Below are 57187 nucleotides of genomic sequence, written 5' to 3' on the forward strand. Positions count from 1 at the left end.
CAGGCCGAAGCCGAGGCTGCTGCCGAAGCCGAACGCATGGCGGCCGAGGAAGAAGCACGCCGCCAGGCCGAAGCCGAGGCCGCCGGAGCTCAGGCTGCTGCCGAAGCCGGGCAGATGGCGTCCGAGCAGGGAGGCATGCAGCAGGAGGCCGAATCGGAGGCCGCTGCCGAAGCCGAGCCCGAGCTTGCCGATGAAGCCAGCGAAGAGATGGCGTCGGAAGCACCTGGTGAGGTGGTCGAGGCCGCGGAGGACCCGATCATCGCTCAGGCCGAAATGGACTTCATCATCCCGCGCACCGAGGAGAACATTGCTCGCCTGGGCAATGACCTCACGCCCATGGGCTCGATCCGGGCCGGCAACGCCGAAGGCACGATCCCGGCCTGGGACGGCGGGCTGACCCGGGAAGACTGGCCGGAAGGCTACCAGGTGGGTGACCGGCATCCGGATCCCTTTGCCGACGATGAGCCGCTGTTCACGATTACCGGCGAGAACTACCAGGAATACGCCGATCGCCTGTCGGCCGGCCAGATCGCCTTGTTCGAGCGCTACCCGGACACCTACTTCATGAAGGTGTACCCGACCCGTCGAAGCGCTTCCTTCCCGGAGCGGATCTACGAGGCAACCATCGACAACGCCGCGACGGGCCGACTGGTGGCCGACGGTGAAGGCGTCGAGGATGTCTACGAGGGCTTCCCGTTCGCGCTGCCGCAGAACGCCTATCACCTCATCTGGAACCACAAGCTCAAGTTCAAGGGCATCGGTGGGGCGCGCTACAACAATCAGGTCGTGCCGACGACCTCCGGCGCCTTCCAGCTCATCAAGCTGCGCGAGGAACTGCTGGGCCTGTATTACCAGGAAGGCATGACCATCGAGGACACCGGCAATATCCTGCTCTACTTCTTCCAGGAAGTGGAGTCGCCGGCACGACTGGCGGGCAACATCCTGCTGGTCCACGAAACCCTCAACCAGATTCGCCAGCCGCGCCAGGCCTGGATCTACAACCCCGGTCAGCGCCGCGTGCGTCGCGCGCCGAACGTGGCCTACGACAACCCGGGCACGGCGTCTGACGGTCTTCGCACCAACGACATGACCGACATGTTCAACGGTGCCATGGACCGCTACAACTGGGAAATCGTCGGCAAGAAGGAGATGTACATCCCGTACAACTCCTACGGCGCCCACAGCGGAGACATCACGCCCGACGACCTGGTTCGCCCAGGGCACCTGAATCCCGAACACATGCGCTATGAACTGCACCGCGTCTGGATCGTGGATGCCACCCTCAAGGAGGGCACGCGCCACATTCATCCGCGCCGTACGTTCTACCTGGACGAGGACAGCTACCAGATCGCCCTGACCGATCACTACGATCAGCAAGGCAACCTGTGGCGCGTGTCGGAAGCGCATACCATCAATTACTACGAGCTTCCGACCTACTGGTCGTCCATCCTGTCGCACATGGACCTGCAGTCAGGTCGCTACGTCGCGACCGGCCTGGATAACCAGGACCCGGTTCCCAGCTTCAACGTGAAGCTCGACCCGAGCAACTACACGCCGCAGGCGCTGCGCGTTCGGGGTCGACGCTGATTCGCGTCCAGTAATGGCAATCCAGCAGGGCCGGCCTCTTGGCCGGCCCTTTCGTCTCGGAGTTTCGTCCATGAGTCTATTCAAGCAGTTTGCGCTGGCCCTGCTCCTTCTGCCGGTTCTGCTCCAAGCGCAGGAGATCGAACCCAGACCTGCCGAACGCGTACCCCTTGCCGACGAGTCCCTGATCCTCGACGTCACGCGCGCAGGAGAGCGCTATGTCGCAGTGGGCGCTCGCGGTCATGTTCTTTTGTCGAGCGACGGCAAGGAGTGGGAGCAGGCCGAGGAGGTTCCGGTCCGGGCCACCCTCACGCGCGTCGAATTCGTGGGCGGCAGGTTGTGGGCAGTCGGTCACGACACGACCATCATCCACAGCACGGATCTGGGACGGACCTGGACGCTCCAGCACTTCAAGCCGCTCTGGGACGGACCCATTTCCGAGCAGCCGCTGCTCGACGTGCATTTCTTCGACGCCAATCGCGGCCTGGCCGTGGGTGCCTATGGACTGATCATGCAGACCGACGACGCTGGTCGGTCGTGGACGGCCACACACATGAGCGAGGTGATGACCTCCGAGGCCATCGAGTGGGAACAGCCCGAGCCTGAAGAAGAGATGGACCAGGGCGAAGATCCCGGCGATCAGTTCTACGATGCCTCGCAGGACTTCGACCGAGGTTGCTACGAGTTCATGGAATGCCATCTCAATGCCATCCTCGCCCTGGACGACCGGCGGGTGATGATCGCAGCCGAGGGCGGCTACGGCTTCCGCAGCGAAGACGGCGGCCAGAGCTGGGAAAGCTTCCGCTTTCCCTATCCGGGCTCGATGTTCGGCCTCTTGCCGGCCACCGGCGGCGTGATGGCCTATGGCCTTCGCGGGCACGTCCAGATGACCAACGACTTCGGCGATACCTGGGAAGAGCTCGATACGGGCGTCAACGCGACCCTGCACGGTGGTGCAGTGAATCCGGACGGCTTCCCGATCCTGGTGGGAGCCGGCGCCACGGTACTGACCTACAACCCGCACTCGGGTGCGTTCGAGGTTTCCCAGGACAGGTTGGGCAGCGACTACGCGTCCGTTGCTTTTGCCGAGGATGGCCAGATGATCCTGGCCGGAGAGGATGGACTGAAATATGAGTGATTCCAAGACAATGACCCGCCGAATCGCGGATGCCGTCTTCAGCGTCAGACCCCTGATTCTCCTCCTGTTCGTGCTCGGCACGGCTGCAATGGTCTACTACAGCCTGCAACTTCGTGTTGACGCGGGCTTCAAGAAGCAGTTGCCGCTCGAGCACGAGTACATGCAGACCTTCCTCGACTACGAGGAGAACTTCGGTGGCGCCAACCGCGTCATGGTCGCTCTGATCGATCGCGACGGCGACATGTTCACGCCGGAGTTCTTCCGCGCATTCGAGGAGCTCAGCGAGGACGTGCTCTATGTGCCCGGCGTCGATCGCTCGACGGGCCGCTCGATCTTTACGCCGAACGTGCGCTTCGTCGAGGTCGTCGAGGACGGTTTCGCCGGCGGCAACGTCATTCCGGCCGATTTCTCGCCCACGCCGGAAATGCTCGAGACCGTGCGCTCGAACATCATCAAGTCCGGTGAGGTCGGGCGCCTGGTCGCCGAAGACTTCTCGGGCGCCATGGTCTGGGTCAACCTGATGGAGGAAAACCCCGAGACCGGCGAGAAACTCGATTACCAGCAAGTCGCCGCGGAACTCGAGGAGATCCGGTCGAGGTTCGAGAACGAAGAACACGTAGTACGCATCATCGGTTTCGCCAAGATCGTCGGCGATGTGGCCGACGGGGCCCGCGGCGTGGTCATGTACTTCGGTGTCGCGTTCCTGATTACGGCCGTCATTCTGCTGCTCTACTCGCATTCGGTCTGGTTGACCGTACTGCCGTTGGTCTGCTCGGTCACCGCGGTCGTCTGGCAGCTCGGCCTGCTGAGCCTGCTGGGCTTCGGCATCGACCCGATGAACATCCTCACGCCCTTCCTGATATTTGCCATCGGGGTCAGTCACGGTGTGCAGATGATCAGCGGCTGGAACGCCGAGAAGCTGTTCGGGGGGTATTCGCCCATCGGCCTGGTGCAGGAAGGCATTCCGCTCGAACAGATCGAGCCCGTTTCGAGCCTGGAGGCTTCCAAGGCCGTGTTCGCCCGACTGCTGGCGCCGGGGGCCATCGCGCTGCTGAGCGACACCATCGGTTTCCTGACCATCCTGCTGATCAATATCCAGATCATCCAGGAGCTGGCGATCACGGCCAGCATCGGCGTGGCCGTGATCATCCTGACCAACCTGGTCCTGCTGCCCGTGCTGCTGTCCTACGTCAAGTTGCGCAACGAGGAGAAGAAGCGCCAGAAGCAGTATGAGCACAGCCAGAAGCCCAGCATCATCTGGGACTTCATGGCCAAGTTCACGAATCGGGGCGTGGCCGTGGTTGCCGTGATCGTCGGTATCGCGCTTTTCGCCGGTGCCTGGGTCAAGTCCCAGGAAATGCAGATCGGCGATTCCGAGGCCGGCGTTCCCGAGCTTCGCGAAGACGCCCGCTACAACCGCGACGCGCGTGCCATCCAGGAGCGTTTCTCGCTGGGCACCGACGTGATCAGCGTCATCGCCCAGACCGAAGCCAGCGCCTGCATCGAATCGCACCAGATCATGGAAGCGATCGACCGCTTCGCCTGGCACATGCGCAACGTCGAGGGCGTCCAGCGCGTGATCACGCTGCCGATGATCGCCAAGCAGGTGAATGCCGGATGGAATGAAGGCAACCTGCGCTGGCAGATCCTGCCGCGCGACCGCTACGCCCTGGCGCTGACCACGCAGAACATCCCGACCGACAGCGGTCTGCTCAACCGAGACTGCAGCGCCATGCCGGTGATGATCTTCACCGAGGATCACAAGGCCGAAACGATCGACCGCGTGGTCGCGCGTGCCCACGAGCTGCAAGCAGAGATCCAGATCGAGGAACTCGGCTACCAGCCCGGCGGCGAAGCGGCTCACGGCAACTGGCCCGAGGAGGGCGATCATCCCCCGCTGGTGTTCAGGCTCGCAACCGGCAACGTGGGTGTCATGGCGGCGACGAACCAGGAAGTGGCCGCGGCGCAAACGCCGATGCTGCTCTACGTCTACAGCGCCATCGTCGTGCTCTGCCTGATTACCTTCCGCACCGTGCTCGGCACGCTGTGTATCGTGCTGCCGCTGGTGCTGGTCAGCTACCTGGCGTACTCGCTGATGGCCTTCATGGGCATCGGCCTGAAGGTGAACACGCTGCCCGTCGTCGCCCTGGGCGTGGGCATCGGTGTCGACTACGGCATCTACATCTTCAGCCGTATGAAGGGCTTCCTGGATGCCGGTGTGGGGCTGGACGACGCGTACTACCGCACGCTGCGCCTGACCGGCCGGGCCGTGTTCTACACCGCCGTGACCCTGGCGGTCGGCGTGGGCACCTGGCTGTTCTCGGACCTGCAGTTCCAGGCCGACATGGGCCTGTTGCTGGCCTTCATGTTCATCTTCAACATGATCGGGGCGATGCTGCTGCTGCCGGCCCTGGCCCGCGTGCTGCTCGGCTGGCGCGAGGGCCGCAAGGCGGGCTGAGGGTAGTCGGTGGTCTGTGGTCGGTAGTCAGTCTGTTACTACCGACCACGGACCACGGACCGGCGCAGCCAATGAGCAAGTCCATTCCCATCGTCGTCCTGTCCTCCGGCGGCAAGGACAGCATGTACCTGGTCGAGACACTGCGCCGTGATCCCGCCTGGCGGATCGAGGCCCTGGTCACCACCGTCAACGAGACCAATGGGCGCGTGGCGATGCACGGTACGCCGAAGGTCTTGCTGCAAGCCCAGGCCGAAGCACTTGGCCTGCCCCTGACCGTTGTCGGCCTGCCCGAAGCCTGCGACAACCGGGAATACGAGAATCGACTGGCCAGGGCGCTGCGCCCTTTCAGAAGCCGCGGTGTCGAAACGATCGCCAGCGGTGACCTGTTTCTGGAAGATATCCGGCAATGGCGCGAGGCAAGCTTCCAGTGCATGGGCTGGCGAGTCGTGTTTCCCATCTGGGGCACACCCACCGACGAACTCGCCCGGCGACTCGTTCGCGAGCCATGGCGCGTCGTCGTCACGTGCATCGATACCCACGTCCTGCCGGAGCCCTTCCTGGGGGCGACGTTGGACGCGCGATTTCTCGATGCCCTGCCCGGGGGCGCGGACCCCTGCGGAGAGAACGGCGAGTTCCACAGCTTTGTCTGCAATGCACCCGGATTCAAGGCCGAAATCCCGCTTGCCAGGGGCGACACGGTGCTCGTTCACGATCGCTATCGGATGATTGACTTGCGCCACTAGTCTGGAGTCCAATCGGCTTTCCGTTGCGCCTGAGAGGTGTCGGATGTCGTTCGAAGCCGTCGTCGTTCTCGTCGTTCTCCTGCTGGTGTTCGTCAGCTTTGTGCGCGAACGATTCGCGCCGGACGTGACTGCCATGCTGGGCGTGGCCGCCTTGCTGATCGCCGGCGTGATGCAGCCCACCGAATTTCTCGATGCGTTTTCCAACCCCGCGCCGATTACCGTTGGCGCCATGTTCATCCTGTCCGCGGCTCTGGAGCGAACTGGGATCATCGACAGCATGGGTCGCATGGTCGCGCGACTGAGCGGAACCAGCTGGCTTCGTACCATGCTGGTCACGATGGTCAGCGTGATGGGGCTGAGCGCCTTCATCAACAACACGCCGGTGGTAGTCATCATGATTCCGATTCTCCTGGCAGTCTCCAGGAGCAACGACCTCGCGGCGAGCAAGCTGCTCATTCCGTTGTCCTACGCCTCGATTCTCGGCGGCACCTGTACGCTGATCGGAACGTCCACGAACCTCCTGGTGGACGGCGTGGGCCAGGAGCTGGGCATGGCGGGTTTCGGCATCTTCGAGATCACCGGAGCCGGCCTGGTCATGGCGGGCGTGGGGATGAGCTTCCTGCTGCTGGCGGGAAAGTGGTTGCTGCCCGAGATCGGGGACGACAAGGGGCGACTGCGCGAGGCGCTCCGCGAGCGCCGCTTCGTCTCGGAACTGGTCGTCACCCCCGAGTCCGACTACGACGGGCGGACGCTTGCAAGTACGCGGCTGGTCAGGACGCACGGTAACGTGGTGCTCGGCGTCAATCGGGACGACTTCGCGCTCCGCGAAGCGCCGGAGAAACTCATCCTGAGGCCGGGCGACCGGATCATCGTGGAGAGTACCCTCGACGAGCTCGTCACGCTGTCCCGACTGGAGGAGTTGTCCGCTCGCGACCGCGAGGCTCTATCTCCGACGGCAGACGAAGACAGCCTCGAGATGGCCGAAGTGGTTCTCGGGGCGGACTCCTCCCTGATCAATCAACCGATCGACGAACTGGACCTGAGGGAGCGCCTCGGCGTGGACGTCATCGCCGTGCACAGACCGCGCAAGATCAGGACGACGCACTTCGGAAAGATGCGGCTTCACGCCGGCGACACCCTGCTGCTCGGCGGCCTGGCCAGGGGGATCGAACGCGCCTACCGCGCTCGCGAATTCGCCGGCCTGACCTTGCCCAGGGTCAAGGGCTACAAGCGAGGCAAAGCATGGATCGCGGTCCTGGCCATGCTGTTGGTCATGCTGCTGGCGGCCCTGAACGTCATGCCCATCGTCGCGCTGGCCATCATCGCATCGGTGGCCGTTGTCGCCTCGGGGTGCCTGAGTTCGCGCGAAGCCTATCGCTCGGTGGAGTGGTCGCTCCTGGTACTGATTTTCGGCATGCTCGCGATCGGCGGCGCCATGCAGTCCAGCGGCGCGGCCGCCTTGATTGCGAACCAGGTTGCCGACCTTGCCGGCCCCCTGGGGCCACTGGGGATGCTCGCACTGATCTACCTGGTCACCTCGCTCATGACCGAGACCATGAGCAACAATGCAGCGGTCATCCTGATCACGCCGATCGCCTATGGACTGGCCAGTTCACTCGGCTACGACCCGCGTCCTTTCGTCGTCGCGGTCATGTTCGCCGGCAGCGCCAGCTTCGCCACACCCATCGGTTATCAGACCAACACGCTCGTCTATCAGGCCTGCGGCTACCGTTTCATGGACTTCGTGCGCATCGGCGTGCCGATGAACTTGCTGATGTGGGCGACCGCGGTGCTGGTCATTCCCCTGTTCTGGCCGCTGGTTCCCTGACCGCCGTTTCCTCGACCAGGCGGCATACGAAGCGAATGCCATCGACGATGCGCGGGGTGGGTCGTACCAGGCGTTCGGGGTCGACGGACTCGAGACGGGTACGCCCCTCTCGGACCATCCGGGTGTCGCGCCAGGTCGAAAGCGGGTCGGTGTCCGGATCGTTGATGCCGGCAATGATCAGATCGGGGGCTCGCGAGATGACCGCCTCACGGTCGATGGCGGCGGCTTCGACGTCGAGATCCTCGAAGGCGTTGCGCGTCCCGCAGGCCTCGAAAACCTCGGTGATCACGTGCGGCCGGCCCAGGGTGAAGAGCGGGCGGGCCGAGACCTGGTAGAAGATGGAGACTTCGCCATCTTCGCGATGGCGCTCGCGCAACGCGCGGAGTTCGCGGCGATAACTTTCGGCGGCCTCCTGCGCGCGCTCTTCCGTACCGAGCCGCCGGCCGATCCGTTCCAGGGCGTCGCCGATGTCGGATAGGCTCCGGGTCTCGACCCACAAGACCTCGATTCCCAGGGATTCCAGCCGGGCGGCCACCGCCTCGGGTGTCCCGCCCGTCCAGGCCAGGGCCAGGTCCGCATCGAGCCCGAGAATCGTCTCCAGGTCGAAGCGAAAGGCATCGCCGATCCGGGGCAGGGCGTTCGCCGCCTCGGGCCAGTCGCTGTAGGCCACGACACCCACCAGCCTGTCCCCCGCGCCCGCCGAGTAAGCCAACTCCGTCAAATGCGGCGCCAGACTCACGACGCGCAGCTTCTCTCCCGCAGGCTCACCCGCCCGGGCCAAGGGCAGCATGGCCAGAAGCAGCGCACACATCGCTAATGCCCACCCCTGAAACTGGCGTGAAGCGCCATCCCGGACCTGATCCGGGACCTTCCCGATGAAACCTGAAACCCGAAACCTCAAAACACTAGATCTGATACGCATAGGCCAGCGTCAGCGTCAGCACAACCCACAACACCAGCATCAAGGGCAACCCGACCCGCACGAAGTCGTTGAACTTGTAGCCGCCGGCGTTCATGACCAGCAGATTCGTCTGGTAGGCCATGGGCGTGGCGAAGCTCAGGTTCGAGCCGAACAGGACGGCCAGCACGAAGGGCTCGGCCGGCAGCATCAGCTGCTGGGCAAGGCTGATCGCAATGGGTGTTCCGATCACCGCCGCGGCGTTGTTGGACACCACGTTGGTCAGCGCCGCCATGGACAGCATCAGCAGGCCCAGGATGGCCCAGGAGGGAATGCCGAAGCTCAGCGACAGAAAGATCTGCGCGATCCAGTCGGCGCCGCCGGTGCGCATCAGGGCTGCACCCATGGCCAGGGAGGCGACGATGATCATCACCACCTGGATCGACAGGGCGTTCATCGCTTCCTTCCAGTTGAGGCAGCGGGTGAGCAGCATGGCCAGCACGCCGGCCACCGCGCTGATGGCGATCGGCAGGATGCCGAACGCGGCGATCGCCACCACCAGCACCATGATGCCCAGCGCGATCGGCGCCTTGGAGGTCTTGGGCAGGTTGACCGAGCCGTCGAGCACCAGCAGGTCGCCGCCTTCCTTGAGCTGGTTCAGGCGTGAACTGGGCGACTGCACGAGCAACACGTCGCCGGAGCGAAGCACCGTGTTGTCCAGGCCGGTCGAGCGCGTCTGGTCCTCGCGGTTGTAGCGGTGCAGGGCCAGCAGCCTGAGCCCGTAGCGCGACAGCAGCCGGGCCTCGCTGATCCGCGAGCCCACCAGGCGGGACTGGGGCGTGACCGCGACTTCGGCAATTTTCTGGTCGCCGGGGCCGAGCGGATGGGCGTCATCGACTTCGACATCGCCGGAGAACAGCCGGCCGCCGAGCAGATGGGCATACTCGCGCAAGTTGTCTCGCGTGGCGGTAGTGGTGATGCGATCGCCGGCCTTGAGCGCCACGTCGGGCAGCGGCGTGACGAAGACGCCGGGGCCGCGCTGGATCTTTTCCACCTTCATGTTGCCGCCGGAGCGATCGATGGCTTCCGCCAGGGTCTTGCCGACGACCTCGCTGGATTTTCCCAGGCGGATCTGGGCGGTGTACAAGCGCTTGACCGTTGACTGCATCGGCGCCTGTCGTTCCGGGATCAAGCGAGGTGCGATCAGCCACAGGTAGAGAACGGACACGGTGCCCGCGATCGCCGCAGGCACGATGAAATCGAACATTCGAAAGGGCGCCACGCCCATGTCGGCCGCCACGCTGACCACCAGCAGGTTGGTCGAGGTGCCGATGGTCGTCGACATGCCGCCGACGATGCTGATCAGGCCCACGGGCAGCAGCATGCCGGAAGGAGACTGTCCCGTTCGCATGGCTACGCCGATCAGGATCGGTAGCAACATCACGACGATCGGCGTGTTGTTGATGAATGCGCTCAATACGGCGCAGACCAGCAGCGTGGCCAGCATCGACAGGGCCGGCGCCTTGCGCCAGGAAATCGCCAGGCCGCGCCCGACCGGTTCGAGTGCGCCCGACCGGATCAGCCCGTGGCCGAGGATCATCAGCGAGCACACGGCGATCAGGGCCTGGTGGCCGAATCCGGCATAGAAATCGGTGGGGCTGAGCTCGCGCCCGTCCGGCCCGACGTAGGGAAAGACCTGGAAGCCGATGGTGAGTATGGCCAGCACGACCAGCGAGCTGGTCTCGAGCGGAATCCGGTCGCGCGAGAACAGCACCAGGGCCAGCAGAACCAGCAGGAGCACGCCGAGTGCATGGTAGTTGGGGAGTGCGAGGCTCATAGCTTGCCGATTTTACGCACAAACGCCCGCCACGGCGTCAGCCGCCGGCAGAGGCCAGCTGGCTTTCGAGCGCCTTGAGCGATTCCACCGGCGGCAGGCAGCGCTGCCCGAGACAGGCCATGGCAACGGCCTCCCGCTTGCCGGCGAGCGGCCGGAGGCTTTCGGGCAGGTCATCGGGCGGCAGGTCGCCGCCCAGCCGGTAGACGTCGAATCGGTCTGTGGCGGCCAGCTTCCGGTGCCATTCGGCCACGGGATCGTCGGGACCTGCGAGCAGCACCTGTGGCCGGGGATGCTCGAGACTGTTCCAGGCGCGCACCAGCGTGGCGTGGGCCATGGCCGAGCGTTCGATATCGCCGCGGGCGGCATCGACCGCCTTGTGGGCCGCATCGACCAGCGCCGGGTCGCCGCACAGGTGGCCCAGCCGCGCGAGACCGACGACGGCCAGGCCGGCCCCTGCCGGCGTGGCATCGTCGGCGTGCGCCAGCGGGCGGGTCAGCAGGCTCTCGTAGTCGCGGGGCGTGAGATACAGCGCGCCGCTGGTCTCGTCGGCGAACTGACCCACGATGCGTCGGCCGATGCGCCGGGCCAGGTTCAGCCAGCGGACCTCGAATCGCCAGGCCAGTAATTCCAGGCAGGCCGCCAGCACGCTCGCGTGCTCGTCGAGCAACGCCGTCTGCGCGCTGCGTCCGCCGCGCCACACCGCGCGCGGCGGTTCCTGACCGAACAGGTTTACCGCCACGCTGTCGAGCGCCTTTGCGGCGCCTTCCAGCCAGTCTTCGCGGCCGAGCAGCCGGCCGGCGACGGCCAGGTTCTCGATCATCAGACCGTTCCAGTTGGCCAGCATCTTGTCGTCGCGGCCCGGGGCGGGCCGTTCCTGACGTGCCTCCAGCAGCCGTTTGCGGGCCGACTCGAGGCGGCGGTCGATTTCGGCTTCGCTCAGGTCTTCCCGGACCAGCTCGCCCCGCGAGCGGGCGATCACCAGGTGCCAGTATTCGCTCTCGAAATTCGGCGGGCCGTCCAGGCCGAAGCGGGCGCTGAACAGTTCCTGCTCGTCGGAGGTCAGGCGCTCGGCCACCTCCTTGCGCGTCCACACGTACCAGGCGCCTTCACCGTCTTTGTTGTCGGCGTCCAGGCTGGCCGCGAAGCCGCCGCTTTCCAGACTCATCTCGCGCTCGAGCCATTCGACCAGGCGCTCGCACACGGCCTGGAAGTCCCTCCGTTGCCAGCGCCGGGCGGCGCGGGCATAGAGCCCCAGCAGCAGGGCGTTGTCCGACAGCATCTTCTCGAAATGCGGGATTTCCCACACCGCGTCGACGCAGTAGCGGAAGAAACCGCCGCCGAGCTGGTCGTGCAGGCCGTGCCGCGCCATGGCGGTGAGCGTGTCGCCGAGCATCTGGGCGGGGTGCTCGCCCTCGATTTCAGCCAGCGCGGCCAGCAGCGGCGCCTGCGGGAACTTGGGTCCGCCGCCGAAGCCGCCGTTGTCGCGGTCGAAGCGCGCGCCGGCCTCGGCCGTCAGCGACTCGAGGGCCGATTCCAGGTCCGCCTCGCCTCCCGGGCGGGGCGTGGCCACCGCCTGCAGTGCCTCCTGGACCTGCAGGTGCTGCTGGCGCAACTCCTCGCGTCGCGTCGACCAGACCTGGTGGATGCGCTCGAGCAGGTCGCCGAAGGCGATCATGCCGTGGCGCGGCTCGGGCGGGAAATAGGTGCCGGCGAAGAACGGCGCGTGGCTGGCCGGGTCGAGGAAGACGGTCAGCGGCCAGCCGCCGCCGCGGCCGGTCAGCAACTGGTGGGCGAGTTGGTAGATCCGGTCGAGGTCCGGGCGTTCCTCGCGGTCGACCTTGATGTTGACGAAGAACGCGTTCATGCGCTCGGCGATCTCGTCGTTCTCGAAGCTTTCGTGCGCCATCACGTGGCACCAGTGGCAGGCGCTGTAGCCGATCGACAGCAGGATCGGCCGGTCGAGCGTGCGCGCCATGGCCAGCGCTTCGCGATCCCAGGGCTGCCAGGCCACCGGGTTGTCGGCGTGCTGGAGCAAGTAGGGGCTCAGGGCTTCGCCCAGGCGGTTTTCGGTCGCTTCGTTGGTCATGGGGGCATGGTAAGGGTTTCAGTGTTCAGGTTTCAGGTTTCAGGAAAGGAGGGTTCGGGGTTCGGGAAACCGCTGTGGTAGGTTTTCATCTGGATTGAGGGGTTTGGAGGTTTGTGATGATTCCAGTGAGGGTTTGTGTAGCGATTCTGGTTGTGGTGTCGATGTCTCTTGCGATGGCCGGCTGGGCTGGTGATCGGCTGGAATTCGAGGCTTCGGAGCCGGAGTTGCTACCCGACCCGGATTGGGGGCCTTATTTGCTTTCCGAAGAAGGCTACGAGGATTTTGCTGAAGGCGCGCAAGGCCAAGACTACATGGTCACCCTCGACGCGTTTCCCGAAACGCCTAAGCCGTTGCTGGGCTATGGGTTCAACTTCGTCTACGGTGGGAAGAATCGCAGCTTTGCGGTCTTCGGTTCGGAAAGTGAAGGTTACACCCTGTATGCCGATGTGGACTCGGACGGCAGCCTTGCCGACGAGGCGGCTTGGTCACTCGATTCGAGCGAAGGGCGTTATGCCGTTGACTTCGAGACGACCGATTCCGGACAGGCGGCCGGAAAGCCGGTGGCGTTTCCGATCCTTTCCCGTTTCGTGATATTCCCCGACGGGATTGATGACTCCGGGCGCCCGGCCGGCGTCTGGCATTCGGAAACGGTAAGGCGCGGCCGAGTCGTCGTGGATGGCTTGTCTGTTCCCTTCGAGTTGTACGGCCGAGCCGGTCGTTACGATTACCCCAGTCAGACCATCTGGTTCGACCTCGATGCCGACGGCGAGGGCGGCGAGTCGCGTGAATCGCCCGAACTCTTTCGCAACCGCGATGGGTACGTCAACCTCGGTGAGCAAAGCTATGCCTTCAGCGTCGATCCTTTCGGGCGTCACCTGGAGTTGATTCCCGAAAGCGAAAGGCTTCCCGACCGCCAGGCTCTGAAAGAGGGGCACCCGGCGCCTGATTTCCAAACGACGACCATCGACGATCGTTCGATCCGGTTGGCTGATTACAAGGGGAAGGCTTTGCTGCTTTACTTCTGGGCAGACTGGTGTGGCCCCTGCCACAGTGAAGCGCCGAGGCTGGCCGAGATTGACAGCACCTGGAGCGACCGGGGGCTGCAGATCCTTGGCATCACGACCGACGAAGAAAGCACGATCGAAGCGTTCACGTCCGAACACGGCCAGTCCTGGCCGCAGATCAGCGAAGGTTTTGACGGGGCCGTGCATCGCGCCTATCGGGTCGCCGCCTACCCGACCAAGTACCTGGTCGATCCGCACGGGGATCTGCTCTGCGGCGAGCAGGGGCCGTCATTCTGGACGGAATGCTGGCCGAAGGCGGAAGCAGTCCTGCCGTCGGGCGCTGACTGAGCACCTGCAGCGCTTGCTGTTCGCGGTGCCGCGGATACTGCGGGCTCAATCCGGGAGCGCTCTTCTGCGATAATCCGGTTCATGAACCAGTCCGAATTCTATTTCCACCGCATCGATCCGGTGGCCGTCGAGATCGGCGGCTTTGCCATCTACTGGTACAGCCTGATGTATCTCGTGGCTTTCGGCGCCTTCTGGCTGCTGGGCCGGTACCGGGCGCAGCGCGATGACACGCCCCTGAAGCCCCACCAGGTCGGGGATTTCCTGTTCTGGGGGGTAATCGGGGTCATCGTCGGCGGCCGGCTGGGCTACGTGCTGTTCTACGGCTTCGACCAGCTGATGGGCGACCCGCTGTTCCTTTTCCGGATTCGCGACGGCGGCATGAGTTTCCACGGCGGGCTGGTCGGCGTACTCGTGGCGATCTGGGCTTACGGGCGCCATCTCGGCTGCGGCTTTCTCCGCCTGGGCGATTTCACCGCCCCGCTGGTGCCGATCGGCCTGGCCGCCGGGCGCCTGGGTAATTTCATCGGCGGGGAGCTGTGGGGGCGGACCACGGACGTGTCCTGGGCGATGATCTTTCCGGAATCGATCCAGGCCGGCGGGAGAACGTCGCCCACGCTCTACCAGCAGTATCTCGGCGGCGCCCTCGACGAGTTCGCCCGTCACCCGTCCCAACTCTACCAGGCCGCACTGGAGGGCCTGGCCCTGTTCGTGATCCTGTGGATCTACTCGGCCCGCCCGAGACCCACCGGCGCGGTCGGCGGCGCCTTCCTGGCCGGCTACGGTGTGTTCCGCTTCATCGCCGAGTTCTACCGCGAGCCCGATGCGCACCTGGGCTACGTCGCCCTCGACTGGATGACCATGGGGCAGATTCTCTCGCTGCCGATGTTCATCGCCGGCGTGGCCCTGATGGCCTGGGCCTATCGGAGCCGCGCATGAACAATTACCTCGACCTGCTTCGTCACGTGCGCGAGAACGGCACGCGCAAGGACGATCGCACCGGCACGGGGACGCTGAGCGTCTTCGGTCACCAGCTGCGCTTCGATCTCTCCGAAACCTTTCCGCTGGTGACCACCAAGAAGCTCCACCTGCGCTCGATCATCCACGAGCTGCTGTGGTTCCTTCGCGGCGACACCAACATCGGCTACCTGAAAGAGCACGGCGTGAAGATCTGGGACCAGTGGGCCGACGAGACCGGCAGCCTGGGCCCCATCTACGGTGCGCAGTGGCGATCGTGGCCGGCGCCGGACGGAAGAACGATCGACCAACTCGACGAAGTGGTCGAGCAGATCCGGCAACGGCCCGACTCTCGCCGGCACGTGGTGTCGGCCTGGAATCCGGCCGACCTGCCGGACGAGTCAGTCTCACCGCAGGAGAACGTCCGCGCCGGGCGCATGGCCCTGGCCCCGTGTCACTGCCTTTTCCAGTTCCATGTTGCCGACGGGCGACTGAGCTGCCAGCTCTACCAGCGCTCGGCCGATTGCTTCCTGGGTGTGCCCTTCAATATCGCCAGCTATTCGCTGCTGACCCTGATGGTGGCGCGCGTGACGGGCCTGGCGCCCGGCGAATTCATCCACACCTTCGGCGATGCGCACATCTACCTCAACCATCTCGAGCAGGTCGACGAACAGCTTTCGAGAACGCCTTTCCCGGCGCCGCGCATGTACATCGACAACGATCGCGGGCGACTGGGCGATTTCGTCTACCAGGACTTCAGGCTGGAAGGTTATCGCTCGCACCCGGCCATCCGGGCGCCGATCGCCGTGTAACGACGATCGGCGCCTTCGGGCGTTCAGGTGCCCGCGAAAGCGTCCGGCCCGTCGACATCCGAGAGTTTGCGGAATACGGCCAGGGCCGCACCCACGAACAGGGCCATCGACACCCAGAGCCCGGAGAGGAAGCCGACGGTGCCTTGCGACCATGCTCCGGCGAAGTAGTCGATACCGGCCTCGGCGCCGGGCATGGGCGCGAAGCTCATTCCGTACATGGCCGTGTAGTGCATGCCGCAGACCGCAAGGCCCATCAGCAGCGGGCTGAGCAGACGCTTGACGCCGCGCCAGTGCACGATGATGCGCAGCGCGACCGTGGCCGCGACGACGGCAATCCCGATCGACAGCGCGATGATGGCATTGTCGTGGGTCATCGTCATGGGCATGCGCATGGCCGTCATGCCCAGATAGTGCATCGCGGCCACGCCGAGTCCGAAGACCACGCCCGCGGTCAGCCAGGCGACGATGCTGTCGCGCCAGCGATGGGCCACGAACAGTCCCATGCCGGAAAGCAGGATGGGCAAGCCCAGCGAGAGTAGGGTGGTACTCACATCGTAGGTGACCGGGCCTTCCATTCGGAAGGCGAGCATGCCGGTGAAATGCATGGCCCAGATGGCGCAGCCGCCGAAGATGATCGCGGCCAGCGACAGCCAGCCGAAGTTGATCCGCCCGTCGCGCTCGACGATGAAATCGGCGAGATAGAGACTGATCAGGGCACCGATGACCGAAATGACATAGGACAGGCCGACCAGCGCCAGATCGTGGCTGGCGATGAATGCTTGCATGGGTTTCCCCTTCCCTTGGCGTGTGATTGATGCGGCCTATGCCGCTCGAGAGCCTCATAGTCGCGCATAGGCTTCGGTGTCCTGTGAATGCCGGCTCCGCGTTCGGTGATGCGGGCTGTCCCCGAGTCTTCTCGGGCGGGGCTAAGATGGTGGCGAGAACTTCAACGAGGACGAGGCGTGACGGAAATCACCCTGGTGGCCGCGATGGCCAGAAACCGCGTGATCGGCGACGAGGGCGGCATGCCCTGGCACTTGCCGGCCGATCTGAAACACTTCAAGGCGGTCACGATGGGCTGCCCCGTCGTGATGGGGCGGCGCACCTTCGAGTCGATCGGCAGGCCGCTGCCAGGGCGGACCAATATCGTGATCAGTCGCTCGCGACCCGAGTTGCCCGACGGTGTCGTGCTCGCTGGCGGGCTGGACGAAGCCATCGAGCGAGCCGGGGCACAACGGGTGATGGTCATCGGGGGCGGTCAGGTCTATCGCGAGGCACTCCGGCGCGCCGACCGGATGGAGTTGACCCTGATCGATGCGGTGGTCACCGGTGACACCGTCTTTCCGGAATGGCCGGCCTCCGAATGGCGCCTGGCCGCGATGCAGGCCCGCCCGTCCGACGAGGCCAACGCCCACAACCTGGTGTTTGCGACCTTCGAGCGGGCCGCTTCGCGCGATTGATTGATCCTGAAGGTACAATAGCGGGCCCGCCGAGGTATTACTGATGGCAGCCGCTTTTCGTTCCAACGCCAACCTGGACCAGTACTGGCCGGACAAGCGCCGCGTCACGATCGTGGGCGCGGTCTGGAACCTGCTGCTGGCGATCGGCAAGATCGCCGCCGGTATCGTCGGTCACTCGCAGGCGCTGATCGTCGACGGCATTCATTCCCTGTCCGACATGGTCAGCGATGCGGTGGTGCTGGTGGCCGCACGCTGGAGCGCGATCGAGGCCGATCACAACCACCCCTACGGTCACGGGCGGATCGAAACCGTCGCCACGGCCATCGTGGGCGTGCTCCTGCTGGCGGTGGCCATTGGCTTCATCGTCGATGCCGTGCTCAGGTTGCTCGATCCCGAGCGCCTGATGCAGCCCGGCTGGCTGGCCCTTTGGGCCGCCGCCGCCTCGGTCGGCATCAAGGAGATCCTGTTCTGGTACACGCGGCGGGTGGCGCGGCATTCGCGTTCGAACCTGATCATGGCCAATGCCTGGCACCACCGTTCCGACGCGCTTTCCTCGATCGTCGTCATCGCCGGCGTGATCGGCGCGATGGGCGGGTTCCTCTGGCTCGATGCCGTGGCGGCCATCCTGGTTGCCGGCACCGTGGCCGTCATGGGCGGGCGTTTCGCCTTCGATTCCCTCGTCGAGTTGGTCGACACCGCCGTGCCGCCGCGGGAACAGAAGCAACTGGCGAAGATCATCCTGTCGGTCGACGGCGTGCAGGACTTTCGCGATCTGCGCACGCGGCTGATGGGCGGCCAGATTTTCATGGACGTGTGCATCCTGCTCGATCCGCAACTGACGCTCGACGAGGCCAACCGCGTCGCCGCCATGGTGCGAACCCGGCTGTTGAGCGAATCGACCGAGGTCTTCGACGCCGTCGTCAGCGTCGCGCCCCTGCGCGCGCCCCGGATGCGGCGCACGGCCTGATGGCGCGCACGATCTTCATCGGCGACCTGCAGGGTTGCTGCGCGCCTTTCGAGAAACTGCTGGACCGACTCCGCTTCGATCCCGCGACCGATCGTCTCCGCCTGGCCGGCGACCTGGTCAATCGCGGCGGCGAGTCGCTGGCCACGCTTCGCCTGGCGCACTCCCTGCGCGATGTCTCCACCACGGTGCTCGGCAATCACGACCTGCACCTGCTGGCCTATGCGAGCGGGCAACTGGGAAAGTCCAACGACGAATTCGAGGCGATCCTGGACGACGAACGCGGCCCCGAACTGCTTGACTGGCTTCGAGCGTGCCCGTTGATCTGGTTCGACGAAGCATCCGGGCTGGCCATGGTCCATGCCGGTGTCGATCCGCGCTGGGGGCCGGCGCAGGCCCGTGAATGCGCGATCGAGGTCGAGCGCGCCCTGACCGAATCACCGTCGGAGTTCTTCGCCGGCATGTACGGCGACGAGCCGGACCGCTGGCAGCCCGACCTGCCCGAGATCGAGCGCTTGCGCACCATCACCAACGTGCTCACGCGCATGCGCTTTTGCAGCGCCGACGGCCGTCTGGACCTGGCCACGAAGGGCGGCGCCGAAAGTGCCCCGCCGGGATTCGGGCCCTGGTTCCAGCATATGCACCCCGACTGGCGTGACTGGACGCTCGTGTTCGGCCACTGGTCGCAGCTGGGGCTCTATCAGGGCGACGGAGTGATCTGCCTGGACAGCGGCTGCGTCTGGGGCGGGTCGCTTTCGGCGCTGGTCGTCGAAGACGGTGGACGGCGCATAGAATCGGTCGACTGCGCCGGCGCTTGAGACGGCCGATTCAGCGCCCGGCCAGGGCCGCCAGTACCGGCGCCATCTCGGGCCGGCGCGACGTCCAGATCTCGAAAGCCAATGCGGCCTGGCCGACCAGCATCCCCAGCCCGTCGTGCACCGGCAGCCCGTGCGCACCGCACCATCGTGAGAACGTCGCTTGGGCCGGGCCGTAGTTGAGGTCGTAGGCGACGGCGGAGTCTGCAAGCCAGTCGCGTTCGAGCGGTGGCAGGGCGTCGGCGTGGCCAGCGCTGGTTGACTGGATCAGCAGGTCGAAATCGCTCCCCGGGTCGGATTCGAACCCGGCGCCGTCGATCGTGCCGAGATGGGAGAACTTCTCGGCCAGTCGCTCGGCGCGGTCGGCGGTGCGATTGATCAGGTGAACACAGGCGGGCTCGCGCGCGAGCAGCGGCCCGAGAATGCCGGCCACCGCGCCGCCGGCGCCGACGATCAGGATGCGTCGTCCGGCCGGGTCGATGCCGAGGCGGTCGAAATCGAGCAGGAGGCCCGCACCGTCGGTGTTGTAACCGTGCCAGCCGTCATCGGCCAGGCGCAGCGTATTGACCGCGTGCGCCTGTCGGGCCGGGCGATCGATACGCGTACAAAGTTTCAGACCCGTCTGTTTGAGCGGAACGGTCAGGTTGGCACCGGTCCCGCCGCTGCCCCGGAAAGCGGCCAACCGATCCGGCAGTTCGTCGACACCCGATTCGATTGCTGAGTACTCGACGTCGATCCCGAGCTGCTCACCGAACAGGCGATGAATTCGCGGCGACAGGCTGTGCGCCACCGGCTGGCCGAAGACTGCCAGTCTTACTATCGGAGTGCTCACAGGGCGTGAGGGAATGAAAAGAAAAAATTGTCCACAGATGAACACAGATGAACACAGATGAAATAAGGAAAAGCAAAGAGACCTGACTCATTTCCCTGGGCGAGTGCCTTCATCTTCGTTGCAGATTTTATTGTTTTCAAAATCAGTGTTTATCTGTGTTCATCTGTGGACAAATAGATTTTAATGTTTTAGCGCTTTAGCCCTTCAACAAACTGGCGGCTTCCAGGGCAGCGTAGGTGAGGATGCCGCTGGCGCCGGCGCGTCGGATCGAGGTCAGGGTCTCGAGCAGGACCTTGTCGTTGTCCAGCCAGCCCCGTTCGGCCGCGGCCTTGAGCATGGCGTACTCGCCGGAGACGTGATAGGCGAAAGTCGGCACGCCGAAGGTTTCGTGCACGCGGCGGATGATGTCGAGGTAGGGCAGGGCCGGCTTGATCATCACCCAGTCGGCGCCCTCCTCGAGATCCAGCTCCACTTCGCGCAGGGCCTCGTCGCTGTTGCCCGGGTCCATCTGGAAGCTCTCCTTGCCGGACTTGCCCAGGTTGCCCGCCGAGCCAACGGCATCGCGGAACGGCCCGTAGTAGCTCGAGGCGTACTTGGCCGCGTAGCTGAGGATCAGGGTGTTGACGTGGCCGTCGGCCTCGAGTTGCTCGCGGATGGCGCCGATGCGGCCGTCCATCATGTCCGAGGGCGCCACCACGTCGGCGCCGGCCTCGGCGTGGGACATCGCCTGGCGGACCAGGGCGTCGACGGTGCGGTCGTTGAGCACGTAGCCGTCGGCGTCGACGATGCCGTCGAGGCCGTGGCTGGTGTAGGGGTCGAGCGCGACATCGGTGATCACGCCAAGCTCCGGGAAACGCGCCTTCAGGGCCTTGACGGTCTCGGGCACCAGCCCGTCCTCGCGCCAGGCCTCGGCGGCGTCGGTGCTCTTGCGCTCGGCCGGTACCACGGGGAACAGCGCCATGGCCGGAATGCCGGCCGCCAGGCAGCGCTCGGCCAGCTCGAACAGGCCGTTGCGCCCGACCCGTTCGACCCCGGGCATGGACTCGACCGCCTCGCGGCCCTTTTCGTCTTCCAGCACGAAGGCCGGCAGGATCAGGTCAGCGGGCGAAAGCCGCGTCTCGCGCGCCAGGTCGCGGGCGAATCGGCTCGCGCGCGTACGGCGCATTCGGGTATCGGGGAAGGGCATCGTTGCTCTGGTGGTTTGCGATCCCGGCATTATAAATCGCGGCGCCCGGCGTCGCCGCCGCGGTGCTTGCTGGTTTTTTCGCTCCTTCGTTCATTCGTTCATTCGTTCTCTCGTTCCGGCACGTTGAGCACTGGGGGCATTGATGAGGTTGGTGCCGCCAACAGCCAACGCCCCGAAACAAAAAACCAAAAAACCAAAAAACCAAGAAGCCAATAAGCACGACCTCGACGCCGGGATGCTAATCTCAAGTCATGCCAGCCTCCATCCGCATTCCCGAAATGCGCGCATCCGAGCCGGTCGACGTGCCGGCCGGTGACATTGCCCGGCTGGCCGGGTTCATCGACGCCCACGATCGCCTTGCCGTGCTGACCGGCGCCGGCATCTCCACGCATTCGGGTATTCCCGCCTACCGCGACGGCAGCGGGCGCTGGCTGCAGCGCCGGCCCATTCTCTTCCAGGACTTCATGCGCTGCGAGCACACCCGCCGGCGCTACTGGGCGCGCAGCTACTTCGGCTGGCCGGTGATGGCGAAGGCCGCGGTCAACGCCGCGCATGAGGCGCTGGTGGCGCTCGAGCGCGGCGGGCGGCTGGCGAAGGTGATCACCCAGAACGTCGACGGCCTGCACAGGCGCGCCGGGCAGGCGGGCCTGGTCGAACTGCACGGGCGCCTCGACCGCGTCCATTGCCTGGACTGCGGCACGGTCGGCTGCCGCGCGGAACTGCAGCGGCGGCTGGCCGAGCTCAACCGAAACTGGACCGCCGATGTGCAGGGCATCAACGCCGACGGCGACGCCCGGCTGGACGATTCCGACTGGCCGGGCTTTCGTGTGGCCGGCTGCCCGGCCTGCGGCGGCACGCTCAAACCGCAGGTCGTGTTCTTCGGCGAAACCGTGCCGCGTCAAACGCATGAAGCGGTCGGTGAGGCCTTGTCGCGGGCCACCGCGCTGCTGGTGGTGGGCAGTTCCCTGGTGGTCGGTTCGGCCTATCGCCTGGTGCGCGATGCCGCCGCTCGCGGTTTGCCCGTGGCGGCCGTCAATCGTGGCCGCACGCGGGCCGACGAGTTGCTGGCCTTCAAGGTCGACGCCGGTTGCGAGACGGCGCTGTCGGCGGCCGCCGATCTTTGCCTGGGGCGGGCTTCAGGCCGCGGTCGATAGCCCCGGCGCGACGCCCGCGGCGAGCGCGTCGAAGTAGTCGCGCGTGAGATCGAGCTGTTGGCGCGCGGATTCGGCGCGGTTGACCACCTGGCGAAATCCGGCGTTCTCGGCGCGATCCCGCGCATACCAGCCCAGATGCTTGCGGGCGATGCGCACGCCGCGGTGCTCGCCGTAGAAGTCGTAGAGCGCCTCGAGATGGCCGAGCAGGATGTCGCGCACTTGCGCAACCGGCTTTTCGGGGAGGCGCTCACCGGTGGCCAGGAAGTGGGCGATCTCGCCGAAGATCCAGGGGCGCCCCTGGGCGGCGCGGCCGACCAGCAGGCCGGCGGCGCCCGTGATTCTGAGCACCTCGCGCGCCTTTTCCGGAGAGTCGATATCGCCGTTAGCCCACACCGGGATGCGCCGCTCGGCGACGATTGCCGCGATGGTGTCGTATTCCGCGCGTCCCTGGTATTTCTGGTCGCGCGTGCGGCCGTGGATCGCGAGTGCGGCAATGCCGGACTCTTCGGCAATGCGGGCGATGGTCGGACCGTTGCGGTGTTCAGCGTCCCAGCCGGTGCGCGTCTTGAGGGTGACCGGCACGTCGACGGCGGCCACCACCGCCTCGAGGATCCGCGCGACCAGGGCCTCGTCGCGCATCAGGGCCGAGCCGGCCCAGGCCTTGCAGACCTTCTTGGCCGGGCAGCCCATGTTGATGTCGATGATCTCGGCGCCGTGATCGACGTTGTATCGGGCCGCCTCGGCCATGCGTTCGGGCACGGTGCCGGCGATCTGCACGCTAACCGGGCCGGGTTCGCCGTCGTGGTCCATTCGTTCGCGGGATTTGCGCGTGTGCCACAGCGAGGGATCGGAGGTCGTCATCTCCGAGGTGGCCAGGCCGGCCCCGAGTTGGCGGCACAGCAGGCGGAACGGCTTGTCGGTGACGCCGGCCATGGGCGCCAGGCCGAGCGCGGGCGCGATCCGGTGACCGCCTATCGGGAGAGCGGCGCCGGTCGTCGATGTGTCGTCAGCAAAGGCCATGGCTCATTGTAGGATGCGCGATAGATTGATTTCACTTACCGGGTCGATCCCGGAAACCGAGCCTATGAGCCCCGGACAGGAACGACGCCGCTTCCACCGATTTCCGTTCCACGCCGACTGCGAACTCGTGGACGACGAGGGTCGGCCGCGCGCCTGCGAATTGCTCGATCTGTCCATCAACGGAGCGCTCGTCGAACTGGATCGTCCCGGCGACTTCGACTCGGCGCGTGCGGGCGACCTGACGCTGAAACTCCGCGGCCTGTCGGACGGCACCCGGGCGGAAATCGTCGTCGACGTGAAGGCGCTGAGGGTCGAGCAGCGCCGCGTGGCCTGCCGCTTCCTGCACATCGACCCGGACAGCTTCGAGAACCTCAAGGACCTGATTGCCGCCAATCTCGGCGACCTGTCGATGCTCGACCGCGAACTGACCCAGCTCGACTACTGGCCCGGGTTGTCCATTTCACCCAGCGCGGCCTGACGATCCCCGGGCAGAAGCCAGCCGGCCATCACGGCCTCGAGTTCCTCGACCCCCTGTCCGGTCACCGCAGAGAACAGCTGCACGCCGACGCTCTCGTCGACCATCCTGCGAACCTTCATCAGGGCCTCCTTCTGCTTGCCGCGACCGAGCTTGTCGGCCTTGGTCAACACGAGGTGCAGCGGCAGGCCCCGGTCGGCCGCCCAGTTGGCCAGGTCGACGTCGCCCGGTTTGAGCGGATGGCGCACGTCCATGACGATCAGCAAGCCGGCCAGCGCCTCGCGCTTTTCGAGGTAGCCCTGGATCAGTCCCTTCCAGTGTTTCTTGAGATCGCCGCCGACCCGGGCGAATCCGTAGCCGGGCAGGTCGACCAGGTGACGGGTCTCGTCGAGGCGAAAGAACACCAGTTGCCGGGTCCGGCCGGGCGTTCGGCTGGTCCGGGCCAGTGATTTCTGCCCGCACAGGCGGTTGATGAGGCTCGACTTGCCGGCATTGGAGCGTCCGGCGATGGCGACTTCCGCGCCGATATCGGGCGGCAGCTGCGGTCGGTTGTGAACGCTGATCAGGTATTCGGCCCGCCTGAGCAGCGACTGGACGGATTCCATGGGGATTGGTGCTGGCACGGCAGAAGCTGAGAGGCGATAATATCAGGTTCAGACTTCCAATCAGGAGAAGGATCCAAATGGCTCGATTCTTGGTGATGCTGCTTGCATCGGCGCCGCTGCTGGCCCAGGCCCAGGTTGTCGGCGACCCCGAAGCCGGCCAGGAGAAGGCGGCAGTTTGCGCCTCCTGTCACGGCATGGACGGCAATTCACAGGTCAGCATCTGGCCCAAACTCGCCGAGCAGCATGCCGGTTACGCTGCGCGCCAGTCGCGGCTCATCCGGGAGCAGGAGCGGAACGTGCCGGAGATGTACCCCATCGTCGCCGACATGAGCGACCAGGACCTGGCCGACATCGCTGCCTACTACGAGCAGCAGGCCCTCAAGCCCGGCGTGGCCGACGAAGCCCTGGTCGATGCCGGTGAGGCGATCTACCAGGCGGGCAATCCCGAATCGGGTGTTCCGGCCTGTGCCGCCTGCCACGGCCCGTCCGGAAGCGGCATCAAGGGTGCCTATTATCCGCGCCTGGGCGGCCAGCACGCCGACTACACGCAGAAGCGCCTGCAGGACTACCGCAACGGCGTGACCAGCGGCGAGGACGACCCGTACAGCAAGATCATGGTGGCCGTCGCCGAGAACATGACCGACGAGGAAATCCAGGCGGTCAGCTCCTACATCGAGGGGCTGCACACGGCGCGCTGGTAAGCTGGATCGACAAGGCCCATAGTGGAACTCGCTCGACCCGGGCGGGTCTGATTGGGCCATACAACCACTACAAACGCGGAGTACCCAATGCGCAAGTATCTGCACCTGATGGCAAGCGCGGTCGTGCTGTTTTCCGGCTCGCTGATGGCACAGGAGTTCCAGGAAGGGCAGCACTTCCAGAAGATCGGCAGCCCCGTCGCCACGCCCGACGACAAGGTGGTCGTGACCGACGGTTTCGCCTACCCCTGTGGCGCCTGCCGCCGCTTCCTGCCGTACGTCGGTTCCTGGGCGGAGAACACGCCGGACTACGTCGAGGTCGAGCACCTGCCCATCGCGCTCCAGCCGGGCTGGGACCTGTTCGTCCGCGCCTACTACACGGCCCAGGTCATGGGCATCGCGGAGGAAACGCACGAGGCGATGTTCAAGGCGGTCCACGACGAGCGCCGTCAGTTCCGCAGCTTCGAGGACATCGCCGACTTCTATGCCGAGCACGGCGTGGAAGCCGAAAGCTTTCTCAACACCGCACAGTCCTTTGCCGTGGACGCTCGCATTCGACAGAATCGGAACGACGTGCGCACCTTCGGCATTCGCGGAACGCCGGCGGTCATCGTGCAGGGCAAGTGGCGGGTGAGCCCCAACGGCTTCAGCAGCTATGACGAGATGCTGGCCGCTGTCGACTATCTGGTCCAGCGCGAAGCCGAAGCCCTGGGCCTTGGACAGGACGCGGAGACCCCGGAAAGCGACGAAGCGGCTTCGTCCGAACAGGCTGAAGAAGCCTCCAGCTGATCGTCGTGGGCGGCGCCGGCCGGCAGTTGAAGCTGCTGAGCTACAACATCCAGGCCGGCACCTCGACCGGCCGCTATCGCGAGTACGTCACTCGCAGTTGGCGGCAGGTTCTGCCCAACAACCAGCGCGTCGCCAACCTCGACTCCATCGCCGAGCTGGTGCGCGACTACGACATCGTCGCGCTGCAGGAAGTCGACTGCGGGAGCCTGCGGTCGGGTTTCCTCAACCAGGCCAAGTACCTGGCGACGCACGCCCAGTTCCCCTGGTGGAGCCACCAGGGGAACCGCAAGGTCGGCATCGTGGCTCACGCCGGCAACGGCCTGCTCAGCCGAATCGAACCCAGCGAGATCGAGGAGCACCGCCTGCCCGGCGCGATCCCGGGGCGCGGCGCCATGGTGGTCCGTTTCGGCGCGGGCGAGAAGGCCCTGTGGCTGGTCGTGCTCCACCTGGCGCTGGGGCGCCGCGCGCGCGCACAGCAGCTCGATTACGTCGCTTCCCTGGTCCGCTCCTATCCGCACGTGGTCGTGATGGGCGATTTCAACAGCGGGCCCGGTTCGCGCGAGGTGCGAAGCTTCTGTGACAAGGCAGGCCTGGTTCGTCCGGGCGAGCCGGTCCTGACCTTTCCCTCCTGGCAGCCGCAGCGCGCCATCGACCACATCCTGGTCTCCCCGAACATGCAAATCAGCGAACTGCGGGCGCTTCCGGTGACCTTTTCCGATCACCAGCCCCTGTCGATGACGGTGGATCTCGGCGACGACGTCGCCCTACCAGGCCATTCGGGCAGCGACCAGAATCAGTACCCCACCGAATACTCGTCTTAAAGCGCCCGCCGGCAGGCGATGCGCCAGGGTCACGCCCAGGGGGGCGGCCAGCACGCCGCCCAGACCGATCGCGAATGTTCCCGGCAACCAGACATGGCCGACGAGATGGCCTGGACCGGGCCCCGTCGGCGCCAGCGCGATGAAGACCACCGTGCCGGCCAGGGCGATCGGCCAGCCGCAGGCCGAAGCGTTGGCCACCGCCCGGACCATGTCATAGCCGTTTCGCGTCAGGTAGGGCACGTTGAAGGTGCCGCCGCCGATGCCCACGAGCGCCGACGCTGCGCCGATCAGCGGTCCCGCCAGCCACCACAGGCGCGGAAACGGTTCGCGCGCGGCGGGACGGGGCGTTTCGGCAAGCATCATGCGCACGCCGATGATCGCCGCGATGATGGCGAAAACGCGCGCCAGGGTCTCTCCCGAGACCAGGGTGGCCAGCAGGGCCCCCGCGGCCGCGCCAACGGCCACGCCGCTGCCGAGCCGGGAGATGGTCGGCCAGTCGACGGCGCCGCGTCTTGCATGGAACCAGACGGCACTGACGGCAGTCAGCAACATAGTGGAAAGCGATGTGGCCACGGCGACCGGGACGGCGACGCTCTCGTCGACCGAGTGCGCGCTGAGCAGGGCGGTGACGGCGGGCACGATGACCAGCCCGCCGCCGATCCCGAGCAGTCCGGCGAGCGTGCCGGCCGCAAGGCCGATCAGCAACAGGAAAACCAGGGACAGGAGCACTTGTCAGGATGCCGGACTCGTTGCAGGATGACCGGAATGGTGGAGCGTTGAGGCGATGAAAGCAAGCAGGCTCGTTGTGGTCACCGTATTCGCCCTGTTCGGGGCCATGCCGGCGCTGGCCGATCTCGAACAGCAGCGCGAAACCTTCCGGCAGGGCTGGCAGGCGGCCGAGCGCGGCGACCAGGCCGGCATGGTCCGGGCGATTGCCGCGTTGCCCGACTACGCCCTGACGCCGTATCTCCAGTTCGAACTGTTCCGGCAGCGCATCGACCGGGTGCCGGAAACGGTCATGACCCAGTTCCTCGCCCGCTATCGCGACTGGTCCTTCCACGACCAGCTCGAGCGCGCCTGGCTGCGCAGCCTGGGCGAACGCGAGGCTTTCGACCGGCTGCTGGCCCGCACGGGCGACAGCCGGGATATCGAGGTGCGCTGCCACGTGGCCCGCGCGAAGATCCGGCTCGGCCGCACCGACGGCCTCGTGCCCGAGGTTCGCGACCTGTGGCTGTCGGGCCGCTCCCGGCCCGACGCCTGCGACGAGGCTTTCGCCTGGTGGCGGCGCCAGGGCGAGCCCGACGCCGATACCGCCTGGCGGCGCTTCCGGCTGGCGCTGGATGCCGGCGAAACCGGCCTGGCACGCTACCTGCGCCGCTACCTCCCCGCCGACGAGCGCGAATGGGCCGATCGCTGGATCGCCGTCGAACAGCGACCCCACGCAACGCTGCGGCAGGCGCGCCAGTGGCGCGACCTGGACTACGCCCGCCTGGTCATCCAGTGGGGGCTCGAGCGCCTGGCGCGCTCGGACTGGGAGGCTGCGTCCGAGTCCTGGCGTGTGCTTTCGCGGCACTTCGCCTGGAGCGATTCGCAGGCCGCGGCCGTCGAACGCGAGATCGCGCTGTTCCGCGCCGTGGCGCTGGACAAGGGCGCGATCGGGGCCATCGACGCCCTGCCCGAGGCGGTCCGGGATCAGCAGATACTGGCCTGGCGCGCACGCGCCGCCATGTCGCAATCGAATTGGTCCGAGGTCCTTGCCAGCATCGAGGCCATGTCCCTGCGCGAGCAGGCGGATGCGCGCTGGCGCTACTGGCGGGGGCGAGCGCTGGCGGAACTGCAGCGCCCCGAAGCCATGCTGGCTTTCACCTCGCTGAGTACCGAAGCGCACTATTACGGCTTTCTCGCCGCCAGTCGTCTCGGCCAGCCGCTGAGCCTGTGCGACGAGACGCTTCATTCCGACGACGCCATCCAGCGCCGCTTGCTGCGAGACGCGGAATTCGAGCGGGTGCTCGAGCTTTTCCACGCCGGCCTGCCCTGGCATGCCCGCAGCACCTGGCGGCACCTGTCGCGTCGCCTGATCGACCGCGAGATCGAGCAGGCCGCGCTGATCGCGGCCGGCCGCGGTTGGCACCACCTTTCGATTGTCGCGCTCAACCAGGCCGGGCGTCGCCAGGCCTATCCCTGGCGTTTCCCCATGGCCGCCAAGGGCACGGTGCTCGCCGAGGCGAAGCGCTACGGTGTGGACCCGGCCCTGGCCTACGGCCTGATGCGGGCCGAATCGGCCATGCAGCCCGACGCGCGCTCGCACGCCGGGGCGTTGGGTCTCCTTCAGCTCATGCCCGGCACCGCGCAGGCGGTCGCCCGCCGCAACGGCTTGCGCTACAACGGCGCGGAGTCGTTGACCGATCCGGAGGTCAACGTGCCGCTGGGCATCGCCCACCTCGGCGAACTCCATCGCGATTTCGGCGGCAACTGGGTACGGGTGGCCGCTGCCTACAACGCCGGCGCCAACGCCGTCGAGCGCTGGGTCGATGAACGTCCCGACACCCCGCCGGACGTCTGGATCGAGACCCTGCCGTACTACGAGACGCGCGACTACGTTCCGAAGGTGCTGGCCTTCGCCACGATCTACGAATGGCAGCTGGAGCGCCGGCCGCAACTGCTTGCCGCCGAGATCAGGCCCGGTTCCGGCCCGGCGGCCGGCTTCGTGTGCCCGCCGTGACGGTCGACCGGTAGAATAGGAACGACACTCAAGGCCGGAGCGATCATGAAGGTTCTGATTCTGGGCGGTTCGGGTTTCGTCGGCTCGCACCTGACGCGACGTCTGGCTCGGGAGGGACACGAGGTCAGCGTGGTCACACGCTACGCCCCGGGCTGCAAGCACCTGTGGGTGATTCCACAGGCGACGATTCGACAGTTCGATCCCTTCGACAGCGAGCGCCTGGTCGAGGAGCTGCGCGGGCACGACGTGGCCATCAATCTCGTCGGCATCCTCAACGAACGCGGTTTTGGCGGCTCGGGTTTCCGGCGCGTGCACGTCGAGCTGGTCGAGAAACTCATCGAGGCCTGCGTCGAGGCCGGCGTGCCGCGATTGATCCAGATGAGCGGGCTCAATGCCGGACGAGGTGAAAGCCACTACCTGCGCACGCGCGGCGAAGGCGAGGCCCGGGTGCGTTCGGCCGACCGCGAAGGTCGATTGGCCGGGACCATCCTGCGCGCTTCGACCATCTTCGGGTCCGACGACAGTTTTCTCAATCGCTTCGCCGGTCTACTGAAAATCAGCCCGGTCCTGCCGCTGGCCCGGCCGCAGGCGAAATTCGCCCCGGTGTTCATCGACGACGTGGTCGAGGCTTTCGTGCGCGTCCTCGCCGACGACGAAACGGCCGGCCAGACATACGAACTCTGCGGCTCCGAGGAATGGACCCTGATCGGGATCGTGCGCTGGCTGCGCGACCAGCTCGAGCTCAGGCGGATCGTCATCGGCCTGCCCGATTTCCTGGGCCGCCTGCAGGGCATGGTCTTCGATTTCGTGCCGGGCAAGCCGTTTTCCAGCGACAACTACAAGTCGCTCAAGATTGACAGTCTCTGCCAGAGCGACGGTTTCAAGGCGCTCGGGATTCGTCCCTGGGGCCTGGCCGAGCGGGCCACGAGCTGGCTGCGGCCGGTCGGCAAGCAGGCCCGCTACCAGCAGTTCCGCCGCCAGGCCCGGCGTGAGCGAACCTGACACGCGCCGGGATCCGGCCGCCGGGCTGGCCGTCTACCGCGTCGGCGGTGTGGTGCGGGACCGCCTGCTCGGACGGCCCGCTTCCGATGCCGATTATGTGGTCGTCGGTGCCACGCCGGAGGTCATGCGCGAGCGCGGCTTCCGGCCCGTGGGGCGCGACTTCCCCGTCTTCCTGCATCCGGAAACCGGCGAGGAGTACGCCCTCGCCCGCACCGAACGCAAGGCCGGCCGCGGTTACCACGGATTCGTGTTCCATACCGGGCCCGAGGTCAGCCTCGAGGACGATCTCGAACGGCGCGACCTGACCGTCAATGCCATGGCACAAGACGCCGAGGGCGAAATCGTCGACCCCTTCGGCGGCCGCCGCGACCTCGAAGCCCGCGTGCTTCGCCACGTGTCGCCTGCCTTCCGCGAGGACCCGGTGCGCATTCTCCGGCTGGCCCGCTTCCAGGCGCGGTTTCCCGATTTCAGTGTGGCCGAGGAAACGCGCGCCCTGTGCCGACGGATGGTGGAAGACGGCGAGGCCGACCACCTGGTGCCCGAGCGCGTCTGGCAGGAGCTGTCCTCGGCCCTGATGGAAGTGCGCCCCTCGAAATGCTTCGAGCTGCTGCACGACACCGGCGCCCTGGCGGTGATCCTGCCCGAGCTGGATCGCCTGTTCGGCGTACCCCAGGTCGCCGAACACCACCCCGAAATCGACGCCGGCGTCCACACCCTGATGGTCGTCGACCAGGCCGCCCGCCTTGGCGGTTCGCTGCCGGCCCGCTTCGCCGCCCTGGTGCACGACCTGGGCAAGGGCCTGACGCCGGCCGACGAGCTGCCCCGGCACGTCGGCCACGAAAAGGCCGGGCTGCCGGCCATCCGCGCGGTCTGCGAGCGCCTGCGCGTGAGCGTGGAGTGCCGCGACATGGCCCTGCTGGTCGGCGAGCACCATCTCGTCGCCCATCGCGCGCTCGAGCTGAAACCGTCTACGGTAGTGCGCCTGTTCGAGCGCCTCGACGCCTTTCGCCGACCCGAACGCCTCGAGCCCTTCCTGCTGGCCTGCGAGGCCGATCGTCGCGGCCGAACCGGGCGCGAGGGCGAGACCTACCCGCAGGCCGGATTCCTCAGGCGCGCCCATGCCCGGGCCGTCGGTGTCAGTGCCCGGCCCTTCGTCGAGCGCGGACTGAAAGGGCCTGCGGTCGCCGAGGCGATCCATGCCGAGCGTGTGAAGCGCGTCGCAGAACTGAAGGAAGTCGGCTGATTTTCCGCCATCGGGGGGCACCATTCGCGCCGGACGTTGTCAATCCCCTGATCGGGCCCGAGGGATGATGCCCGGCCCTGACAAGAACGAATGACAGCGGAGAAACCGTCTTGCCCCTGACTCGACTTGGCCTGAGCAACCCGGTGGCCGTGGCCGTGGGCTGCATTTTGCTGGTGATCTTCGGGCTGCTTAGCCTGTCGCGCCTGCCGGTGCAGATGACACCCAATATCGACCGGCCGACGATCTCGATTTCCACCGGCTGGCGCGCAGCCGCGCCGTCGGAGGTCGAGTCGGAGATCATCGAGCCGCAGGAAAACCAGCTTCGGGACGTGCCCGGCCTGCAGCGAATGACTGCCACGGCCAGCCAGGGACGCGGTTCGATCAGCCTGGAATTCGACGTCGGCGCCGATCTCAATCGCGCGCTGATCGAGGTGATCAACCGCCTCAACCAGGTGCCGCGTTATCCCGCCGATGTCACCGAGCCGACTGTGCGCGTCGGCTCCGACCAGTTCGGCGACACCGTGGCCTGGTTTGCCATCCGGCCGATGCCCGACAACAATCGGCCGATCATCGAGTACCAGGATTTCATCGACGAGATCGTCAAGGAGCGGCTCGAACGCCTTCCCGGCGTGTCCTCGGCCAATCCGCGCGGCGGCCGGCCCTTCGAGGTGCGTATCACCTTCGATCCCTACCAGGCAGCCGCGATTGGTGTCGACCTCACCCGCATCGGTCAACGCCTGGGGCAGAACAACGACGTTTCCGGCGGTTTCCAGGAAGTCGGTCGGCGGCAGTACACCCTGCGCTTTGCCGGCCAGTACGAGATCGCCGATCTCGAGGACCTGGTGCTCGACTGGCGAGAGGGCCGTCCCGTCTACCTGCGCGACGTGGCCCGAGTCGAGCGCGTCATGCGCGACTCTTCGGGCGTCATGACTCAGAACGGCGGCCCTTCGATCGCCATGAACGTCATTGCGGAGCCGGGCGTGAACGTGCTCGAGGTGATGGGTGATATCCAGACAACGATCGAGGAGCTCCGGCGTAGCCACCTGACGCCCGCGGGCCTGGATATCGAGCAGGTCAGCGACGACACCGTCTATATCCGCCAGTCGGTCGGCATGGTCGCGACCAACCTGATCGTGGGCATGAGCCTGGCCGTGCTCGTTCTGTGGTGGTTCTTCCGCAAGCTCCGGGCGACCATGATGGTCGCGCTGGCCATTCCGCTTTGCCTTTGCTTCGCCTTCCTGGTGCTCGACGGCGTCGGGCGCACCCTCAACGTCATTTCGCTCGCGGGCCTGGCCTTCGCCACCGGCATGGTGCTCGATGCCGCCATCGTGGTACTCGAGAACATCGTGCGCCAGCGCGAGCAGGGACGGGCCCCGCTGGAGGCCGCCGACCGCGGCACGGGCCAGGTCTGGGGCGCGCTGCTGGCCTCCACGGCTACCACCGTGGCGATCTTCCTGCCGGTCATCTTCCTGCAGGACGAGGCCGGTCAGCTGTTCGCCGACCTGGCGGTCGTGATTTCCGCGGCCATCGTCTGCTCCCTCCTGGTCGCCATCGTCGTGCTGCCCACGGCCAGCTATCGCCTGCTCGGCGATGCCAAGCTCGAGGATCGCCACGGCCACTGGTGGCAGAAGGCCAGTGATTTCGTCATGGCGTTGACCGACACCCCGCGCCGGCGCTGGGGCTGGATCGCCGGGCTGACCGTCGTGCCCCTGGTGATCGGTGCGCTGCTGGTGCCGCCGGCCGACTACCTGCCCGAGGGCAAGCGCAATTTCATCTTCGGCTTCCTGCAGACGCCTTCGGGCATGGGGCCCGACACCGCCGAGGAAGAACTGGTCAAGCCGCTCAACGAACGCCTCATCCCCTACATCCGGGGCGAGAAGGAGCCGGCCATCGCCAACACCTTCCTGGGCTTTTTCGGCACCGGTGCCTTCCTGGGCATGCGGGCTGCCGACGAGGCTGAGGTCGACGAGCTGCTGGCGGTGGTCAACAACGAGATTCTCACCGGCTTTCCCGACACATTCGGCCGCGCCAGCCGTTCGCCCATCTTCGGCGGACGGGGCAGTCGACAGATCGATATCGATCTGCAGGCCGCCGATGTCGAGGAGTTGCTCGGCGCCGGCCAGACCGCGTTCGGCCTGATCCAGCAGAAGATGCCCGGCGCGAGCATTCGGCCGCAGCCCGGCCTCGAACTGGCCGAACCCGAGCTTCGCCTGCAGCCGGACGACCGGCGCATCGCGGAGCTGGGCTGGACCCGCGGCGACGTGGCCACCCTGGTGCGTGCCTTCGGCAACGGCGCGTACCTGGGCGACTATTTCGACGGCGACCGCCGGCTCGACGTGATCCTGCGCGGCGAAGAATGGGTCACGCCCGAAGAGCTGATGGGCATGCCCCTGGCGACACCTTCGGGTCGCATCGCGACCCTGGGCGAACTGGCCGACCTGGAGCGGACTGCCGGCCCCAACCAGATTCGCCGCGTCGACCGTCGGCGCACACTGTCGCTTCAGGTGACGCCGCCGTCGGGCATGCCCATGGAGACTGCGCTGGCCTTCCTGCAGGAAGAAGTCGAGCCGGAGATTCGAAGTGCGCTGCCTCCGGATGGCGTCATCACTTACCGTGGGACGGCCGAGGCACTGGGCGAGACGCTTTCCAACCTGGCCGGCAGCTTCCTGCTGGCGATCGTGATCCTCTACCTGCTGATCTCGGCGCTGTTCCGATCGTTCAAGGATTCGCTGCTGGTGCTCATGACCATCCCGATGGCCACCGTCGGCGGCATCGTTGCCCTGCGCGTTACGGGCTGGATCACCGGACAGGCCATGGACATGCTGACCATGATCGGCTTCGTCATCCTGCTCGGCCTGGTGGTCAACAACGCCATCCTGCTGGTCTACCGCGCCCGCGACGGTGAGCGAGAGGAAGGCCTGAGCCGGCGCGAGGCGGTCGAGACGGCCGTGCGCCTGCGCCTGCGGCCGATCCTGATGAGCACGACCACCAGCGTGTTCGGCATGCTGCCGCTGCTGGTCCTGCCCGGCGCGGGCACGGAGCTGTATCGCGGCCTGGCCGCGGTGATCGTCGGCGGCATGGCGGTGAGCACCCTGTTCACGCTGGTGCTGCTGCCCTCGCTGCTGAGAATGAATGAAGAAAAACAGAGCCGCGCCGCAGGCGAGGTGGTGCCGGCATGAGAAACGGAATGACAAAGGGAATGGCAATGAATCGAACGATCTTGGCGCTCGCCGCCTTTGTGCTGGCCGTGCCGGCCTGGGCTCAGTTCGGCGGTGCGCCCACCGTGGAAGTGGCCGCAGCCGAGCAGCGCGAAATGGCGCCCACCATGCAGGTGGCCGGTACCGTACTGTCGCGTTCGGACGCCAGTCTGTCGGCCGAAGTGGAAGGGCGGCTCGTGGAAGTGGCCGACGTCGGCAGCCGGGTGGCCGAGGGGGACGTGGTCGCGCGCATCGAGGACACCACGCTGCAGCTTCGCGTGGCCGAACTGGAAGCGGAAATCGCCCGCGGCGAGGCGCGCCTCGAGTTTCTCGACGCCGAGCTGGATCGGGTTCAGCGCCTGGCCGAGACCAACCTGGCGGCGGCCAGCCAGATCGACCAGACCCGATCGGAACGCGACATGGCGCAAAGCGACCTGGCCGTCGCGCGCGCCCGCCTGGCCCAGCTCCAGGACCAGATCGAGCGTACCCGCGTGCGCGCGCCGTTTCCGGGCGTGGTCGTTGAACGCGTGGCCCGGGCCGGCGAACGCGTCGGCATCGGCGCGCGGATCCTGCGCCTGGTCGATCCCGATCGGCTGGAGGTCGTCGCTCGCGCACCGCTGCGTTACTACCGTTTCGTACAGCCCGGCGACGAACTCACCTTGAATGCCGAGGGCGAGGTTTTCGACGCGCCGCTGCGCACCGTCGTGAGCGTGGGCAACGAAGACCTTCACGTCTTCGAGCTGCGCCTGGATATCGAGCGGCCGCTGCCGGTGGGCCAGACCGCGCGGGTAACCATTCCCACCGCTGAGTTGCGCGAGGTGCTGGCCGTGCCGCGCGACGCGCTGGTGCTGCGCGGTTCCGGGACGGCCGTGTTCGTCATCGAGGAAGACGGCACGGCGCGGCGCGCGACTGTCTCGACCGGCATCGGTCAGGGCGACTGGATCGAGGTCGCCGGTCCGGTCCAGGCGGGGGATCGAATCGTCGTGCGCGGCAACGAGCGGCTGCGGGACGGGCAGGAGGTGGAGATTCGGGGGACTTGATCGAAACCATTCAGGTTTCAGGTTTCAGGTTTCAGGATTTCCGGGTTCCGGGTTCGGGATGACGCTTCGCTTTGCTTCGGGTCGATTCGCGTTTCCGGATCGTGGTCGGCGACCAGCAGGCAGCGCCGGCCGTCGCGTGGATGCTCATCTGGTTTGTCGATCGAAGCCGCCGGCGACGGCGAACACGCGCTGGCGGCCGTCGTCGATCAGTCGCACGCGGCAGCGGTACAGGCGCGAGAGGTTCTCGGCGGTGAGCAATTCATCGGTCGGACCGGCATCCCATTCACCGTTGCCGTAGAGCAGCAGCACGTGAGAACAGTAGCAGGTGGCGAGGTTGACCTCGTGCAGGGCCATCACCGCCGACTTGCGGGCCTCGACGACCTGCCGGTGCAGCACGTTGAGGATGGTCACCTGGTTGGCCGGGTCGAGGTGGTTGGTGGGCTCGTCGAGCAGCATCACCTGCGGGTCCTGGACCAGCAGGGTGGCCAGGGCCAGGCGCCGCGATTCGCCCCCGGACAGGTCCATGCAGCTGCGCCCGGCAAGCTCGAGCATTTCCAGGTCGGCCAGGGCGTCGCGGGCTCGCTCGTGATCGGCCCGCGATTCGCGCGCCCAGGGTTTGATGTGCGGGTGGCGCCCGACCAGGGCGGTCTCCAGGCAGGTGGCGTCGAACGCGTAATGGGTGTGCTGGGGCAGCATGCCCAGCCGGCGCGCGATGTCGCGCCGCCTGCGCTCGTCCATGCGCTTCCCGTCCAGGCTGATTCCCCCGCGCTCGGGCTCGAACACCCCGGCGAAAGTCTTGAGCAGGGTGGTCTTGCCGACCCCGTTGGGGCCGAGCAGGCCCCAGAACTCGCCGCGCCCGACGGCCAGGTTGAGATCGCGGACGACATCGACCGGGCCGATGCGTACATCGAGGTCCTCGACGACCAGCGGGCTTTGGGCGGCCGGAATCATTGCCAGTGTACCCCGTCACTCATTCTGTAACTTATAGCGAGTCGGAGAGCGTTTAGCTGCAAGGCCTGTCTCGCAGGGAATGGTGGTGCCATTTTCAAGAGACAGAACGCCGCAGATGAATGCTCTCCGGCTCGCCCTTCGGGAGCGTGCCTGAACCGACATTGCGGCGTTGCGCCCCTTGTAAAGGGCTTGCCATTCACTGCGGGTCGCGCCTTGCACTGTCGGCTCAGGCACGCTCTATAAGTTACACAATGAATGACGGGGTACACTAGCGAATCCGGGCCGCCCGGTAGAGCAGAAGCAGGAACAGCGGCACGCCGATCAGGGCGGTGAGCACGCCCACCGGCAACTGGCGCGGGCCCAGCAGGCTGCGCGCGGCGGTGTCGGCCAGAACCAGGAAGCCGCCGCCGAACAGGGCCGAGGCGGGAAGCAGCACCCGGTGGTCGGCGCCGACGAGCAGGCGCATCAGGTGCGGCACGATCAGGCCGACGAAGCCGATCGCCCCGGCCAGGGAGACGGCCAACGCGGTCAGCAGCGAGGCGATGACGTAGATCTCCCAGAAGCGCGTTCGCGCCGACTCGCCGAGCAGGGCGGCCTGAAGTTCGCCGCCGCTGAGCACGTTGAGGCTGCGTGCGCGCAGCCACAGCAGGCCCACGCCGGCGGCCAGCGGCAGCAGCCACCAGGCCGACAGGCTGGTATAGCTCAGATCGCCCATCAGCCAGTAGAGCATCGAGCGCAGGCTGGCGTCGGAACCGGTCGCCAGGATCAGAGAGATGACCGCGCCCCAGCCGGCGGCCACGACCACCCCGGTGAGCAGCACGCGGGTGGTGCTCCAGGGCCCGCGCCCGCGCGCCAGCACGAAAACGATGATCATGGTCAGCAGCGCGCCGCCGAAAGCCAGGACGGGAACCGGCAGGAAACTCAGGCCGAAGCTCATGCCGATCAGCGCGAAGGCGGCCGCGCCGCCGGAGAGCCCGAGCACGTAGGGGTCGGCGAGCGGATTGCGCAGCAGGACCTGCATCAGGCAGCCCGCCTGTGCCAGCAGGGCACCGGTGACGAGAGCGGCGATCGCCCGGGGAATGCGCAGCTCGCCGATGACGCGCTGCATGGCCTCGTCGGCGGCAAACGGCCAGGCCCAGCCGCCGCTGCCCCAGCTGGCGGCCAGCAGCACGGCCGCCGGGGGCAGGAGCAGGAGACCGGCCCAGGCGATCAGCGTCTTCGTGACTGGTGCACTCGCCATGAATTGATTACCATTCGAGACAGTTGAATCTTTCCGCGGCCCGGTATGATAGCCGGCCGCGATGACCATCACCATGATTGATCCGGACGGTTTCAGACCGAATGTCGGGATCGTGCTGGCTCGGGAAGATGGGCGCGTTTTCTGGGCGCGTCGTGCCGGCAAGGATGGCTGGCAGTTCCCGCAGGGCGGCATGAACACCGACGAAACGCCCATCGAGGCCATGTACCGAGAACTCGGCGAGGAAACCGGGCTGACGCCCGACCACGTCGAAGTGCTCGGTCAAACGCCCGGATGGCTGCGCTATCGCCTGCCCAGGCGGTATCGGCGCCGCCATCAGAAGCCCGTGTGCGTCGGCCAGAAGCAGGTCTGGTTCCTGCTGCAGTTCCTGGCCGACGACCACGCTTTCGACCTCGAGGCTGCCGACAAGCCGGAGTTCGACCGCTATCGCTGGGTCGATTTCTGGTATCCCGTGCGGCACGTGATTCCGTTCAAGCGACGCGTGTACGTCCGCGCCTTGAAGCACCTGGAACCGATGCTGCATGGCGTCGAAAGGCGGAGCCGTTGATCGGGCTGCTGCGTCGAAAATTCGAAATACCAAGCACCAAGTGCCGAACAAGCCCGAATGTTCGAAATTCGAATGTTCGAAACGAAGTCCCGGCTTCGAGATCCGTTGGCCATCGACGCTGGTCCGCAGTCTTCGAAAGGCGGATGTCGGAGCCCTGATTGACCCGAAGGAGATTCGTAGAAATGAGAACCACGCTTTGGCTGGCCGCTGGCCTGTTTCTGGCCGGGCCGCTGGCCGCCGAGCCCTATTCCGAGGAAGACCTGGCCATCGCGCGCGAGCTGCGCGAGTCGGCCCTGGCCGGTGACGGTGGCTACGAGATCGTCGCCGAGCTGACCACCGATATCGGGCCGCGCCTGGCCGGCAGCGAGGCCGACGCCAGGGCGGTCGAATGGGCCGTGGCCCTATTCGAGGAGATGGGTTTCGACCGTGTCTGGACCGAGCCGGCCACCTTCCCGACCTGGCATCGCGGGCTGGAGCGCACCGAAGTCGTCTCGCCTGCACACCACGAACTGGTCACCCTGGCGCTGGGCTTTTCGCCGGCCACACCCAAGGGCGGCATCGAGGCCGAAGTGGTGATGTTCGACGACCTGGCCGCGCTGGAAGCCGCCGATCCGGCCGAAGTGGCCGACCGCATCGTGTTCATCCGCAACCGCATGGAGCGTACGCGCACCGGAGCCGGCTACGGTCGGGCCGTGGGCGCACGTTCGGTAGGCAGCCGCGTGGCGGCCGAAAAGGGCGCCCTGGCGCTGGTCATCCGCTCGATCGGCACTTCGAACAATCGCTTTGCTCACACCGGCATGCAGCGTTTCGACTCCGACGTGCGCATGCTGCCGGCGGTTGCCATCTCGAACCCCGACGCCGACCTGCTCGAGCGCCTGATGGCCGGCGACGAGCCGGTGCGCATCCAGGTCGAAGTCGACGCCGAGACGGTCGAGGCGTATACCTCCCAGAACGTCTTCGCCGAGATCACCGGGTCTGAAATGCCCGAGGAGATCGTCGCCATCGGCGCCCATCTGGACTCCTGGGACGTGGGCACCGGCGCGATCGACGACGGCGCCGGCGTGGCCATCGTCACCGAGGCCGCGCGCCTGATCAAGGCACTCGATCGCCGCCCCGACCGCAGCATTCGCATCATCCTGTTCGCGGCCGAGGAAATCGGACTGTGGGGTGGCCGCGCCTGGGCCAATGCCCGGGAAGACGAGATCGAGCGTTATCAGCTGGTGGCCGAATCCGACTTCGGTGCCGGCCGCATCTACGCGATCAGTGCGCGGGTGAAAGACGAGGCCTGGCCGGTCATTGCCGCCATCCAGGACGAGCTGGCCCCGCTGGGCATCGAGATCGGAGACCGCGGTGGCAACGGCGGCCCCGACTTCTACCCGGCCGCCGCCCTGGGCGTGGCCGCCGTCGACCTGCGGCAGGACGGCACCGAGTACTTCGATTACCACCATACGGTCAACGACACGCTCGACAAGATCGAACCCGACGCCCTGGCACAGAACGCCGCCGCCTACGCCGTGCTGGCCTGGCTGGGCGCACAGGCACCGATGGATTTCGGGTCGGGCGAAACGATTCTGGCCGAGGAGGCTCAGAGGGAAGCGTCGGCCGACTGAGCGGCCGGCTCAGTCCAGCGCCTCGATCGCCTGGGTCCAGTGTTCGTCGCGGTCGGCCTCGACCGCCGGCGGGATGACCAGTGTGGTGTATTCCTTGTAGCGCGCCGTCGGCAGGTCGGCCAGCGTCATTCGGTCAGCCCGAAAGGGCTCGATGGGAAGCTGTGCGGCCTCGTAGAGAATCACCGGCGTTTCCGGCCGATACCAGTGCGAGAGCTTGTCGACCAGTAGCTGAAGCCGTTTGGGGTCGGGTTCGAAGCCGATGCAGGCCAGGTTGCCCGCAAGCGCCACCTGCCACAGCAGCACCAGCGCGGTCGGATCGAGCGAGTGCTTGTAGGCCAGAAAACGGGTCGCCTCGATGGACTGCACGCCCCGCTCGCCCGGATCGAGTCCCAGGTCGGCGTACAAGCAGGCTTCGGCCGAAATGCCCGGTTCCATGCGCGCGGCCAGCCCCGCGGCGCGGACTTGCGCGATCGCGTCGTGCGGCACCTGGGCGAATACGCCGGGATGCCCGTAGAACACCGTGCAGACGCGCTTTCCGCCCGACACGGCTTCCATGATCGATGCCTTCATCGCCCGGTAGGTCTCGCGCCGGTCGGTGCGGTCGTCGTAGTAGTCGGTGAGGTCGACGGCGTCGGGGCGTCGGGTTGCGATCCAGTCGAAGGCGAGCGCGTCGGCCAGGACGAACACGGTGTCGGCGGCCTGGATCTCGCTGACGGCGCGTTCGGTGATGTGGCGACCCAGCTGGATGCCGCAGCCCACGACCACCAGTTGGCCTCCTTGCCGCATGGCTCAGCCGAAGCGCTCGGGCTCGGCGACGACCACGCTGTTTCGCCCGCCGCCCTTGGCTTCGTAGAGGGCTTCGTCGGCGCGCTTGCGCAGGTCCTCCAGCGCTTCGTCCGGCGCCAGCTCGGCGACGCCGAAGCTCATCGTCAGTGGTTTTCCGTTGCCCCCGTACTGGATTTCGGCCAGGTCCTTGCGAACCTGCTCCAGTTGCTCGAGCACCGGCTCGAGCTGGCTGTCGGGCACGCAGACGGCGAACTCCTCGCCGCCGATTCGCCCCACGTGGCCGAGACCGGGGAAGTTCTCGCACAGGACGCGGGCGACCTGCCGCAGTGCCTTGTCGCCGGCGATGTGGCCGTGCTCGTCGTTGACCTGCTTGAAGTGATCGATGTCGCCCAGCGCCAGGACCAGCGGGTGGCCCCCTCGGCGGGATTCCTCGACCAGCATGCGGGCGGTGTCGAAAAAGCGCGTGTGGTTGCTGACCCGGGTCAGGCCGTCCAGTTCGGAAAGTCGCCGGTAGTGCCGCCGCTCGCGCAGGACGTGAACCAGCAAGAGCACGAGAATCAGGAACAGGAACAGCGCAAACCCGGTCGCCATCCAGCGCACCCGTGCCTGTTGCCGGCGCGACTGCGCCTCCAGCTCGGCGACGCGCTTTTGCTCTCGCAGCAGCTCGAGCTCCTGCTCCTGGCGCTGCATGTCGAATTCGACCTCCAGAATGGCGAGCCGGCGAGTGCGGTCCTCGTCGATGAAGCGATCGCGGGCCTCGCTGTGCGCCACCATGTGGCGATAGGCTTCGGCGAATTCCTCGCGCTCGGCTTGTTGCTCGGCGACCAGCCGGTGCAGTTCTGACTTGCGGTGCCAGAGCTCTCGTTCGTCGGTGCGCTCGATCAGTTCCTCGGCCAGTTCGATTGCTTGCTTGCTCTCGCCACGTTCCGCAGCCAGCTGTGCCTGAAGGTGTTTCCCGGTCAGCACGCCGTCCGCCCAGCCGGCCTGACGAAGCCGCTCCAGTCCCCTGTCGGCCCAGCGTTGTGCCGCCGCCAGATCGCCTTTTTCGAGAGCGAGGTGGCCCAGCTCCAGCTCGCTGGTGCCGGTATAGACCTGGTCGTTAACGTCCCGACAGAGCGACAGTGCGTTGCGTGCTGCGGCTCGCGCTTCCTCGTAGCGCTCGGCGTAACGATAGGCGACAGCGAGACGCTGCCCGGCCTGGCACTGCTGACTCGTGTCGCCGGACTGTCCGGCGATTGCCATGGATTGTGTTGCGTAGTCGATCGCGCGTTCGTGGTCACCGACAATGCTGTGCACGAACCCGGCCAGGCTCAGAATACGGGATCTCTCGACGAGGTCGTCGCTTTCGCCGCTGAGTTCGAGCGCCGCCTTCAGTTGTGCAAAGCCCCATTCGTGTTGCCCGACATTGATTCCCAGATTGGCGGCGAGCCGGAGCGCTCGCAGCCGCTGATCGTCGCTGATCGGGTTCCCGAGCAGTTCCTTGATCTGGCCGATCGCCTTGCCGTAGTCGCCCTGCAATGCCAGATTTCGGATGTGAAGCAACCGAATCTCCACGCGCTGACGGGGTGTGGCCTCGTCAAGCCGCTTCATCAAGGCATCGATGGCCGGCTGTGAAGCGGGCACTGCCTCGGTCACGCTGAGGTGGCGAGCTCGCTCGATCGCCTGGCCCAAGTCCTCGTCCTGGGCGAACGACGAACCGCCCAGCAACGTGAGCAGGAGCATTGCCGTGCGCAGCTTCATTCTGAGCGAAGGGGAGGCAAGTGACGCGAATCAGTCGTGGGCGTGGATCGTGCTGTTGATGAGGTGCACGTCCCGCAGGCCGGACAGTCGACGCACGGCGTCGACATCCTTGCGTTTCATGGCCTCCCGTGCCTCGTCGGGAATTCCCCGCTTCTCCATGACACCGTCCGGATCCTTTTCGTATTCCGCCGCCAGCTTGGCGTCGCTGCCGAGATCCTTGAGAAGTTGCTTCAGTGCTTCCATGGTCTTACCTCCCTTTAGGTTCATGCATTCTAATCGCTCGCCGGAGCGTTTGCGATCGTCGGTAGAGTCGAGGGTTCGAGGAAGCGCATTCGGCGTGCGTCCGGGCCGGCAAGTCGGCCGCTTCCGAACCTATTGCGCGTCGGCAAACACGATTCGGTCGCGGCCGTCGTCCTTGGCTCGATAGAGGGCTTCATCCGCGCGCAACCTCAGCGAGGCGAGCGATTCCCCGGGCCGGGCGCGGGCCACGCCGAAGCTCATCGTCAGCGGCAGGTCGTCGCCCCCGTAGTCGATGCGGGCAAGAGCTTCTCGCCAGCGCTCGAGCAGTGCGTCGACGGCTTCCCGACCGACGTCGGGCAGGCAGGCGGCAAACTCCTCGCCCCCGACCCGGCCGAGCCGGGCGCCATCCGGGCATCGGCTGCGGAGTGCGCGGGCAACGCCCCTGAGCGCGCGATCGCCCGCCATGTGTCCGAATCGATCGTTGACCCGCTTGAAGTGATCGATATCGCCGATGATCAGGGTCAGGGCATGCTCGTCGGTCTGCGCGTGCTTGAGCATTTCGGCGGCGGCCTGGAAGAACCGGGTGTGGTTGTCGATCCGGGTCAGGGAGTCGAGGCGCGAGAGCCGACGAAAGTGCTGCCGGCCGCGCAGGACGTGAGTGAGCACGAGGAGCAGCGCGATCAGCGCCAGTACGGCGGCGCCGGAGGCGAGCCAGCGTATTCGCCGGTCGGTGCTTCGGGACGCCGCTTTCAGTTCCGCCGCGCGGCGCTGCTCACGGAGCAGGGCGAGTTCTTGCTGCTGCGTTCGGGTATCGAACACGACCTGCAGATAGGCCAGCTGGCGCGCCCGGTTCTGATCGAGCAGGCGTCGATGCGCGTCGAGACTTTGCTCCATGTGTTCCACGGCGTTGCGGAATTCACCGCGGGCGGCCGCTGCCCGCGCCAGCATTTCCCGCGCCTCGGCCACGTAGTCCCAGACTTCCTGATCCTGCAGGCGCGGCAGGGTGTCCTCGAGCAATTCGCGCATGCGATCAAGCCGGCCGGTTTCCTCGAGGAGTCGCGCCTTGTAGAGGCTTGCTTCGGCAAGTCCCGGGCCGTAGTCGGCGGCCTCGAGTCTTTCGAAGGCTTGAGCGAAAGCCGCCTTGGCGCGATCGTACTCGCCGGCATGGCGCAACAGGTCGGCGAATCCGCTCTGGATGGTCCCGGTGAAAAGATCGTCGCCCGATTCAAGGCAGATCGAGACCGCCTCGCGGTAGTGTTCGAGCGCGGTCTCGTATTGGCCGGCCGACTTGTAGACGAAAGCGAGGCGGCCGTGAACGACGCAGCGGTCTCTCACCGTGCCGTGGGCGCGAGCGTTGTCGACGGACGCATGGCCGTACTCGATGGCCGTTTCGTGTTCGCCGACGAGCGCGTACAGATACGCGGCCAGGCTGAAAGGCGCGTAGATCTCCTCGTCGCCTTCGAGCCGGTCTCTCAGTTCCAGGCCGCGAATGATGTACTCGAAAGTTTCTTCCCACTTCCTCGCGATCATGGTCAGGTTGGCCGCGCGGCGGTAGGCGCGGGCGCGCTGGACTGCCCGCATCGGCCCGGCAAGCAGTTCCCGGAGCGTTGCCAGCCCGGACTCGATTTCGCCCGCCAGCGCCTGGTTTCGCGAGACCAGCAGCCAGTAGTCGATTTTCTGGTCGCGCGTGGCCTGCGGCAAGTGTTGCGCCAGCTCGTCCAGCAACTCCTGCGATTCCTGCCAGGGGGCGGAGACGTTGAGCTCGCGCGCCCGGTCGAGCTTCTCGCCGAATTGCTCGGTCGTCATTTCTTCTGCCCGGACTCCGACCAGGGCCAGGAGCGAGCAAAGGGCCGCTCCGGCAAGCAATCCGAAAGTCGTTGTGGCGCCGGTCGACTTCAAGGACGGCTTCCGCGGCATCTGCCGGGTCGGTCGGCAGCGGGAATCCGCCGGTCTGTCGCTGCAGTTGGGTACACTGATCTCCTCGATCGATTCGAGCCGCGTCGCCGGTCGCTGCCGGCGAAGCCTTTGTCGATGATTGTACGCACCGCCGGTCGGCGCCGGCGAGTTGCTGATCCCACGGAGTCTCACTGCATGCCGCGACTGCTGCTCAATCTCCGCAACGTTCCCGACGACGAGATCGAGGAAGTGCGTTCCCTGATGGAGCGGCACGGCATCGAGTGCTACGACACGCCGCCGGGGCCGTTCGGCATCACCGCCGGTGGTATCTGGCTGAAGGATCCCGGCGACTACGCTCGCGCCCGCGAGCTGATGGACGCCTACCAGGCCGAACGCGGCGATCTCGCCAGGGCGCGCTGGGAGGCGGCCCGCGAGAAGGGCGAGGCCGACACCCTGCTGTCGAGCGTGCGGCGGCATCCCCTCAAGACGCTGCTGATCGTCGCCGGCAGCCTGTTCGTGCTGATGGTGCTCTTCGCGCCGGTGGTCGTCTTCTTCCGGGCGGCTGGCTGATCAGGCGATTCTCAGGCGTTCTCGGCGCTGTCGAGCGCTTCGATGACCGCCTTGCCGTAGCGGGCCAGCTTGTGTTCGCCCACGCCGCTGACGGTGGCCAGCTCGTCGAGCGATTGCGGCCTTGATTCGACGATGGCCGCCAGGGTGGCGTCGTGGAAGATCACGTACGGCGGCACCTCCTCGCTGCGCGCCGTCTCCAGGCGCCATTGCCTGAGCGCCTGCCACAGCGGCGATTCGGTGTCGATGTCGACGGTTTTCTTCGTGCTGCTCTTGCGACTGGAGGGCACGGCGTCGCGGCGCATCTCGATGGTCGTCTCGCCCCGGAGCAGGTCGCGGCAGTCCGGCCCCAGGCGCAGGCCGCCGTGGCCTTCCGGATCGGGAACCAGGTGGCCGGCGGCGAGCAACTGGCGCATCACCGAGTGCCAGGTATTGCGGTCGGTCTCGCGGCCGATCGCCCAGGTGCTCAGCCGGTCATGTCCGAGTTGTTCGATGCGTTCGGTGGTCTTGCCGGTAAGCACGTCGACGACGTGGCCGGCGCCGAAACGCTGGCCGGTGCGGTAGACGCAGGAAAGCGCCATGCGCGCGGCTTCGGTGGCGTCCCAGGTCTCGGGCGGTTCCTGGCAGTTGTCGCAGTACCCGCAGTCGCCGGGATGGGCTTCGCCGAAGTAACCGAGCAGGGCGGGCCGGCGGCAACGGGCGTGCTCGCAGTAGGCCAGCAGGGCCTCGAGGCGCTCGCGCTCGAGCTTTTTCTGGTCGTCGCCGGCGCTGGACTGTTCGAGGAGCTGGCGAATGCGAACGACATCGGACAGGCTGTAGACCATCCAGGCGTCGGCCGGCAGGCCGTCGCGACCGGCGCGGCCCGTCTCCTGGTAATAGGACTCGATGCTCTTGGGCAGGTCCAGGTGCGCGACGAAGCGCACGTCGGGCTTGTCGATGCCCATGCCGAAGGCGATGGTCGCGCAGATGACCAGGCCGTCTTCGTTGATGAAGCGGTCCTGGGCGCACTGCCGGTCGCCCGATTCCATGCCGGCGTGGTAGGCGATGGCGTCGATGCCCTGCTGGGCCAGCCAGGCGGCGGTCTCCTCGGTCTTGCGGCGAGAGAAGCAGTAGACGATCCCCGACTGGCCGGGGTGCTTGCGCCGGATGAAGGACAGCAACTGCTGCCGGGCGTTGCGCTTGAGGCCGACCGAATAGCGGATGTTGGGCCGGTCGAAGCTGGCCACGAAGACCTTCGCTTGCTCGCCCAGCAGCCGGTCGATGATTTCCCCGCGCGTGCGCTCGTCGGCCGTGGCCGTCAGCGCGATGCGCGGCACTTGCGGGAATCGCTCGGCGAGCACGCCGAGCTTGAGGTACTCGGGCCGGAAGTCGTGACCCCACTGCGAGACGCAGTGCGCTTCGTCGATGGCGAACAGGTTGATGCGGCTGCGCGCCAGCAGGCCCAGGGTCGATTGACGCAGCAGGCGCTCGGGCGCGACGTAGAGCAGGTCCAGGCGGCCGTCGAGCAGGTCCTGCTCGGTCTGCCGCCGCGTTTCGGCATCAAGCGAGGAATTGAGCACGGCCGCGGCCACGCCGTTGTGGGTCAGCGCTTCGACCTGGTCGCGCATCAGGGCGATCAGCGGCGAGACGACGATGGTCGTGCCGGCGCTCATCAGGGCCGGGATCTGGTAGCACAGCGACTTGCCGCCGCCGGTGGGCATCAGCACCAGGGCGTGGCCGCCTTCGGCGACGTGTCCGATGATCTCGCGCTGGCGACCGCGGAACTCGCTGTAGCCGAAGACCTGTCTGAGTAGGTCTTCCGGCGTCGGTCCCATTCCCTCTCGGGCCGCGGTGCTCATCGATAGAAGTTCCGGTCTGTGCTCATTTCGCTGACAGACTGCCACAAAGCGAATCGGTGAGGGTCGGCAATTATGCCCGGATCGTCGTGCGAAATCGCCCCTATCGAAGGCGTTCCCGGGTGCCGATGCACTCGGTCAGTTGCTTTGCCCACAGCCGGTGGGCCCTTTCGTTGGGGTGGAAGCCGTCGCAACAGAACAGCCCGCCGGGGCTTTCGACGAAATCCATGGGGGCGTGGACGAGCGAATCGTCGGCATCGGCGAACTGCGCGAGCACGGCGTCGAGCAGGCTCGCCCTCAGGCCCAGCATCGTGGCCAGCGGAACGGGCAGGGCGGGAAAGTGACGCATCGGCGGCACGCCGGTGAAGACGATCCCGCCGGGGTCGAGGCGTTCGCGGATTGCCGACACGAGCCGGTCGAGTTCGTTGCGCCAGCGCCCCGAAGAAGACAGGGCCAGGCAGTCGTTGACGCCCAGCGCCACGATCACCCGGTCGACGCTGCCGGGATCGATTTGGCGCAGCAGCGTCTCGCGGGTGAAGCGCGCGGTGGCGCCGCTGCGGGCGGCCGTGTGCCACTCAACTCCGCGACCCGACCGATCGGCCAGAAGGGATGCCAGCCTGGGGACCACGCCCGCATCCTGGTCGTCCAGGCCGACCGCGGCCATCGGAGACTCTCCCAGGCCAACGATGCGCAGCGCCGGTTGCGAGCCGGGCAGGTTGCCCGAGCGCTCGCCGGGCGCTTCATCCAGGCGCGGGGTGCGGCGGCGTACGAGCCGGCCCTGCAGCCAGTAGACCGGGGCGCCGGCCAGGGCCAGCGCGTTTGCGGCCTCCAGGAAGGCCAGGCGGCTATTCGAGTCCAAGCCGCTCGGCCGCAGCCGCCGAACGCTCGACGCGCGCTTCGAGCTCCGACTGGCCGGCGTCGCGCCCGCCGGCGAACTCCGGCCAGCCCTGGCCGTGCTGGCGGCACAGCGCGCTGAGCACTTTCACATGTTCGGGCGAGTCGTTCAGGCAGGGGATGTATTTCAGCGATTCACCGCCGGCTTCGAGAAATTCGTCGCGGCCCTCCACGGCGATTTCGTCGAGCGTCTCCAGGCAGTCCACCGAGAACCCCGGGCAAACCACGTGCAGTTTTTTCACGCCCTGGTGGCCGAGTTCCTCTAGTGTCTGGTCGGTGTAGGGCTTGAGCCACTCGGCCCGGCCCAGGCGCGACTGAAAGGTGACCATCCATTCCCCGTCGGCCAGGCCGAGGCGTTCGGCGATGTTGCGCGCGCTGGCCTGGCACTGGCAGTAGTAAGGGTCGCCGGCGAGCAGGTTTTTCTTCGGAATGCCGTGGAAGGAGAACAGCAGCTTGTCGGGCGCGCCGCGCTGCTTGCGAAAGCGGCGGATCGACTCGGTCACGGCCGAGAGCCAGTTCTCGTCGTGGTGGAAGTTGTTGATGAAGCGCACTTCGGGCAGCCAGCGCAGGCGCTGCAGGGAATTGGTGACCTGGTCGAAGACCGAGGCGGTGGTCGTGGCCGAGTACTGCGGATACATCGGCAGGATCAGCAGGCGCTGGATGTTCTCGCGCCTGAGCCGGTCGATGGCCGAATCGATGTCGGGCTGGCCGTAGGTCATCGCCAGCATGACCTTGACGCGCGGGAGGTCGGTCTGCAGTTCGGCCTCGAGCTTGTGGGCCAGGCTGCGGCTGTCGACCAGCAGGGGCGAGCCGTGCTCGGTCCACACCCGTGCGTAGGCTTCCGCCGACTTCGGCGAGCGGAACGGCACGATGAAGCCGTTGAGGATGAACCACCAGATCGGTTTCGGCACCTCGATGACGCGCCGGTCGGACAGGAATTGACGCAGGTAGGGGCGAAGCGCCTTGGCGGTGGGCGCCTCGGGCGTGCCCAGGTTGACCATCAGGACCGCGGCGCGGGCTGCCTCGCGATGGGCGTTGACAGCGCGGGTGGCTTCGATCGTTTCGACGAGTTGTTCTCCGGGACCGGGCATTGAGCTCTCCGCGTTGCATCGATTGATCCTGAATTGTACTGAGCGGCGCGTGAGGACAGGGGGCAAAAATCGCTCGAGAACCGCTGGTGCTGGGGAGTTCTGGACAATTCTGCTATGATTGGTCACGTCGGAGTAAAAGGACAATAAAAAGTAATGCGCGCTCGCACATCTCTTTGCTGGAGAAGTGTGTTTCTGGCTGTCTTCCTGGCAGCCAGTGCAATCGCGTGGGCGGGGCCACAGGCCTGGGTGATCAACTCGCGAGATCACGTATCGACCGACACGCGGGTGGGCGCCCTATGGTCGCTCGATCTGGAAACCGGCCGCGCGAGCCTTCAGGGCCGTTCTCGAATTCAGGAATACTTCTTCGTCGAGGGGATGGCCTTCCGAGACGAAGAGCGCCTTTACGGCGTCGACGACCAGACCAACACGCTGGTCCGGATCGGCACCGAGAGCGGTAACGCCATTGCCGTCGCCCAGACGCAAGGCAACCTCGGGCTCCCCTCGGGCAACCATGATTTCGGCGTCACGTTCACCTGCGACGGGCGCTTGCTGATCTCCACGGACTCGGTCTCCCTCGGAGTCGGGCTCTACGAGGCGAATCCCGAAACCGGTGAGCTCTCGCGTATCGGGAATACGGGTGCTCCCATCGTGGATATGGCCAGCGTCGGTGAGCAGGTATTCGGCATCGGACGGGGCATGGCGTCCGATGCTCAGCCGGCTTCGCCCAATCTATACCGTCTCGATGTCGAGACCGGCCGGGCCGAGTTGGTCGGTCCCCTCGGTGCCGAGGTGGATCTTTACAACAAGGCGGGTCTGGCCGCAGATGCCGACGGCACGCTCTGGGCCGTGACCGATCGACGCGATCCCGCTCGATCGGACGATTCGATCGGCAGCCAGGTCTTGCGCATCGATCCATCGACGGGGCGTGCGGAGCGCGTGACCGAAACCAGGGCCGCCGACACAGGCGGTGAGTTGATCGGGATCGAGTCGCTGGCCATCGCACCGCCGGGGGCATGCGAACGCGGTGCGCCCACCGAGCCCTCCGCCATTCCCGTCATGTCACCCGCTGGGCTCTGGGCCATGCTGGTGCTCGTCTTCATCCTGGCCGTCGCTCCGCTTCGCCGACTCGGCGGGAACTGATAAACTGACGGTTTTCCCATCGGGCCGCTTCCTTAAGGCCCCGCACAGAGGTCTAGCAAATGGGTATCGGCGGTATCAGTTGGCCCCAGATTCTGGTCGTCCTCGTCATCGTGCTGCTTATCTTCGGCACCAAGCGCATCCGCAACATCGGCAGCGATCTCGGCGGCGCCATCCGCGAATTCCGTAAGGGTGTCGGCGAAAACGACGACGAGTCCGGCGAGGACAAGCCGAAGGACAAATCCTCGACGCGCAGCGACAAGGAAGACGGATCGGCCTCCAGCCGGGAGAACTGAGCGAGTGGGCGGCGTCGGCCTCAGCGAGCTGCTGCTGCTGGCTCTGATCACGCTGCTGGTCGTCGGACCGCAGCGCCTGCCTGAAGTGGCGCGCACCGTCGGCCACTGGACGCGCCATGCGCGCCAGGCCTGGGCCAGCCTCAAGTCCGAGTTCCAGGACGAGATGGATCGCGATCACAATCGCCGCATCCTGGAGGAAGAACAGTCCCGCAAGCAGTCCGAACCGAGCGGACAGGAATCGCATGAGCGAAGAGACGACGCGGACTGATCCCGAGCTTTCCCTGATCGATCACCTGGTCGAGCTGCGCAGCCGCCTGCTGCGGGCCGTGGCCGCGATCGTTTTGGTGCTGCTCGTGCTGGCGCCGTTCGCGCGTCAGATCTACAGCGTGTTGGCCAAGCCGCTCGTGCGTCACCTGCCCGAGGGCGCCAGCATGATCGCCATCGACGTGGCCTCGCCCTTCCTGACGCCTTTCAAACTGGTCCTGATCCTGGCGATCCTGATCGCCATGCCGTTCGTTCTCTACCAGCTTTGGGCGTTCGTCGCGCCCGGTCTCTACCGCCACGAGCAGCGCCTGGCGCGCCCGCTTCTGGGCATGGCGGTGGGGCTGTTCTACGCTGGCTGCGCCTTCGCCTACTTCGTGGTGTTTCCGGTGGTGTTCGCCTTCTTCGCGTCCATGGCGCCCGAAGGCGTGGCGATGATGACCGACATCAACCGCTACCTCGACTTCGTCCTGACGCTGTTCATCGCCTTCGGACTGGCCTTCCAGGTGCCGGTGGCCACGATCATCCTCGTCGCGCTGGGGATCACCACGCCCGAAGCGCTCGGAAAAATGCGCGGCTACGTGATCGTGGGGGCGTTCACGGTAGCCATGCTGCTCACCCCGCCCGACATGATCTCCCAGACCCTCCTGGCGCTGCCGGTGCTGCTTCTCTACGAACTGGGCATCATTGCTGCCCGGGTCATGGTGCGGCGTCCGGACGAATCGGACGATCAGGCCAACAGCTGATCGTCTTCGTCGTCGGACCCGCCGCTTCCGGGAGACCCGAACACGCTAGCGAAGGCCACCCACTGCGTGCCGGCCATCAGTACCTGTATGAGCATGGCCGTGAGCATGAACACGATCTGGGCGACCATCTGGCCGGCCGCTCCCAGGGCCAGGGTCAGCGGCACGGTGACGATGCCGAACATGAAACCCAGCGCGATCACCATGACGATGGCCGCGAGGCCGAAGCCGAGAAAGGCCGACCAGTTGGCCAGCACCGCACGCAGGCTGGCCGCGAGGGCGCCGGTCGTGCCGACGTCGTGAAACATGACCAGCGGTATGGCGAAGTACATCGCCGCCATCACCACGGCGAGTATGCCGATGGGCAGCAGCAGCAAGGGGCCGATGGAGAGCTGCTCGATCAGGCGGGCCATGGCTTCGGCGGACTCCTGCGCAGCAAGGATTTGCTCCGAGCTGACCTGGCTGCCCAGCCAGGAAGACAGGGCCAGCAGCGCCAGCAGGCTGCCGAGAATTCCGAAGACGCCCAGTGCCAGCAGGCGGTTGCGCAAGCCGGGTCGGGACCAGGCGGCGAAGAGCATGGTGGGTGCGGGCCGGCGGCCCGAGGAGATCTGCGCGAATGCCGCGATGGCGCCGGCGGTGAGCAGCGGCGTGATGAGCATCATCGCCAGCTGCCCGACGAGCGGGATAACGGCGATCATCGAAACCAGCAGCCACAGGGCGGCCAGGCCGGCAAGCGGCCCGAAGCTCGAGAAAAGCAGCTCGGCGGCCGCCGGCAGCCAGCGCAGACCGGCGGCGAAGCCGGGTTTGCGATAGTCCGGCGCACTCATGTCGAACGACGGACGGCGGCGGATTCCAGTGCGTCGTGGGCCGACCAGGCAACCGCTTCGCGCATGGCATCGATCGCGTCTTCCGGGTGCTCGACCGTTTGCCACATGTCCAGGTGCGTTCGATTCATGAAGCGCTCCGTCACGCTGTGAGCCAGGAAATCGAGAAGCCGGTCGTAGTAGCCCGTCGTATTGATCAGCACGATCGGGCCGAGAAACTGTCCCAGCCGTTTGAGCGTCATGGCCTCGAACAGTTCTTCGAAGGTGCCGCAGCCGCCGGGCAGGGCGATAACGGCATCCCCCTCCGCGAGCATGCGGGCCTTGCGTTCGCGCATGTCCGAAACCACTTCCAACTCGTGCAGGCCTTGATGTCCCTGCTCGACACGCGTGAGAAACTCGGGGATGATGCCGTGGACCTGCGCGCCCTCGGCAATCGCGCCGTCGGCCATCGCGCCCATCAGGCCGGTGCTGCCGCCGCCGTAGACGATGCGCAGGCCGGCCGCGCCGAGTGTCCGGCCGAGGCGCTCGGCCGCATCGATGTAGACGGCGTCCAGGGCCTGGCTGGAAGCGGCGTAGACCGTAACGCTTTTGATGGACATGTACGAAACCGGTATCGAGGAAGATCGTTGACGAAGCGTCATTGTAAACAGTCGCTGATCGCCGCGCTGATGCTTGCAGGACTGCTGGCCGGCTGCGGCGGCGGGACCGACACCGAAGGGCAGGCCGTTGAGGGCGAAGCGGCATTCGGCCGGCACTGCGCCGGCTGCCACGGCATGCAGGGGCAGGGCCGGCCGCCGGCCTTTCCCCCGCTGGCAGGCTCGGAGTGGCTTGCGTTGCCGCCCGAAGGCCTGACCGCGATCGTCCTGCTCGGCTTGCGCGGCGAGATCGAAGTGGCCGGCCAGGACTACGCCGGCTACATGCCGCCGATGCAGCACATCGACGACGAGCGCGTGGCCGAGATCGTGCGTTACATCAAGCGTCGCTGGTCGCAGGCCACGCCGGACTGGACGGCCGGCGATGTCGCTGCGCTGCGTGCCCGACTGGCCGACCGGCGAACTCCCGAAGGCCGCGCCGGCGTCGAACGAATTCTCCAGGAGTTGCAATGAACCAGCCGTTCCCCTTCCAGCGCCAGAGCAATCCGCCGGTGTCCATGATCCTGCTCGGCGTCACGGTCGTGGCGTACTTCGTGCAGGTCAGCTCGATGAGCGAGGTGATCCGCCTGTTCGCGCTCTGGCCGCTGGGTACGCCCGAGCTCATTCGATTCGCGGACGGCAGCGCCATGTCCACCGGCTTCGCGCCCTGGCAGCTGATCAGCTACGGTTTCCTGCACGGCGGCATCGGCCACCTGTTCTTCAACATGTTCGCGCTCTACATGTTCGGCCTGCCCGTCGAGCGCGTCTGGGGCGCGCGCCGCTTCCTCGTCTACTATTTCGTGTGCATGGCGGGCGCGGCCGTCATCCAGTTGGGTGTGGCCGCCGTCACCGGCGACATCTACCCCACGATCGGCGCCTCCGGGGCGGTGTTCGGGCTCTTGCTGGCCTATGGCCTGATGTTTCCCAACAGCACCATCATGCTGCTGATTCCGCCCATTCCCATGAAGGCGAAGTACTTCGTGATAGGTTACGGCCTGTTGACGCTGTTCATGGGCATGACCGGCACGATGGCCGGCGTCGCTCATTTCGCACACCTTGGCGGCATGCTCTTCGGATTCGGACTGATCCTCTACTGGGGCAGCCGACGAAGCCGGCGGCGATAGGAGTCTCGTTTGGTGGCAGGTGGATGGGCAGGGACATTCCGATCAATTGTCGCCAATCCCGAATGGCGGCGATGCCTGGGCGCCCTGTTGCTGTTCGTGCTGGCCGGCCCGGCGCTCGGGCTCGATCCCGACCGGCTCACCTCCCAGTACGTTCATGATCACTACGGCCGCGACGAGGGCCTGCCGCCCGGGGCGGTCTGGACGGCGCTGCAGTCGCGTGACGGCTATCTCTGGCTGGGAACCCAGAACGGGCTGGTGCGTTTCGACGGCATCGATGCGAAGGTTTTCACCACGGCCGATACGCCCGGGCTGGCCAACCACGACGTTCGTTCCCTGATCGAAGCCGACAACGGCGACCTCTGGATCGGAACCTACGGCGGCGGCGCCGCCCGCTATCGCGACGGCAGCTTCGAGCCCTTCGGAACCGAACAGGGCCTGGCGCACCCGATTGTCTACGACATCCACCAGGACGACGAGGGCGCTGTGTGGTTCGGCACGGCCGGCGGCGTGACCCGGCTCGGGCCCGACGGCGACGTTTCGACGCTGACCAGCGCCGACGGCCTGGCGCACGAGAGGGTCTTCGAGGTCTACCAGGACAGCAGCGGTGCCATGTGGTTCGCCAGCCTGGTTGCCGGTGTGACGCGCATGCGCGACGGGCGCATGACGACCTTCGGCAAGGCCACCGGGATGGTTTCCGACCAGGTCCATGCGGTCTACGAGGACAGCGCCGGCACGATCTGGATCGGCACCTACGAGGGCGGCTTCTACCGCATGGAAGCGTCCGGCCCGGTGCGCTACCCACTGCCCGAGGGTGTGGCCGGCAACGGCATCCAGAGCATCCTCGAGGACTCCGACGGCAATCTCTGGCTGGGTACCTACAACAACGGCCTGATCCGCATACACGACGGCGAGGTCGCGCACTTCGGCAGCGGGGCGCTGGCCGAGGCCTTCGTGTTCGACATGACTGAGGATCGCGAAGGCAGTCTCTGGGTGGCGAGCCGCGAAGGCCTGCACCGCCTGGGCAACGGCAAGTTTCTGACCTTCGGCGAACCGGAGGGGCTGGCCGATGCCACATTCGTGGTGGCCGCCGACCCGTCCGACGGCTCGGTCTGGGCCGGCACGGAGGGGGCGGGCCTGTTCCGGCTGCAGGGCCGGGAAGTCGAGCGTTTCGGCGTGGACGACGGCCTGGCCAGCAACAACATCTCCGCGCTCGCCCCGGACGGCAGCGGCGGCGTCTGGGTGGGCAGCTTCGGCGGCGGCCTCAATCATCTTTCGGATGAAGGCATTCGCACCTGGACGCGCGAAGACGGGCTACCCAGTAACCACATCTTTGCGCTCCTGCTCGAAGACGATGGCGCACTGTGGGTGGCCGCGGACGGCGGCATCAGCCGCCTGGCCGACGGTCGGTTCAGAACCTGGACGCGCGAGGACGGCCTGCCCGATGCCCTGGTCCGACAGATGCACATGGATGATGGCGGCAGGCTGTGGCTGGGCACCAATGGTGGCGGGTTGAGTCGCTTCGATGGGCAGCGCTTCGAGAATTTTGCCGGCCAGGCCGGGGTGCCCGGCAACATCATCTACGCTTTTCACGAGGATGCCGAAGGCAGTCTCTGGATCGGCTCGCGCGACAGCGGTCTGAGCCTCCATCGTGACGGCCGCTTCCATCATTTCTCGGTGGCCGACGGCCTGCCCCAGGCCTCGGTCTACGGCATCGCCGGCGACGAACAGGGCTATCTGTGGCTCAGCGGAGGCGGCGGGCTGGCGCGAGTCGCGCGCGATGACCTGCTGGCGATCGCCGACGGCGAGGATATCGAGCTGGATGCCCGCCTGTTCAACGAGTCGGACGGACTGCGCAACGGTCAGTTCGCCGGCGGCTTCCAGCCCCCGGTGGCCACCGGACTTTCGGGCCATATCTGGTTTCCCGGGCTGGCGGGGCTGGTGCGCGTCGCTCCCGAGCGGCTGGGAATCAACCGTATCGAGCCCCCGGTCACTCTCGAGAGCGTGTCGGTCGACGGCCGCAGCCTGCCCGCCGGCGACCCGGTCCGGCTTCCGCCGGGTAGCGACAACCTCGAGGTGCACTACACGGCGCTGAGCCTGGTCGCGCCCCGGCAGGTTCGCTTTCGCTATCGACTGGAGGGCTACGACCAGCGCTGGCAGGACGTCGGCGGCCGCCGCACGGCCTACTACACCCGCCTGCCGCCGGGCGAGTACCGCTTCGAGGTCCGCGCCAGCAACAACGACGGGATCTGGTCGGAGCGCACGGCCGGCCTGACCGTCGTGCAGGAACCCTTTGCCTGGCAGACCACCTGGTTCCGCGTGCTGGCGATCTTCGCCTTCGGGCTGTTAGCCGTGCTGGTCTACCGGCTGAGTGTGCGGCAGTTCCGGGTTCGGGAGCAGCGTCTTTCCGGCCTGGTCCGCGAACGGACCGAACAGCTCGAGCAGGCGCTGGAAGCGGTCGAGCGCAGCTCGCGCATCGATGGGTTGACCGGCGTGGCCAACCGCGGCTATTTCGAGGAGCGCCTGGCCCGGGAGTGGGCCATCGCCCGGCGCGAGCACGAGCCGCTGGGGCTCATCCTGGCCGATCTCGATCACTTCAAGCTGCTCAACGACAGCCGCGGCCACCAGGTCGGCGACGACTGCCTGCGCGGGGTCGCAGAGGCGCTGATGGCCGTCGTTCACCGGCCCGGCGACCTGGTGGCCCGCTACGGTGGCGAGGAGTTCGTGGTGCTGCTGCCGAGAACGGACATCGAGTCGTTGCGCGTCCTCGCCGAGCGGATGCGGCTCGGAGTGGAAGCCCTCGGGCTGCCGCACCCGGAAGGGGGCATCAACGGCCGCGTCACGATCAGCGTGGGCGCCGCCGCCGTGATTCCCGACGGGCAAGTCGAGCCCCGGGTGCTCGTCGAGCGGGCGGATCGCGCGCTCTACACGGCGAAGGACGCCGGCCGAAACCGGGTCAGCGTGGACGCCGGCAGCTGATTCCTTCACCGCTCTTTCACGGCCCGCGCCAGAAATTGCATTCCTGATTGCATGTTTGCTCCGGAT

The 57187-nt window shown here is 66.5% G+C and carries 50 protein-coding genes and 1 pseudogene; 31 read left to right on the plus strand and 20 right to left on the minus strand.

Annotation, left to right across the window (positions count from 1 at the left end; genetic code table 11):
- The 5 genes from DZC52_RS08630 to DZC52_RS08650 form a co-directional block, all read left to right on the plus strand.
- The coding region (locus DZC52_RS08630; RefSeq protein WP_220338316.1) for a DUF1329 domain-containing protein at positions 1-1587 on the plus strand (1587 nt) is incomplete at its 5' end.
- 70 nt (positions 1588-1657) lie between these two features.
- Entirely contained in the window at positions 1658-2722 is a 1065-nt protein-coding gene (locus tag DZC52_RS08635; RefSeq protein ID WP_116650737.1) for a WD40/YVTN/BNR-like repeat-containing protein, read from the plus strand.
- The gene (locus DZC52_RS08640) at positions 2715-5180 is read left to right on the plus strand and encodes an efflux RND transporter permease subunit (protein ID WP_116650738.1); all 2466 of its coding nucleotides are present in this window, start codon (positions 2715-2717) and stop codon (positions 5178-5180) included. The genes DZC52_RS08635 and DZC52_RS08640 overlap by 8 nt, the downstream gene beginning before the upstream one ends.
- A gap of 71 nt (positions 5181-5251) precedes the next feature.
- A complete protein-coding gene (locus tag DZC52_RS08645) occupies positions 5252-5923 on the plus strand; it encodes a Dph6-related ATP pyrophosphatase (protein WP_116650739.1) in 672 nt (223 codons plus the stop codon).
- Positions 5924-5966: 43 nt separating this feature from the next.
- Entirely contained in the window at positions 5967-7751 is a 1785-nt protein-coding gene (locus DZC52_RS08650; protein ID WP_116650740.1) for an SLC13 family permease, read from the plus strand.
- Here DZC52_RS08650 and DZC52_RS08655 read toward each other — a convergent pair.
- From DZC52_RS08655 to DZC52_RS08665, 3 genes are all read right to left on the minus strand, one after another.
- Positions 7720-8562, minus strand: a complete 843-nt coding sequence (locus DZC52_RS08655; protein ID WP_181918856.1) for a cobalamin-binding protein — start codon at positions 8560-8562, stop codon at positions 7720-7722. The genes DZC52_RS08650 and DZC52_RS08655 overlap by 32 nt on opposite strands.
- Positions 8563-8656: 94 nt before the next feature.
- Positions 8657-10486: an SLC13 family permease gene (locus tag DZC52_RS08660; protein ID WP_116650742.1), complete on the minus strand. Its 1830-nt coding sequence runs from the start codon at positions 10484-10486 to the stop codon at positions 8657-8659.
- 37 nt (positions 10487-10523) lie between these two features.
- A complete protein-coding gene (locus DZC52_RS08665) occupies positions 10524-12572 on the minus strand; it encodes a thioredoxin domain-containing protein (protein WP_116650743.1) in 2049 nt (682 codons plus the stop codon).
- Between the two features lie 161 nt (positions 12573-12733).
- Between DZC52_RS08665 and DZC52_RS08670 the strand changes: the two genes are divergently transcribed.
- The 3 genes from DZC52_RS08670 (at position 12734) to DZC52_RS08680 (ending at position 15690) form a co-directional block, all read left to right on the plus strand.
- Positions 12734-13924 carry a peroxiredoxin family protein gene (locus tag DZC52_RS08670; RefSeq protein WP_181918857.1) on the plus strand — a complete coding sequence of 397 codons (1191 nt, stop codon included), beginning with the start codon at positions 12734-12736 and terminating at the stop codon, positions 13922-13924.
- 81 nt (positions 13925-14005) lie between these two features.
- Positions 14006-14860 (plus strand): prolipoprotein diacylglyceryl transferase, encoded by an 855-nt coding sequence (gene lgt, locus DZC52_RS08675; RefSeq protein WP_116650745.1) that lies wholly within the window; start codon positions 14006-14008, stop codon positions 14858-14860.
- Complete coding sequence (locus tag DZC52_RS08680) at positions 14857-15690, plus strand: thymidylate synthase (RefSeq protein ID WP_116650746.1); 834 nt, start codon at positions 14857-14859, stop codon at positions 15688-15690. The genes lgt and DZC52_RS08680 overlap by 4 nt, the downstream gene beginning before the upstream one ends.
- Positions 15691-15713: 23 nt before the next feature.
- Here DZC52_RS08680 and DZC52_RS08685 read toward each other — a convergent pair whose 3' ends face one another.
- On the minus strand, positions 15714-16475 hold the full coding sequence (locus tag DZC52_RS08685; RefSeq protein ID WP_116650747.1) for an MHYT domain-containing protein: 762 nt from the start codon (positions 16473-16475) through the stop codon (positions 15714-15716).
- 177 nt (positions 16476-16652) lie between these two features.
- On the opposite strand from DZC52_RS08685, the gene folA reads away from it, so the two are divergent.
- From folA to DZC52_RS08700, 3 genes are read left to right on the plus strand one after another with little or no spacing between them, the layout of a single operon-like run.
- Positions 16653-17150 (plus strand): type 3 dihydrofolate reductase, encoded by a 498-nt coding sequence (gene folA / locus DZC52_RS08690; protein ID WP_245960791.1) that lies wholly within the window; start codon positions 16653-16655, stop codon positions 17148-17150.
- A 43-nt stretch (positions 17151-17193) separates the two neighbouring features.
- On the plus strand, positions 17194-18117 hold the full coding sequence (locus DZC52_RS08695; protein WP_116650749.1) for a cation diffusion facilitator family transporter: 924 nt from the start codon (positions 17194-17196) through the stop codon (positions 18115-18117).
- The gene (locus DZC52_RS08700) at positions 18117-18932 is read left to right on the plus strand and encodes a symmetrical bis(5'-nucleosyl)-tetraphosphatase (RefSeq protein WP_116650750.1); all 816 of its coding nucleotides are present in this window, start codon (positions 18117-18119) and stop codon (positions 18930-18932) included. The genes DZC52_RS08695 and DZC52_RS08700 overlap by 1 nt, the downstream gene beginning before the upstream one ends.
- Positions 18933-18942: 10 nt before the next feature.
- On the opposite strand, the gene aroE is transcribed toward DZC52_RS08700, so the two are convergent.
- Together aroE and hemB are read right to left on the minus strand one after the other, a co-directional pair.
- Positions 18943-19761, minus strand: a complete 819-nt coding sequence (aroE, locus tag DZC52_RS08705) for a shikimate dehydrogenase (protein WP_220338317.1) — start codon at positions 19759-19761, stop codon at positions 18943-18945.
- Between the two features lie 196 nt (positions 19762-19957).
- Positions 19958-20977 (minus strand): porphobilinogen synthase, encoded by a 1020-nt coding sequence (gene hemB / locus DZC52_RS08710; RefSeq protein ID WP_220338318.1) that lies wholly within the window; start codon positions 20975-20977, stop codon positions 19958-19960.
- A gap of 221 nt (positions 20978-21198) precedes the next feature.
- Between hemB and DZC52_RS08715 the strand changes: the two genes are divergently transcribed.
- The gene (locus DZC52_RS08715; protein WP_116650752.1) at positions 21199-22101 is read left to right on the plus strand and encodes an NAD-dependent protein deacetylase; all 903 of its coding nucleotides are present in this window, start codon (positions 21199-21201) and stop codon (positions 22099-22101) included.
- On the opposite strand, the gene dusB is transcribed toward DZC52_RS08715, so the two are convergent.
- Positions 22084-23121: a tRNA dihydrouridine synthase DusB gene (gene dusB / locus DZC52_RS08720; protein ID WP_116650753.1), complete on the minus strand. Its 1038-nt coding sequence runs from the start codon at positions 23119-23121 to the stop codon at positions 22084-22086. The two genes, DZC52_RS08715 and dusB, sit on opposite strands and share 18 nt — an antisense overlap.
- 64 nt (positions 23122-23185) lie before the next feature.
- On the opposite strand from dusB, the gene DZC52_RS08725 reads away from it, so the two are divergent.
- A complete protein-coding gene (locus DZC52_RS08725; protein WP_181918858.1) occupies positions 23186-23599 on the plus strand; it encodes a PilZ domain-containing protein in 414 nt (137 codons plus the stop codon).
- On the opposite strand, the gene yihA is transcribed toward DZC52_RS08725, so the two are convergent.
- Positions 23560-24201: a ribosome biogenesis GTP-binding protein YihA/YsxC gene (yihA, locus tag DZC52_RS08730; protein WP_116650755.1), complete on the minus strand. Its 642-nt coding sequence runs from the start codon at positions 24199-24201 to the stop codon at positions 23560-23562. The genes DZC52_RS08725 and yihA overlap by 40 nt on opposite strands.
- A gap of 77 nt (positions 24202-24278) precedes the next feature.
- Between yihA and DZC52_RS08735 the strand changes: the two genes are divergently transcribed.
- The 3 genes from DZC52_RS08735 (at position 24279) to DZC52_RS08745 (ending at position 26509) form a co-directional block, all read left to right on the plus strand.
- A complete protein-coding gene (locus tag DZC52_RS08735) occupies positions 24279-24902 on the plus strand; it encodes a c-type cytochrome (protein ID WP_116650756.1) in 624 nt (207 codons plus the stop codon).
- Between the two features lie 87 nt (positions 24903-24989).
- Positions 24990-25688, plus strand: coding sequence for a thiol:disulfide interchange protein DsbA/DsbL (locus tag DZC52_RS08740; RefSeq protein ID WP_116650757.1), 699 nt, complete (start codon positions 24990-24992; stop codon positions 25686-25688).
- Positions 25689-25693: 5 nt separating this feature from the next.
- The gene (locus DZC52_RS08745) at positions 25694-26509 is read left to right on the plus strand and encodes an endonuclease/exonuclease/phosphatase family protein (RefSeq protein ID WP_245960792.1); all 816 of its coding nucleotides are present in this window, start codon (positions 25694-25696) and stop codon (positions 26507-26509) included.
- Here the strand turns inward: DZC52_RS08745 and DZC52_RS08750 are convergent.
- Positions 26453-27238: a sulfite exporter TauE/SafE family protein gene (locus DZC52_RS08750; RefSeq protein ID WP_116650759.1), complete on the minus strand. Its 786-nt coding sequence runs from the start codon at positions 27236-27238 to the stop codon at positions 26453-26455. The genes DZC52_RS08745 and DZC52_RS08750 overlap by 57 nt on opposite strands.
- A gap of 55 nt (positions 27239-27293) precedes the next feature.
- On the opposite strand from DZC52_RS08750, the gene DZC52_RS08755 reads away from it, so the two are divergent.
- The 5 genes from DZC52_RS08755 (at position 27294) to DZC52_RS08775 (ending at position 35713) form a co-directional block, all read left to right on the plus strand.
- Positions 27294-29231, plus strand: coding sequence for a transglycosylase SLT domain-containing protein (locus DZC52_RS08755; RefSeq protein ID WP_116650760.1), 1938 nt, complete (start codon positions 27294-27296; stop codon positions 29229-29231).
- Between the two features lie 45 nt (positions 29232-29276).
- Positions 29277-30233 carry a complex I NDUFA9 subunit family protein gene (locus tag DZC52_RS08760; RefSeq protein ID WP_116650761.1) on the plus strand — a complete coding sequence of 319 codons (957 nt, stop codon included), beginning with the start codon at positions 29277-29279 and terminating at the stop codon, positions 30231-30233.
- Between the two features lie 25 nt (positions 30234-30258).
- Complete coding sequence (locus DZC52_RS08765) at positions 30259-31476, plus strand: multifunctional CCA addition/repair protein (RefSeq protein ID WP_116650909.1); 1218 nt, start codon at positions 30259-30261, stop codon at positions 31474-31476.
- A 110-nt stretch (positions 31477-31586) separates the two neighbouring features.
- A complete protein-coding gene (locus tag DZC52_RS08770; protein WP_181918859.1) occupies positions 31587-34655 on the plus strand; it encodes an efflux RND transporter permease subunit in 3069 nt (1022 codons plus the stop codon).
- Positions 34656-34681: 26 nt separating this feature from the next.
- Entirely contained in the window at positions 34682-35713 is a 1032-nt protein-coding gene (locus DZC52_RS08775; protein WP_181918860.1) for an efflux RND transporter periplasmic adaptor subunit, read from the plus strand.
- A 144-nt stretch (positions 35714-35857) separates the two neighbouring features.
- Here DZC52_RS08775 and DZC52_RS08780 read toward each other — a convergent pair whose 3' ends face one another.
- Positions 35858-36664 carry an ABC transporter ATP-binding protein gene (locus tag DZC52_RS08780; protein ID WP_116650764.1) on the minus strand — a complete coding sequence of 269 codons (807 nt, stop codon included), beginning with the start codon at positions 36662-36664 and terminating at the stop codon, positions 35858-35860.
- 268 nt (positions 36665-36932) lie between these two features.
- On the minus strand, positions 36933-37904 hold the full coding sequence (locus tag DZC52_RS08785; RefSeq protein ID WP_116650765.1) for a FecCD family ABC transporter permease: 972 nt from the start codon (positions 37902-37904) through the stop codon (positions 36933-36935).
- Positions 37905-37977: 73 nt separating this feature from the next.
- On the opposite strand from DZC52_RS08785, the gene DZC52_RS08790 reads away from it, so the two are divergent.
- The gene (locus tag DZC52_RS08790) at positions 37978-38469 is read left to right on the plus strand and encodes an RNA pyrophosphohydrolase (protein WP_116650910.1); all 492 of its coding nucleotides are present in this window, start codon (positions 37978-37980) and stop codon (positions 38467-38469) included.
- Positions 38470-38651: 182 nt separating this feature from the next.
- The gene (locus DZC52_RS08795; RefSeq protein ID WP_116650766.1) at positions 38652-40079 is read left to right on the plus strand and encodes a M20/M25/M40 family metallo-hydrolase; all 1428 of its coding nucleotides are present in this window, start codon (positions 38652-38654) and stop codon (positions 40077-40079) included.
- A 9-nt stretch (positions 40080-40088) separates the two neighbouring features.
- Here DZC52_RS08795 and DZC52_RS08800 read toward each other — a convergent pair whose 3' ends face one another.
- From DZC52_RS08800 to DZC52_RS08815, 4 genes are all read right to left on the minus strand, one after another.
- Entirely contained in the window at positions 40089-40865 is a 777-nt protein-coding gene (locus DZC52_RS08800; RefSeq protein ID WP_116650767.1) for an SAM-dependent methyltransferase, read from the minus strand.
- A 3-nt stretch (positions 40866-40868) separates the two neighbouring features.
- Complete coding sequence (locus DZC52_RS08805) at positions 40869-42605, minus strand: tetratricopeptide repeat-containing diguanylate cyclase (protein ID WP_116650768.1); 1737 nt, start codon at positions 42603-42605, stop codon at positions 40869-40871.
- A gap of 30 nt (positions 42606-42635) precedes the next feature.
- The gene (locus DZC52_RS08810) at positions 42636-42848 is read right to left on the minus strand and encodes a hypothetical protein (RefSeq protein WP_116650769.1); all 213 of its coding nucleotides are present in this window, start codon (positions 42846-42848) and stop codon (positions 42636-42638) included.
- 129 nt (positions 42849-42977) lie between these two features.
- Positions 42978-44744 (minus strand): tetratricopeptide repeat-containing diguanylate cyclase, encoded by a 1767-nt coding sequence (locus tag DZC52_RS08815; protein ID WP_147307644.1) that lies wholly within the window; start codon positions 44742-44744, stop codon positions 42978-42980.
- A gap of 192 nt (positions 44745-44936) precedes the next feature.
- Between DZC52_RS08815 and DZC52_RS08820 the strand changes: the two genes are divergently transcribed.
- Positions 44937-45311: a DUF6164 family protein gene (locus tag DZC52_RS08820; RefSeq protein ID WP_116650771.1), complete on the plus strand. Its 375-nt coding sequence runs from the start codon at positions 44937-44939 to the stop codon at positions 45309-45311.
- An 11-nt stretch (positions 45312-45322) separates the two neighbouring features.
- On the opposite strand, the gene recQ is transcribed toward DZC52_RS08820, so the two are convergent.
- The 3 genes from recQ to hemH all read right to left on the minus strand — a co-directional run bounded on the left by recQ (position 45323) and on the right by hemH (position 49038).
- Positions 45323-47146: a DNA helicase RecQ gene (gene recQ / locus DZC52_RS08825; protein WP_220338319.1), complete on the minus strand. Its 1824-nt coding sequence runs from the start codon at positions 47144-47146 to the stop codon at positions 45323-45325.
- A gap of 100 nt (positions 47147-47246) precedes the next feature.
- On the minus strand, positions 47247-48002 hold the full coding sequence (locus DZC52_RS08830) for an SGNH/GDSL hydrolase family protein (RefSeq protein ID WP_116650773.1): 756 nt from the start codon (positions 48000-48002) through the stop codon (positions 47247-47249).
- Positions 47989-49038: a ferrochelatase gene (hemH, locus tag DZC52_RS08835; RefSeq protein WP_245960798.1), complete on the minus strand. Its 1050-nt coding sequence runs from the start codon at positions 49036-49038 to the stop codon at positions 47989-47991. Before hemH ends, DZC52_RS08830 begins: the two co-directional genes overlap by 14 nt.
- A gap of 336 nt (positions 49039-49374) precedes the next feature.
- Between hemH and DZC52_RS08840 the strand changes: the two genes are divergently transcribed.
- The 4 genes and pseudogenes from DZC52_RS08840 to tatC form a co-directional block, all read left to right on the plus strand.
- Positions 49375-50268: an NHL repeat-containing protein gene (locus DZC52_RS08840; RefSeq protein ID WP_116650775.1), complete on the plus strand. Its 894-nt coding sequence runs from the start codon at positions 49375-49377 to the stop codon at positions 50266-50268.
- 59 nt (positions 50269-50327) lie between these two features.
- Entirely contained in the window at positions 50328-50561 is a 234-nt protein-coding gene (tatA, locus tag DZC52_RS08845) for a twin-arginine translocase TatA/TatE family subunit (protein ID WP_116650776.1), read from the plus strand.
- Positions 50562-50565: 4 nt separating this feature from the next.
- A complete protein-coding gene (gene tatB / locus DZC52_RS08850; RefSeq protein ID WP_181918861.1) occupies positions 50566-50829 on the plus strand; it encodes a Sec-independent protein translocase protein TatB in 264 nt (87 codons plus the stop codon).
- A pseudogene (gene tatC / locus DZC52_RS08855) lies at positions 50804-51544 on the plus strand (twin-arginine translocase subunit TatC); the annotation flags it as partial. The gene tatB and the pseudogene tatC, both read left to right, overlap by 26 nt.
- Before the next feature lie 8 nt (positions 51545-51552).
- Here the strand turns inward: tatC and DZC52_RS08860 are convergent.
- A complete protein-coding gene (locus DZC52_RS08860; protein WP_116650779.1) occupies positions 51553-52392 on the minus strand; it encodes a BPSS1780 family membrane protein in 840 nt (279 codons plus the stop codon).
- Positions 52389-52988 carry an LOG family protein gene (locus DZC52_RS08865; protein WP_116650780.1) on the minus strand — a complete coding sequence of 200 codons (600 nt, stop codon included), beginning with the start codon at positions 52986-52988 and terminating at the stop codon, positions 52389-52391. The genes DZC52_RS08860 and DZC52_RS08865 overlap by 4 nt, the downstream gene beginning before the upstream one ends.
- A 27-nt stretch (positions 52989-53015) precedes the next feature.
- Between DZC52_RS08865 and DZC52_RS08870 the strand changes: the two genes are divergently transcribed.
- The 3 genes from DZC52_RS08870 to DZC52_RS08880 are packed head-to-tail and all read left to right on the plus strand — an operon-like array spanning position 53016 to position 57121.
- Positions 53016-53495, plus strand: a complete 480-nt coding sequence (locus DZC52_RS08870; protein WP_147307645.1) for a c-type cytochrome — start codon at positions 53016-53018, stop codon at positions 53493-53495.
- Complete coding sequence (locus tag DZC52_RS08875; RefSeq protein WP_116650782.1) at positions 53492-54145, plus strand: rhomboid family intramembrane serine protease; 654 nt, start codon at positions 53492-53494, stop codon at positions 54143-54145. Before DZC52_RS08870 ends, DZC52_RS08875 begins: the two co-directional genes overlap by 4 nt.
- Positions 54146-54157: 12 nt before the next feature.
- Entirely contained in the window at positions 54158-57121 is a 2964-nt protein-coding gene (locus DZC52_RS08880) for a two-component regulator propeller domain-containing protein (protein WP_181918862.1), read from the plus strand.
- Positions 57122-57187 lie beyond the last annotated feature (66 nt).

It is taken from the genome of Wenzhouxiangella sediminis (assembly GCF_003410055.1).
Classification (GTDB): Bacteria; Pseudomonadota; Gammaproteobacteria; order Xanthomonadales; family Wenzhouxiangellaceae; genus Wenzhouxiangella; species Wenzhouxiangella sediminis.

What these genes read in the sequence shown, in the direction of transcription:
- DZC52_RS08665 (WP_116650743.1), bottom strand. Translation starts at nt 12,572, where the DNA reads ATGACCAACGAAGCGACCGAAAACCGCCTGGGCGAAGCCCTGAGCCCC.
- dusB (WP_116650753.1), bottom strand. Translation starts at nt 23,121, where the DNA reads ATGGCCTTTGCTGACGACACATCGACGACCGGCGCCGCTCTCCCGATA.
- DZC52_RS08875 (WP_116650782.1), top strand. Translation starts at nt 53,492, where the DNA reads ATGAACCAGCCGTTCCCCTTCCAGCGCCAGAGCAATCCGCCGGTGTCC.
- DZC52_RS08800 (WP_116650767.1), bottom strand. Translation starts at nt 40,865, where the DNA reads ATGCGGCAAGGAGGCCAACTGGTGGTCGTGGGCTGCGGCATCCAGCTG.
- hemH (WP_245960798.1), bottom strand. Translation starts at nt 49,038, where the DNA reads ATGGTCAACCTGGGCACGCCCGAGGCGCCCACCGCCAAGGCGCTTCGC.
- DZC52_RS08775 (WP_181918860.1), top strand. Translation starts at nt 34,682, where the DNA reads ATGAATCGAACGATCTTGGCGCTCGCCGCCTTTGTGCTGGCCGTGCCG.
- DZC52_RS08660 (WP_116650742.1), bottom strand. Translation starts at nt 10,486, where the DNA reads ATGAGCCTCGCACTCCCCAACTACCATGCACTCGGCGTGCTCCTGCTG.
- DZC52_RS08650 (WP_116650740.1), top strand. Translation starts at nt 5,967, where the DNA reads ATGTCGTTCGAAGCCGTCGTCGTTCTCGTCGTTCTCCTGCTGGTGTTC.
- DZC52_RS08780 (WP_116650764.1), bottom strand. Translation starts at nt 36,664, where the DNA reads ATGATTCCGGCCGCCCAAAGCCCGCTGGTCGTCGAGGACCTCGATGTA.
- DZC52_RS08795 (WP_116650766.1), top strand. Translation starts at nt 38,652, where the DNA reads ATGAGAACCACGCTTTGGCTGGCCGCTGGCCTGTTTCTGGCCGGGCCG.
- yihA (WP_116650755.1), bottom strand. Translation starts at nt 24,201, where the DNA reads ATGGAATCCGTCCAGTCGCTGCTCAGGCGGGCCGAATACCTGATCAGC.
- DZC52_RS08860 (WP_116650779.1), bottom strand. Translation starts at nt 52,392, where the DNA reads ATGAGTGCGCCGGACTATCGCAAACCCGGCTTCGCCGCCGGTCTGCGC.
- DZC52_RS08645 (WP_116650739.1), top strand. Translation starts at nt 5,252, where the DNA reads ATGAGCAAGTCCATTCCCATCGTCGTCCTGTCCTCCGGCGGCAAGGAC.
- DZC52_RS08640 (WP_116650738.1), top strand. Translation starts at nt 2,715, where the DNA reads ATGAGTGATTCCAAGACAATGACCCGCCGAATCGCGGATGCCGTCTTC.
- DZC52_RS08680 (WP_116650746.1), top strand. Translation starts at nt 14,857, where the DNA reads ATGAACAATTACCTCGACCTGCTTCGTCACGTGCGCGAGAACGGCACG.
- DZC52_RS08865 (WP_116650780.1), bottom strand. Translation starts at nt 52,988, where the DNA reads ATGTCCATCAAAAGCGTTACGGTCTACGCCGCTTCCAGCCAGGCCCTG.
- DZC52_RS08785 (WP_116650765.1), bottom strand. Translation starts at nt 37,904, where the DNA reads ATGGCGAGTGCACCAGTCACGAAGACGCTGATCGCCTGGGCCGGTCTC.
- DZC52_RS08820 (WP_116650771.1), top strand. Translation starts at nt 44,937, where the DNA reads ATGCCGCGACTGCTGCTCAATCTCCGCAACGTTCCCGACGACGAGATC.
- DZC52_RS08760 (WP_116650761.1), top strand. Translation starts at nt 29,277, where the DNA reads ATGAAGGTTCTGATTCTGGGCGGTTCGGGTTTCGTCGGCTCGCACCTG.
- DZC52_RS08635 (WP_116650737.1), top strand. Translation starts at nt 1,658, where the DNA reads ATGAGTCTATTCAAGCAGTTTGCGCTGGCCCTGCTCCTTCTGCCGGTT.
- lgt (WP_116650745.1), top strand. Translation starts at nt 14,006, where the DNA reads ATGAACCAGTCCGAATTCTATTTCCACCGCATCGATCCGGTGGCCGTC.
- DZC52_RS08655 (WP_181918856.1), bottom strand. Translation starts at nt 8,562, where the DNA reads ATGTGTGCGCTGCTTCTGGCCATGCTGCCCTTGGCCCGGGCGGGTGAG.
- DZC52_RS08805 (WP_116650768.1), bottom strand. Translation starts at nt 42,605, where the DNA reads ATGAAGCTGCGCACGGCAATGCTCCTGCTCACGTTGCTGGGCGGTTCG.
- DZC52_RS08790 (WP_116650910.1), top strand. Translation starts at nt 37,978, where the DNA reads ATGATTGATCCGGACGGTTTCAGACCGAATGTCGGGATCGTGCTGGCT.
- DZC52_RS08725 (WP_181918858.1), top strand. Translation starts at nt 23,186, where the DNA reads ATGAGCCCCGGACAGGAACGACGCCGCTTCCACCGATTTCCGTTCCAC.
- DZC52_RS08715 (WP_116650752.1), top strand. Translation starts at nt 21,199, where the DNA reads ATGCCAGCCTCCATCCGCATTCCCGAAATGCGCGCATCCGAGCCGGTC.
- DZC52_RS08695 (WP_116650749.1), top strand. Translation starts at nt 17,194, where the DNA reads ATGGCAGCCGCTTTTCGTTCCAACGCCAACCTGGACCAGTACTGGCCG.
- DZC52_RS08735 (WP_116650756.1), top strand. Translation starts at nt 24,279, where the DNA reads ATGGCTCGATTCTTGGTGATGCTGCTTGCATCGGCGCCGCTGCTGGCC.
- recQ (WP_220338319.1), bottom strand. Translation starts at nt 47,146, where the DNA reads ATGAGCACCGCGGCCCGAGAGGGAATGGGACCGACGCCGGAAGACCTA.
- DZC52_RS08700 (WP_116650750.1), top strand. Translation starts at nt 18,117, where the DNA reads ATGGCGCGCACGATCTTCATCGGCGACCTGCAGGGTTGCTGCGCGCCT.
- DZC52_RS08755 (WP_116650760.1), top strand. Translation starts at nt 27,294, where the DNA reads ATGAAAGCAAGCAGGCTCGTTGTGGTCACCGTATTCGCCCTGTTCGGG.
- hemB (WP_220338318.1), bottom strand. Translation starts at nt 20,977, where the DNA reads ATGCCGGGATCGCAAACCACCAGAGCAACGATGCCCTTCCCCGATACC.
- DZC52_RS08685 (WP_116650747.1), bottom strand. Translation starts at nt 16,475, where the DNA reads ATGCAAGCATTCATCGCCAGCCACGATCTGGCGCTGGTCGGCCTGTCC.
- DZC52_RS08670 (WP_181918857.1), top strand. Translation starts at nt 12,734, where the DNA reads ATGTCTCTTGCGATGGCCGGCTGGGCTGGTGATCGGCTGGAATTCGAG.
- DZC52_RS08740 (WP_116650757.1), top strand. Translation starts at nt 24,990, where the DNA reads ATGCGCAAGTATCTGCACCTGATGGCAAGCGCGGTCGTGCTGTTTTCC.
- tatA (WP_116650776.1), top strand. Translation starts at nt 50,328, where the DNA reads ATGGGTATCGGCGGTATCAGTTGGCCCCAGATTCTGGTCGTCCTCGTC.
- DZC52_RS08810 (WP_116650769.1), bottom strand. Translation starts at nt 42,848, where the DNA reads ATGGAAGCACTGAAGCAACTTCTCAAGGATCTCGGCAGCGACGCCAAG.